Below are 55,905 nucleotides of genomic sequence, written 5' to 3' on the forward strand. Positions count from 1 at the left end.
GGTGGGCGCCCCCCCGTCCCGTGTGCGCCGGGGGGCGGGGATCTTGCACCCCTACAACCAGCCCCCCGCCCCGATGCGGCGTGGGGCGTTTTTACAGGTGAAACAGCGCCCCTCGCCGCATCGCGCAAGCTAGAGCACCCTGTCGGCGCGGCTCCACCGGAACAGCAGTACGGCGATGGCCGTATAGAGCACGGCTACCCCGATCACCACCACGAACGACTGACCGTCAGGGGGCAGCAACTGCGCGGAGGCTGCGGCAGCGCCCACGAAGGCCACGTTGAACAGCACGTCGTAGAGGGAGAAGACTCGGCCGCGGAAGGCATCGTCCACCGAGGTCTGCACCACCGTGTCCGTCGCGATCTTCGCCCCCTGGGTGACGAGTCCGAGGATGAATGCCGCGACGAGTATCGGTACGGGGATGAACCACAGTCCCAGCGCGGGTTCGAGGACGGCGGCCGCCGCCGCGCACACAGTCATCCAGCGGAATCGGCCGAGCTGCCCCACCGCCCAAGGTGTCATCACGGCTGCCGCGAAGAACCCCGCACCGGAGATAGCCACAGCCAGTCCCAGGAGGGCCAGGCCTTCGGATTCGCTGTCGGACCAGGCGTACCGGCACAACATCAGCACCATCACCGTCAGTGCCCCGTAGCAGAAACGGATCACGGTCATGGCCGCCAGTGCCCGGGTCGCTTGCTTCCGTTCCGCCAGATGGCGCAGTCCGTCGGCGAGCCCCCGTGCGGTGATGACCAGAGCCTCCCTCAGCCGGATGTGGGCCCCGTCCTGATCCGGTCCGAGGAGCCCGGTGGCAAGGCTGAGGGATGCCAGCGCCGAAGCGAGGTAGAGAGCCGCGCCCAGCAGCACCACCGCCGCATCGGAGTCGGCGAGTACCAGCCGCACGATGAAGGCGAGGCCACCGCCGGCCGTGGCGGCGAGGGTGCCCGCGGTCGGTGAGAGTGAATTCGCCACCACCAGTCGGTCCCTGTCGACGACACGCGGCAGCGCGGCCGAGAGCCCTGCCAGTACAAAACGGTTGACCGCGGTGACGCACAGCGCCGAGGCGTAGAAGAGCCAGTCGGGTGCGGAGCCGAGGATCAGAAGAGCGGTACAGCAGGCGAGTGCGGCGCGCAGCAGGTTGCCGTACAGAAAGACCTGACGGCGCGGCCAGCGGTCCAGCAGGACACCGGCAAAGGGGCCGATGAGCGAGTACGGCAGCAGTAGCACGGCCATTGCGGAGGCGATGGCCCCCGCCGAAGCCTGTTTCTCCGGAGAGAAGACGACATGAGCTGCCAGCGCCACCTGGTAGACGCCGTCGGCCGACTGGGAGAGAAGTCGTACGGCGAGCAGACGACGGAAGTTCCGAAGGCGCAGAAGTACGCGCAGATCACCTACGACAGGCATGTGATCAAGAGTCACATACGTTGAGGGTCCCCGGGCGGATTACCCGGGGACCCTCAAAGGTGCGGAAGGGAAGGAGCGTTGCTGCTCATCACCGAGCCGCGCCGACGCACCGTGTCCGGTCGCGTCAGTTGGCGACCTCGCCCCTGATGAACTTCTCGACGTTCTCGCGGGCCTCGTCGTCGAAGTACTGGACCGGCGGGGACTTCATGAAGTACGAGGACGCGGAGAGGATCGGGCCACCGATGCCGCGATCCTTGGCGATCTTCGCGGCGCGGACGGCGTCGATGATGACACCGGCGGAGTTCGGGGAGTCCCAGACCTCGAGCTTGTACTCCAGGTTCAGCGGAACGTCACCGAAGGCGCGGCCCTCAAGGCGCACGTACGCCCACTTGCGGTCGTCCAGCCAGGCCACGTAGTCCGACGGACCGATGTGGACGTTGTCCGCGCCGAGCTCGCGGTCGCGGATCTGGGAGGTGACAGCCTGCGTCTTGGAGATCTTCTTGGACTCCAGGCGCTCACGCTCGAGCATGTTCTTGAAGTCCATGTTGCCGCCGACGTTCAGCTGCATCGTGCGGTCCAGGACGACGCCCCGGTCCTCGAAGAGCTTCGCCATCACGCGGTGCGTGATGGTGGCGCCGACCTGCGACTTGATGTCGTCGCCGACGATCGGGACACCGGCCTCGGTGAACTTGTCCGCCCACTCCTTGGTGCCGGCGATGAAGACCGGGAGAGCGTTGACGAACGCGACCTTGGCGTCGATGGCGCACTGCGCGTAGAACTTCGCAGCGACCTCGGATCCGACCGGAAGGTAGCAGACGAGGACGTCGACCTTGCGGTCCTTGAGGACCTGGACGATGTCGACCGGGGCCTCGGTCGACTCCTCGATGGTCTGGCGGTAGTACTTGCCCAGGCCGTCGTGGGTGTGGCCGCGCTGGACGGTGACGCCGGCGTTCGGCACGTCGCAGAGCTTGATGGTGTTGTTCTCGCTGGCACCGATGGCGTCCGCGAGGTCGAGGCCGACCTTCTTCGCGTCGACGTCGAAGGCGGCGACGAACTCGACGTCCCGCACGTGGTAGTCGCCGAACTGGACGTGCATCAGACCGGGCACCTTGCCGGCCGGATCGGCGTCCTTGTAGTACTCGACGCCCTGGACCAGCGAGGCGGCGCAGTTGCCCACGCCGACGATGGCTACGCGAACCGAACCCATTCCGGTTGCTCCCTGTGTGTAATGGATGTTCCCGATGAAGCCCCGCGGATCTGCGGGGACCTCACTTTGAGGTGTCGTCGGACGGATCCGGCGGGGTGTTACCCCGGTGCCGGGGCAGGCCGTCCGTCTCTCCTGCTGTGTTCTGCTGAGCTTCGCTCCCGGGCGAGGACCGTCGCTGATCCCGTCCCGACCGCTCGCTCTCGATGAGCTCGTTCAGCCAGCGCACTTCGCGCTCCACGGACTCCATGCCGTGTCGCTGCAGCTCAAGTGTGTAGTCGTCGAGGCGCTCGCGGGTGCGGGCCAGAGAGGCCCGCATCTTCTCCAGGCGCTCCTCCAGCCGGCTGCGCCGGCCTTCCAGCACCCGCATCCGCACCTCGTGCTCCGTCTGCCCGAAGAAGGCGAAACGGGCTGCGAAGTGCTCGTCCTCCCAGGAGTCGGGCCCGGTGTGGGAGAGCAGCTCCTCGAAGTGCTCCTTACCTTCTGCCGTCAGCCGGTAGACGATCTTGGCGCGGCGCCCGGCCAGCGACGAGGCGGGGGCGACCGCACGGCCGGTAGCGGGCGGAAGGTCGGCCGGGGAGCTTCCCGGCTCCTCGATCAACCAGCCGTTGACGACCAGCGTCTTGAGGCAGGGGTAGAGGGTGCCGTAGCTGAAGGCGCGGAAGATCCCCAACGAGGTGTTGAGACGTTTGCGCAGCTCGTACCCGTGCATCGGGGATTCGCGAAGCAGACCGAGAACGGCGAATTCGAGGATGCCTGAGCGTCTGCTCAATTTCGCCTCCTCCTTCTCCGAGTGCTCCTGCGGGGCCCTGTGCCGAGCTGATGTACCGAGCTGATGTATCGACTCGATACATCATGACGATAGATCGGTCATCGCGCTGCGACAAGAGGGGCCATCGTGAACGGCGTCACATCATGAATTCGTAGGCACCGACTTGCGTCGTTTGGGGTGAAGTTCGGCCCTAGGAGGGTTTTGACCGTGCGTAGTCTGTGCGGCATGCAGACCACCGGGAACCGTGAGACGCCCGTGCGCGTCAGTCTTCGCGGACTAGCCGGATGCACTGCGGATGAGCCTGTCGCAGGGTTGGTCCGTAATTCGGGGGGACCGGATCTCAACTGCCGCTTCCAGGCGTTCTCGCCTGCCCGAGGAGTAGTCGTTCCATGAGCGAGCACCGTCGCAAGACGCCGCAACCGCAAGGTGGTGGGCGCGCAGCGGCCAGACGAGCCGCCCAGCAGTCTTCAGGACGCCGCGCCGCGCCGTCACGCGGAGTAACTTCCGAGTCACCTTCCGCTTCGCATGGCGGGGACAGCCCGTACGGCGGACGCGCCGAGGCCAGACGAGCCGCCCAGCGCGGCGGCGGGAGCCGTGGCGGCGGCGGTGGTCGTCGTCGCGGTGGTGGTGGCGACAGCGGACACGAGGGCCCGGGCAGGGGGCGTGGCCGCGGTGGTCAGCGTCCTGTCAAGAAGCGCTTCATCGACTATCCGCGCGCCGGGAAGTACGGCGTGCGGCGCTGGGTGCCGTCGTGGAAGCTGGTCTCCAGCCTCTGTATCGGCTTCCTCGGCCTGCTCATGGGCGTTGCCGGCATCGCGTACGCGATGGTTTCCACGCCCAAGGTGAAGGACACCGCGACAGCGCAGAACAACGTGTACTTCTACGACGACGGCTCGCAGATGGTCGCCACGGGCGGTGAGGTCAACCGTCAGATCATCGGTTATGCCCAGATCCCCGCCGCCATGCGGAACGCCGTCATCTCGGCCGAGAACAAGTCCTTCGAGCACGACAGGGGCATTGACCCCATGGGTATCGCCCGTGCCTTCTACAACATGGCCACCGGTGGCGAGACCCAGGGTGGTTCGACGATCACCCAGCAGTACGTGAAGAACTCCTATCTGTCTCAGGAGCAGACCCTGAGCCGGAAGTTCGAGGAGCTCTTCATCACGCTCAAGGTCACGAACGAGATGGACAAGAAGGACATCATCCGTGACTACCTCAACATCTCGTACTACGGGCGAGGTGCCTCGGGGATCCAGGCTGCGGCGCGTACGTACTACGGCAAGGACGCCCAGGAACTGAACCCGAGCGAGTGTGCCTTCCTGGCCACGCTGCTCAAGGGTGCGAGCTACTACGACCCGGCGGGCGCCCCCGAGATCGATGCGGCGGAGGCCACCGCGAAGAAGAACACCGCGCGTGCCGAGAAGCGCTGGAAGTGGATCCTCGACGAAGAGGTGAAGGACAAGCGCCTTTCGCAGGCGGAGCGCGCCAAGTACACCGAGTTCCCGATGCCCGATCCGCCGAGGAAGAGCGCCCAGCTGGGCGGTCAGACCGGCTACCTGGTCGACCTGGCCAAGTCGTACGCCCTGAGCAACGTCGAGGGTATGACGGCGGCCAAGCTGGCCCAGGGCGGCTACGAGATCCACACCACGTTCAACAAGGACAAGGTCAAGGAGCTCGAAGACGCGGTCCAGAAGGTCTACGACAACAAGATCGATCCGAAGAAGCGTCCTGAGACGGATACTCACGTCCAGTTCGGCGGCGGGTCGGTGGATCCCGAGACCGGTGCCATCGTGGCGATCTACGGCGGTCAGGACGCGACCAAGCACTACACCAACAACGCCAACCCCACGGGTGCGCAGGTCGGTTCGACCTTCAAGCCGTTCGTGCTGGCGGCGGCGATGGAGTACGGCAAACGCGACCCCTTGCTCGGCCCGGACCAGGATCTGTCGCGGCGCGAGAAGGTATCGCCGCTGAGTATCTACAACGCCAATGACAAGCTGAAGATCAAGAATTACGACGGCCAGATCTGGACCGACGAGAACGGCAAGGAGTGGCTGCAGGCCAACGACGGCCATGAGTCGAGGGGCAACATCACCCTTCGTGAGGCGATGCAGTGGTCCGCCAACTCCCCGTACGTCCAGCTCGGCATGGACGTCGGCACCGACAAGGTGAAGGACGTCGCCATGGCCGCCGGTCTCAAGGACGACGAGAACATGGCGGATTCGCATGTGCCGTCGTTCTCCATCGGTACGTCCTCGCCCAGTGCGATCCGTATGGCCGGTGCGTACGCGACCTTCGCCGCCAGCGGTCAGCAGCGCGAGCCCTACTCGGTCACCGAGGTGAAGTACGAGGGCAAATCTGTCTACCGGCACAAGGATGTCACCAAGCGTGCCTTCGGTACCGACATCGCCGACAACGTCACCGACGTCCTGAAGAACGTCGTCGAGAAGGGAACCGGTACCCCCGCGCAGCTCCCCGGCCGTGACGTGGCGGGCAAGACGGGTACGACGGACGACAACAAGTCGGCCTGGTTCGTCGGCTATACCCCGCAGCTGTCCACGGCCATCAGCATGTACCGGCTGGACGACGACGAGAAGAACACGGACCGCAAGTTCGAGAAGATGTACGGCACGGGTGGTGAGCAGACGATCCACGGTGCCTCGTTCCCGGCCCAGATCTGGCACGACTACATGGCGGAGGCCATGCAGGGTCAGAAGATCGAGACATTCCCGAAGCCGGAGCCGATCGGTGAGAAGGTCTACGGTGGCGGCGCGCAGAGCCCCAAGCCGTCGCCCACCGCGGTGGAGTCGCCCTCGCCGTCCGCGTCGGCGACCGAGTCGCCCTCGATGAGCCCGTCCCCGCCGACGCCCGACCCCAGCGACACCTGTAGCGCATGGGACTGGAACTGCCAGAACAACAACGGTGGGACCAACACCGGCGCTACGAATGGCGGAGCCGCAGGCGGTCCCGGCACCAGCCCCTCGCCGTCCTCCACACCACCGGGCGGAGGCAACGGCAATGGCAATGGCAACGGGGGCGGGAACGGCGGAATCTTCGGGGGCACAGCCGGATAACGTCCCTCCGGCCGGATGGACCGGCGATCCGGCCGACCGGACCTGGTCGAGGGCCGCCGCACCACATGGTGCGGCGGCCCTGGTCGTTTCCACAGTCCCGTACGGCAGGATGAGCGGCATGCCAAGCGCAGAAGACACGAGTGTGCACCAGGAACGGTCCGTCGTACGGCCCACGCACCAGGACGAGATCGCCGAGGCAGGCAGCGAGCTGATCGGCGGCCGGTCGGGGCGCTGGACACGGCTCGGCAGCACGGCACTCACGCCCGTGGGCGTCATCGCGCTGGTGGCCCTCGGGATGTTCGCGCTGGGCATGGTGCAGAAGCTGCCCTGCTACAACTGGGCGTGGTTCAGGGGCGCCGGTTCGCAGTACACGCACGCCTGTTACTCGGACATTCCGCATCTCTATGTCGGACGCGGCTTCTCCGACGGTCTCGTGCCGTACTTCGACCGGCTGCCCGGCGACATGCAGTACCTGGAGTACCCCGTCCTGACGGGCGTGTTCATGCAGATCGCGTCCTGGCTGACACCGGGCGGATCCATTCAGCACCGTGAGCAGATGTACTGGATGGTCAACGCCGGCATGCTGATGATCTGCGCCGTGATCATCGCCGTCTGCGTCGCCCGCACACACCGGCGCCGTCCCTGGGACGGGCTGCTGGTTGCCCTCGCGCCCGCCTTCGCGCTCACCGCGACGATCAACTGGGACCTGCTGGCCGTCGCGCTGACGGCCGCGGCGATGCTCATGTGGTCCCGGGGACGGGTGCTGGCGTTCGGCGTCCTCATCGGGCTTGCCACGGCCGCCAAGCTCTATCCCGTGCTCCTGCTGGGGCCTGTCTTCGTGCTGTGCTGGCGTGCGGGCAAATGGCGGGAGTTCGGCCTTGCGACGTTCGGGGCGGCGGCGTCCTGGCTGGTGGTGAATCTGCCGGTGATGATCTTCGCGCCCGAAGGATGGAGCAAGTTCTACGGTTTCAGCGAGGAACGGGGCATCGACTTCGGCTCCTTCTGGCTGATCATCACCCAGCGCACCGGCATGACCATCGAGACCCCGACCGTCAACCACGTCTCGGAGCTGTTGATGGCCCTGCTGTGCGCGGCCGTCGCCGCGCTGACGCTGACGGCACCGCGCAGGCCGCGCTTCGCGCAACTCGCCTTTCTCGTCGTCGCCGCGTTCATCCTTGTCAACAAGGTCTATTCGCCGCAGTACGTGCTGTGGCTGATCCCCCTGGCCGCCCTGGCCAGGCCGCGCTGGCGCGACTTCCTGATCTGGCAGGCGTGCGAGGTCATGTACTTCCTGGGCATCTGGATGTACCTCGCGTACACGACGAGTGGGGACAAGCACCAGGGACTGCCCACGGAGGGGTATCAGCTGGCGATCATCCTGCATCTGCTGGGCACGCTGTACCTCTGCGCCGTTGTCGTACGGGACATCCTCATGCCGGAGCGGGACGTCGTGCGGCGCGACGGGTCGGACGATCCGTCCGGCGGGGTGCTCGACGGGGCCGAGGACGCATTCGTGCTGGGGCGGGCGGCGCATCCGCCGCGGCACGCCGTTACCGCCGTCGAAGGGCCGCGGGTGGATTGGGGCGCGGCGCACGGACCGGCCGTCGACTGAGACGGGTCTCTCCGGGGGCCGGGCCCCCGGAGAGCGTCTCGGCGCTTTCCTACCGGTCGACGAGGCGGTCGAACTGGGTGGTCGTGTGGCGCAGATGGGCCACCAGCTCGTCGCCGACCTTCGGTTCCTGCGCGTCCGAGGGGACGAACAGGATCGACACCTGCATGTGCGGCGGTTCGGCGAACCAGCGCTGCTTGCCGGCCCAGACGAACGGCGAGAGGTTGCGGTTGACGGTGGCCAGGCCGGCGCGGGCGACACCCTTGGCGCGCGGCATCACACCGTGCAGGGCCTTCGGGGCCTCCAGGCCCACACCGTGCGACGTGCCGCCGGCGACGACCACCAGCCAGCCGTCCGAGGCGGCCTTCTGCTGGCGGTAGCCGAAACGGTCACCCTTGACGACGCGCGTGACGTCCAGGACGGCGCCCCGGTACTCCGTCGCCTCATGATCGCCGAGCCACAGCCGGGTGCCGATGCGGGCGCGGAAGCGGGTCTGCGGGAACTGCTGCTGGAGCCGGCCCAGTTCCTCGGCGCGCAGATGGCTGACGAACATGGTGTGCAGCGGCAGCCGGGCCGCGCGCAGCCGGTCCATCCAGCCGATGACTTCCTCGACCGCGTCCGAGCCGTCCGTGCGGTCCAGCGGCAGATGCAGGGCGAAGCCTTCGAGGCGGACGTCCTCGATGGCGGCGTGCAGCTGCCCGAGCTCCTCCTCCTTGACCCCGTGGCGCTTCATCGAGCTCATGCACTCGATGACGACCCGTGCGCCCACCAGGGCGTGCACGCCGTCCACGGAGGAGACGGACCGGATGACACGGTCGGGCAGCGGCACCGGCTCCTCGCCCCGCCGGAACGGGGTGAGGACCAGCAGATCGCCGCTGAACCAGTCCTTTATGCGGGCCGCCTCATAGGTGGTGCCGACGGCGAGCATGTCGGAACCGAAGCGGATGGCCTCGTCGGCGAGCCGCTCGTGACCGAAGCCGTATCCGTTGCCCTTGCAGACCGGGACGAGGCCGGGGAACTGGTCGAGGACGGATTTCTGGTGCGCCCGCCAGCGCGCGGTGTCGACGTAGAGGGAGAGCGCCATGGCCGGTCCGGAACCCTTCTGGTGGCTGCGGTGTGGGAGGTGTGCGGAGTCGAAGTCCCCATTGAAACGAATGAAGCCGGTTTCGTCAGCGGGACGACGTGTATCAGCGGCGCGACATGTAGATGTCGAGCGCCTTGTGCAGCAGCTTGTTGAGCGGGAAGTCCCACTCGCCGATGTACTCGACGGCTTCGCCGCCGGTACCGACCTTGAACTGGATCAGACCGAAGAGGTGGTCCGTCTCGTCGAGCGAGTCGCTGATACCGCGCAGGTCGTAGACGGTAGCGCCCATCGCGTACGAGTCCCGCAGCATGCGCCACTGCATCGCGTTCGAGGGCCGGACCTCGCGCCCGATGTTGTCGGACGCGCCGTACGAGTACCAGACGTGGCCACCGACGACGAGCATCGTCGCCGCGGACAGATTCACGCCGTTGTGCCGCGCGAAATAGAGCCGCATGCGGTTGGGATCCTCGGAATTGAGCACTGTCCACATGCGCTGGAAATAAGAGAGCGGGCGCGGCCGGAAGTGGTCGCGGACTGCGGTGATCTCGTACAGCCGCTGCCATTCGGCGAGGTCCTCGTAACTGCCCTGGACGACCTCGACGCCGGCCTTCTCGGCCTTCTTGATGTTGCGTCGCCACAGCTGGTTGAAGCCCTTGAGGACGTCTTCGAGCGACCGGTTGGCCAGCGGGACCTGGAAGACATAGCGCGGTTGTACGTCACCGAAGCCGGCGCCGCCGTCCTCGCCCTGCTGCCAGCCCATCTTCCGCAGCCGGTCCGCTACTTCGAAGGCGCGCGGCTCGATGTGGGTGGCCTCGACATCACGCAGGCGCTTCACATCGGGGTCCTGGATACCGGACTTGATGGCGGCCGCGTCCCAGCGGCGGATGACGACCGGCGGGCCCATCTTCACGGAGAAGGCGCCCTGTTGCTTGAGATGCGCCAGCATCGGCTGCAGCCAGTCGTCCAGGTTGGGGGCATGCCAGTTGATGACCGGGCCCTCGGGAAGGTACGCGAGGTACCGCTTGATCTTGGGCAACTGGCGGTACAGCACCAGACCGGCACCGACCAACTCACCGCTCTTGTCGAACCATCCCAGGTTCTCCGAGCGCCATTCGGTCTTCACATCAGCCCACGCCGGGACCTGGCAGTGACTCGCCGCAGGCAGATTCTGGATGTACGCCAGATGCTGCTCTCGGCTGATGGTCCTCAGGGTCAGGCTCATGCGGGGCGCTCCTCGGCAGGTGTGTCCCCATCGGTCAGGGGCTCCGGCTCTCGCGCCGAAGCCTACTGTGACCGGGGAGCGCGCCGTCTGGCCCTATGGGACCTTGCCTGTCCGTCCCGTCGGGACCCGGATGGCCCCGTCCTTGTACGGGGAGCGGCGCCAGGCCCCTGAGCGGGGTCCTCGCGCCGGGCCCGTGCGTCCGGCTGTGTCCGGTTGTGCCTGGTTGCGTCTGTCTCGAATCAGCCCACCACGCCGCCGAAGAGGCCGCCGTGGGCCATGCCGAGGAAGAACCCGATGGCGGATGCGCCCATGCCGATGATCAGCGGGAACCTCTCGCGCGTGGTCACCGAGACGTACTGCCCGTACGCAGCCGTGAGGATCCCGATGAGTCCGGCCCACGAGCTGATCAGATGCAGGCTGTGGAACATCGCCGTCACGAACGCGAGTGCACCGAGGACCAGAGTCACCGCCACCAGAGTTTGCTGGAGTGGATGGGTCTTGCCGTCCGTGGCGAGAAGGGAGACGGGAGGACGGGGTCGAATTGCCTGTGCCATGGAGTACCTCCTGGCCGAAAGGCGGCGCATCGTGGCGCCGCTCACACCCGATGTGTACAGATTGCGTCTCCTGAGCACCGGATTTCAACCGGAAGCCGGTGTGCGGGTAGTCTGTAACGTCTGCACCGGTGTCTGCCCAGGCCAGCACGTCAGCCCCTCTCGACAGAGGGTGCTGTCAGTGGCGGCTGTTTTACTCGGAGACACTGTTGCTTACGCATCACGACCCTCCTGCCACGGAACGACCGTGGCCGCTGAGTCCAAAGGAGGTGGGTTCCACATGCGTCACTACGAGGTGATGGTCATCCTCGACCCCGATCTCGAGGAGCGCGCTGTCTCCCCGCTGATCGAGAACTTCCTCTCCGTCGTCCGTGAGGGCGACGGAAAGGTTGAGAAGGTCGACACCTGGGGCCGTCGTCGTCTCGCTTACGAGATCAAGAAGAAGCCCGAGGGCATCTACTCGGTCATCGACCTGCAGGCCGAGCCTGCGGTCGTCAAGGAGCTCGACCGCCAGATGAACCTGAACGAGTCGGTCCTCCGGACCAAGGTCCTCCGTCCCGAGATCCACTGAGCATCTAGCTCAGTGGTCATCGGGTTCGAGTAGCAGCAAGCAGCCAGAAGCAATCCCCGCCGAGAGGTTCACCCATGGCAGGCGAGACCGTCATCACGGTCGTCGGCAATCTCGTCGACGACCCCGAGCTGCGCTTCACCCCGTCCGGTGCGGCGGTCGCGAAGTTCCGTGTCGCGTCCACTCCCCGCATCTTCGACCGGCAGACCAATGAGTGGAAGGACGGCGAAGGCCTGTTCCTCACCTGCTCGGTCTGGCGGCAGGCGGCGGAGAACGTCGCCGAGTCGCTTCAGCGAGGCATGCGCGTAGTCGTGCAGGGCCGGCTGAAGCAGCGGTCGTACGAAGACCGCGAGGGCGTCAAGCGCACGGTCTACGAGCTGGACGTCGAGGAAGTCGGCCCCAGCCTCAAGAACGCCACGGCCAAGGTCACCAAGACCACCGGTCGCGGTGGTCAGGGCGGCCAGGGTGGATACGGCGGCGGCCAGCAGGGCGGCGGCAACTGGGGCGGCGGTCCCGGTGGCGGTGGCCAGCAGGGTGGCGGCGGCGCTCCCGCCGACGACCCGTGGGCCACGAGCGCGCCTGCCGGCGGCCAGCAGGGTGGGGGCCAGCAGGGCGGCGGAGGCGGTTGGGGCGGAAGCTCCGGCGGCTCCGGCGGCTCCGGCGGCGGCTACTCGGACGAGCCTCCCTTCTAGGGCAGCTCGTACTCCCACTTCTTGATCACACAGGAGAAACACCATGGCGAAGCCGCCTGTGCGCAAGCCTAAGAAGAAGGTCTGCGCGTTCTGCAAGGACAAGACCCAGTACGTGGACTACAAGGACACGAACATGCTGCGGAAGTTCATTTCCGACCGCGGCAAGATCCGTGCCCGCCGCGTGACCGGCAACTGCACGCAGCACCAGCGTGACGTCGCCACGGCAGTCAAGAACAGCCGTGAGATGGCGCTGCTGCCCTACACGTCCACCGCGCGATAAGGGAAGGGTGACCGAATCATGAAGATCATCCTCACCCACGAGGTCTCCGGCCTCGGTGCTGCGGGCGACGTCGTCGACGTCAAGGACGGGTACGCCCGTAACTACCTGGTTCCGCGTGGCTTTGCCATCCGCTGGACCAAGGGTGGCGAGAAGGACGTGGCGCAGATCCGCCGCGCCCGCAAGATCCACGAGATCGCCACGATCGAGCAGGCCAACGAGATCAAGACCAAGCTCGAGGCCGTGAAGGTCCGTCTGGCTGTTCGCTCCGGCGACGCCGGCCGTCTCTTCGGCTCCGTGACCCCGGCCGACATCGCCTCGGCGATCAAGGCTGCCGGTGGCCCCGACGTCGACAAGCGTCGGGTCGAGCTCGGCTCGCCGATCAAGACGCTCGGCGGACACCAGGTGTCCGTGCGTCTGCACCCCGAGGTCGCTGCGAAGCTCGGCATCGAGGTCGTTGCTGCCTAAGGGCACAGCTCACCAGAGCAGGTGAAGGGCCGTACCCCGCGGGGTACGGCCCTTTGCTGTTTCACGTGAAACGGGGCGTCGGCCGGTGGCTCAGCGGGTGGCGCCGGTGACGATCCACCTGCCCGATCGGGTGCGCAGCCAGAGCGTCACCATGCGGACGGTCATCATCAGGGCCATCGCCCACCACAGCGCGGTCAGGCCGCCGCCGAACGTCGGCACCAGCAGGGCGACCGGGGCGAAGAGGGCCAGAGTGACGAGCATGGCCCAGGCCAAATACCGCCCGTCTCCGGCGCCCATCAGCACTCCGTCCAGGACGAAGACCACGCCGGCGATCGGCTGGGACAGCGCCACCACCAGCAGCGCCGGGAACAGAGTGTCCTGAACGGACTGGTCGCCGGTGAACAGGGGCACGAACAACGGCCGGGCAAGGACGATCAGTGCCCCGAACACCACCCCGGAAGCGATGCCCCACTGGACCATGCGTCGGCATGCCTCGCGTGCGCCCTTGGCGTCATCGGCTCCCAGGTAGCGGCCGATGATGGCCTGCCCTGCAATGGCGATGGCGTCGAGGGCGAAGGCCATCAGGCTCCAGAGGGAGAGGATGATCTGGTGCGCGGCTATCTCGGTGTCACCGAGGCGGGCGGCGACGCCTGTGGCGATCATCAGCACGGCACGGAGCGACAGCGTACGGACCAACAGCGGAACGCCTGCCTGGGCGCTGGCCTTGATGCCTTCGGCGTCGGGCCGCAGCGAGGCGCCGTGCCGACGTGCTCCCCGTACCACCACGATGAGATAAGCGGCGGCCATGGCGATCTGTGCGATCACAGTGCCCCAGGCCGATCCGGCGATGCCGAGCCCGGCGCCGTAGACGAGTCCTGCATTGAGGGCTCCGTTGGCCGCGAAGCCTCCGATGGCGACATAGAGCGGGGTTCGGGTGTCCTGCAGGCCGCGGAGTACACCGGTCGCGGCCATCACCACGAGCATGGCCGGGATGCCGAGGCTGGAGATCCTCAGATACGTGGTGGCGTAGGGGGCTGCGGTGTCGGAGGCACCGAAGACGTCCACGAGCCAGGGCGCTGTGGGGAGCGCGATGGCGATGACGAAGATGCCGAGCAGTAGGGCCAGCCAGATGCCGTCCATCCCTTGCCGGATCGCGGAGGCCAGATCACCCGCTCCGACCCGCCTCGCCACTGCCGCGGTGGTGGCGTACGCGAGAAAGACGAAGATGCTGACGGCGGTGGTGAGCAGGGCTGCGGCGACGGCCAGTCCGGCCAGCTGCGGTGTGCCGAGATGGCCGACGATGGCACTGTCGACCATCACGAAGAGCGGCTCGGCAACGAGCGCGCCGAAGGCAGGGACGGCCAGCGAGATGATCTCGCGGTCGTGCCGTCGACGACTGGGCGGCAGAGGTGCCGGGGCCTGGATCATGGGGGCCAATCTAATCTTCCACAGGTAATGGATGCAATGGGTACGCAGTCCTTACATTTATTGCTACTCGGCTTTCTCTCGTGCGCTGTTTGTCGTGATCTTGTGCTGACTCGGAAAGTTTTTCTCCCCCACAGCCCGTGGATGGAGAAACTCCAGGTCAGAGCCTTGATGGTGCGGGTGTTATGAGTTTGTCCACAGTGCTGTCCCCCGCTCCGTGCACAGGTTCCGGAGAGTTCTCCACAGCATCTGGTCCGTCGTCCACATGCCCTGTGGATAACCAGATTGGCTGACGGTGCTGAGCGGCCTACCGTGGTCCGGCGCCCGCACCCCGTTCCGGCCCTGGAACCCCGCAGAACTCGACGTGCCGGAACCGGAGTCGGGCGTCTTGTTTGTCGGTGCTGTGCCGTAAGAAAGAGTGGCACGGCGAGGTCCGCGGAGCGGACGGGAGGAGGTGGCCCGGTGAGCATTCCCGAGCCTTTGGACGACCCCTGGGCCGACACCGGTCCCAGTGACCGTCTGCCCGTTTCCCGCCAGCGCCGCGGCGAAGGCCGGGACCGCGGCGAGCAGCACGAACGCGGCAGGGAGAGCGGCGGATGGGAGGGCGGTTCCCCCGGTTTCGAGCGGGTGCCGCCCCAGGACCTCGATGCCGAGCAGTCGGTCCTCGGCGGCATGCTCCTGTCCAAGGACGCCATCGCCGACGTCGTGGAGATCATCAAGGGGCACGACTTCTACCGCCCCGCCCACGAGACCGTCTACCAGGCGATCCTCGACCTCTATGCCAAGGGGGAACCGGCCGACCCGATCACGGTGGCGGCCGAACTGGTCAAGCGCGGCGAGATCACCAAGGTGGGCGGAGCTCCGTATCTGCACACCCTTGTCCAGTCCGTGCCGACCGCGGCCAATGCCTCGTACTACGCGGAGATCGTCCACGAACGGGCGGTCCTCAGGCGGCTCGTCGAAGCCGGGACGAAGATCACGCAGATGGGATACGCGGCCGACGGCGATGTCGACGACATCGTGAACTCCGCGCAGGCCGAGATCTACGCCGTCACCGAGCAGCGCACCAGCGAGGACTACCTGCCCCTCGGCGACATCATGGAAGGCGCTCTCGACGAGATCGAGGCGATCGGTTCGCGCAGCGGTGAGATGACCGGGGTGCCGACCGGCTTCACCGACCTCGACGCCCTGACGAACGGCCTGCACCCGGGCCAGATGGTCGTCATCGCGGCCCGCCCGGCCATGGGTAAGTCCACTCTGGCGCTGGATTTCGCACGAGCCTGTTCGATCAAGAGCAATCTGCCCAGCGTGATCTTCTCCCTCGAAATGGGGCGCAACGAGATCGCGATGCGACTGCTCTCGGCCGAGGCGCGAGTCGCGCTGCACCACATGCGTTCCGGCACCATGACCGACGAGGACTGGACGCGGCTGGCTCGCCGGATGCCGGATGTCTCGGCCGCCCCCCTCTATATCGACGACTCCCCGAACCTCTCCATGATGGAGATCCGGGCGAAGTGCCGTCGGCTCAAGCAGCGCAACGATCTCAAGCTCGTGGTCATCGACTATCTGCAGCTGATGCAGTCCGGCGGCTCGAAGCGTGCAGAGAGCCGCCAGCAGGAGGTTTCGGACATGTCCCGAAACCTCAAGCTGCTCGCGAAGGAGCTGCAGCTCCCGGTCATTGCGCTCTCCCAGCTGAACCGTGGTCCCGAACAGCGCACTGACAAGAAGCCGATGGTCTCCGACCTGCGTGAATCCGGATCCATCGAGCAGGACGCCGACATGGTGATCCTGCTGCACCGCGAGGATGCGTACGAGAAGGAGTCTCCCCGCGCCGGCGAGGCCGACCTGATCGTCGCCAAGCACCGTAACGGCCCGACGGCGACGATCACCGTGGCCTTCCAGGGCCACTACTCGCGCTTCGTGGACATGGCACAGACCTGAGCAGGCGGTGTAATCGCGCGGATGAAAGTACGAGGTCTGGAGCGAGCCTCCGGCCGTGGAACTGGAGAACATCCGGTTCCTGGCGGGTTATCGCAGAGACTGGTTGTTCAGCGCCGAGGCTCTGGATGAGTGCCGGGACGCGGATCTCGACGGGCTTCTTCTGGGGCAGGCCGCGTGGTGTCTGCCGAATGACCCGGACACCGTTCGACGGAGGGTTGCCGACTTCCGCCGACACGGGGAAGCCGGCCTCGTCCAGCGGCAAGTGCCGAGGCGCGGCCCGTCGGCAGGGCCGATGGCCGATGGGTGGAGACCGTGCTGGAGGTCGTGATCGCGCTGGCTGGACGACCGGTTTCCTGGTCGTATTCGGTTACCTTCAGCCAGGTTGGAAGAATGCGAGCATTTTCTGGGCGGCGTCCGGCGACGTCAGCAATTCCTGCATGTCCGCGGACATCCGGGCGGCAGCGCTGGTGCGTTCGAACATCTCGCGTTCGTATTCTTTGACGGCGGCGGGAAAGTCGTCCGGGTGCGCGGCCAGCGCGAGACCGAGCAGGGCGCCGTCGAGCAGCGCCATGTTGGCGCCCTCTCCCACCGGCGGCATCAGGTGCGCGGCATCGCCGAGCAGCGTGACGCCTGGCGTCGACGGCCAGGTCAGGCCGACCGGGAGAGTGCTGATCGACCGCGGCACGACCGTGTCGTCGCAGGCCGCGATCAGCGCGGTGAACCGTGAGTCCCAGCCGGGGAGCAGGTCGATCAGCCGCGCCCGGGCGGCGGCCGGGTCGTCGAACGGGATCCCGCTGGTAGCGAACCAGTCCTCGGCGGTGTTGTAGAAGCTGAGGCCGATGCGAACGCGGCCGTCGCCGTTGCGCTGCGCCGCCAGGGACAGTCCGTTGCCGAGCACCCAGTAGTTGCCGCGCCCGACCATCGCCGCGAGGTCGGGGTGCGTGCGGTCGATGTCGGGAATGCCGACCTCGACGATGTTCTGGCCGATATGCGCCGGGCGAGCGTCGGTGAGCAGCGTGCGGACCCCGGAGTGCGCGCCGTCCGCGCCGACCAGCAGGTCATACGTCGCAACGCTGCCGTCGGCGAAGTGCAGCAGGCCGTTGTCGGCGGATTTGAACGCGTGCCCCCAGCGCACCACGTCTTCGGGGAGGGAATCCAGCAGCAGGTTGCGCAGATCGGCGCGGTCGACCTCGGGTCGCTCAAGCGGGGCGTCGTCGGGCGTGTCCTCCTGGAGCAGGAGGGTGCCATCCGGCTCGAGAAGACGCATGTCCTGGCCTTCACCACGGGCAATCGCGTGGAACTGGTCGATCAGACCGGCCTCGCGCAGCGCCCGCTGGCCGGAGTGGATGTCGAGCATGCCGCCCTGACCGCGCGCACCGCGTGACGATTCACGTTCATACACGACGGCGTCGATGCCGTTCACGTGCAGCACCCGGGCAAGGGCCAAGCCGCCCAAGCCGGCTCCGACAATGGCGATGGTCATGGTTGCCTCCTTGATACGCCGTACTGGTCGATACACTGTATCGCCCGATGCGGTGTATTGTTAGCGGCATGTTGGTGTGGGAGAGGCCGGAGCCATCGAATCGGCCTGTGCCGGCCCCGTTGAGCCGGGAACGGATCGTGCGAGCGGCGATCCAGCTGGCCGACGCGGACGGCCTGGATGCGGTGTCGCTGCGCAAGGTCGCCACCGCGCTGGACGTCCGTCCGATGCGGCTGTACGGCTACATCGCCAGCAAGGAGGAGTTGCTCGACCTGATGGTCGACGCCGCCCACGCCGAGATCCGGCCGGTCGGAGACGGCTGGCGGGAGGTGCTCCGGTCTCTTGCCGAAGCCACTCGGCACGCCGCTCATGAGCACGAATGGCTCGCCGATCTACTGGGTGGCCGACCCCAACTCGGGCCGCACGCGCTGGCCAGTGGGGAGACCGTGGTGGCCGCACTGGGCGACGTCGACGTGGACGCCATCATGCCGGTGGTCGCCGCAGTCAACGCGTACGTGATCGGCGCGGTGCGTCGGGAGATCGCCGAGCGGCGTGCCGAGCGGGCCACCGGGATGGACGAGAAGCGTTGGCAGGCCTCACTCGGGCCCTATCTGGAGCGAACCTTCGCCACTGGCCGATTCCCCGCGCTGGCCACGGTGGTGCGCGATGCCGCCCACCTGGACGCCGACCACACCTTCCGGATCGGCCTCGACTTCCTGCTCGACGGCATCGAAGCCCGCGTCTCAAGGTGACGCGCGGCCGAAGGACCGGACCGGTCATGGCGCCAGGTCGGCGCTGATGCGTTGAGATGACGCAACCTCACCAAAGCGTGTGGAAATTGATGAAGTGCCATGGAATTGAGACTCAAGCCGCATTACATCCCGTGAGACAACCCGGGGATCCGCTGGTCGGCTGAGATCAACATGGCACGCGATTTGAGACCCTGCAGGCGGTTTGTAGGTTCTCAGGCTCCGTGTCATTTTCTCCGCTGTCGTGTCATGACGATGGCAGTCCTGACGCTCTGGCTCACTCCGTTACGGGCAGACACTCGGCGAGCAGGTCGACGACGTCGCGCCAGGCTCGCTGCGCGTGCTGCGGGTGGTAGCCGACGCCGGGGAGCACGGTCTGGTCGACCGGCGGGTGGTGGAAGGCGTGCGGGGCTCCGCCGTAGACCACGAGGCGCCAGTCGACGCCCGCGGCCTGCATCTCGGCGGCGAAGGCGTCCCGTTGCTCAGCGGGCATGATCGGGTCCTCCGATCCGACCCCGGCCCACACGGGGCAACGGATGCGCGCCGCCTCGCCCGGTCGGCCCGTGGTCAGTGCGTTGACCGTCCCGATCGCCCGCAGGTTGACGCCGTCACGCCCGAGTTCCAGCACGATTGCGCCCCCGGTGCCGTAGCCGACGGCGGCGATCCGGTCGGGGTCGGTCCGCGGTTCGGCACGCAGCACATCGAGTGCCGCATGGCCGATATCCCGCATCCGGTCGGGGTCGGCGAGCAGCGGGGTCACGCGCGCCAGCATCTTCTCTGGGTCGGTGAACCAGCGCCCGCCGTGGAGGTCGAAGGCCAGCGCAACGTACCCCAGTTCGGCGAGGGCGTCGGCCCGGCGGCGCTGGAAGTCGTTCAGGCCCGGCCCCTCGGGCCCGATCAGGACTGCGGCCCGGCGGTCGACACCGGCGGGGAGCGCGAGGTGCCCGATCATCGTCAGGCCGTCGGCCGGGTATTCGACCGTGCGCGTTGTGACCGTCGTCATGAGAACTGGACTGTAGTGATTGTCGAGCCCGGTCGGGCCGGTCTTCACCGTCGGCAGAACAGCGCAGGTGTGGGCCCGTGGGTGGGCACTGTGGAAGGCTCTGGTTCTGGCGGAGTACATCGACACCGTTGCGAACCGGGCCGCTGGCCATCACGTCGTCAACGAGGGAGTCCCGTTCGCCCGTAGTAGTGCTGATCCCGGTCTCGATCCATGCAGCGGTGTCCTCCGCCGTGATCGTGGAGACGTCTCAGCTGGTCGAGACCGGGCGCTCCGTTCCCCGTTCTTGCTGCTTGGGGTGGGGTGTGCCGTGTGTACTCGGCGATGTCTCGATGGGCCTTCGCCACGTGGACGGGCAGATCGACGAGGACCAGCCCTGGCCGGCCTCCGGCGTTGACGTCGTCGAGCCTTCGGCGCCGTGGCGTACGTTCCGCCGGCGGCACGGCCAGAAGCACGACTCGGGCACGTACTGGTCCTCCACGATGCGTGGCCATGTTGTCCACGAGTCGCGGCTTGAGTTGATGCGCCTGCTCAACCCCTCTACGCCGACTTCGCCCCGGACGTGACTGCGGTCTTCGCTCAGCCGTTCCTCCTCTCCACCACGGTGGACGAGCGACTGCGGCGCCATGTCCCGGACTTCCTCGTTCTTCGGGAGAAGGACGTCCCGCTGGTTGTCGACGTCAAGCCGCAGCACCTGCTCACGCGGCCGAAGGTGTCCTTCGCGCTCGGCTGGGCCCGCGAGCACCAGACGTCGTCGACGACGTAGCGCTCGCGGCGGGGGCGTTGCATTCCCGGCGGACGAGGCCCTGGCTCTCAAGGAACGCGATCTTTGGAGACGGGCGCCGGGCTGACCTGGAGGTGCTGGACGAGTTCGGACGCGGTGAGGCTGCCCGCGTCGGTGGTGCAGAGGCCGGCCGGCACCCGGGACATCATCTTGTGCGGGCCTGATTTGCATGAGGACGGTGGTGAACGTCTCCTCGTGCTCGCGCACGGCCTCGGCGTCGCGTCCGGGGGCCGCAGGCCCCCGGGGCGTGGTCTGCCTGCGGCGGTGGGCGAGGTGTTCGGTGGGGTGATCGTCGAGGTCGGACGGTCGAGGCGTCTGGCGATCTCGGCGTGGGCGAGGCCGTCGGCCAGTCCCAGCGCGAACTGCTGGCGTTCGTGCTGGGGTGAGTCTGCCTCCCGGCATCACGGTCTCCTCTCTGGCCCTTGGTGTCTCCAGTTATAGCGTTCACCCTCAATCTATTGCAACGATCGCGATGGCTTTCGTTGCATTAGACTCAAAATCATTGCAATGATTTCCCGGCTTTCACCTGCAGGAATGGCGATAACTCGCAACGATTCCATTGCCAGATTGTTGAACGCAACGTAGCTTTTCCATCACCAGAAACGGCGGGCCGAAGGGGCGCGCGGTGCAGAAGAAGGAGAGCACGATGCAGAAGTTCGACACCCCCACCTCGGTCTCCGCCGTTCTCGACATCCCCGCGGGACGCATCCGGTTCATCGCCGCCGACCGGGCCGACACCGTGGTCGAGGTCCTGCCCGCGGACGCCTCCAAGAGCCGCGACGTGAAGGCGGCGGAGCAGATCACGGTCGAATACGGCGACGGCGTCCTGCGGATCGAGACCTCACCGGCGAAGAACCGGATCCTCGGTGCTTCCGGATCCGTCGAGGTGACCATCCAACTTCCCGCCGGTTCCCGCATCGAGGCGAAGGCGGCCAGCGCCGAGTTCCGGGGCGTCGGACGGTTCGGCGACGTCGCCTTCGAGGGCGCGCAGGCCACGGTCAAGCTCGACGAGGCCGAAAGCGTCCGCCTCACCCTCCTCGCCGGCGACATCTCGGTCGGCCGCCTGGGCGGCCCCGCGGAGATCAGCACCCAAAAGGGCGACATCCACATCGCCGAGGCCGTGCGCGGCATGGTCGAACTGCGCACCGAGCACGGCGAGATCTCGATCGGCGCCGCCCGCGGGGTCTCCGCCTCCCTCGATGCCGGCACCGCCTACGGCCGGATCCACAACGCGCTCAAGAACACCGACGGCGCCGCCGACCTGCACATCCACGCGACCACCGCCCACGGCGACATCACCGCCCGCAGCCTCTGAAGGAGCACCTCATGACCAACCTGGCCATCGCGGCGAACGGGCTGCGCAAGTCGTACGGTGACAAGGTCGTGCTGGACGGCGTCGACCTGGCCGTCCCCGAAGGAACGGTCTTCGCGCTGCTCGGTCCGAACGGCGCGGGCAAGACCACCGCCGTGAAGATCCTGTCCACGCTCATCGCCGCCGACGGCGGGCAGGCCCAGGTCGCGGGCCACGACGTCGCCACGTCATCGGACGGAGTGCGTGCCGTGATCGGCGTCACCGGGCAGTTCTCCGCCGTCGACGGCCTGATCACCGGCGAGGAGAACATGCTCCTCATGGCGGACCTGCACCACCTCTCCCGCAGCGAGGGACGCCGGGTCACCGCCGAACTGCTGGAGCGCTTCGACCTGGTGGAGGCCGCGAAGAAGCCCGCCTCCACCTACTCCGGCGGCATGAAGCGCCGCCTGGACATCGCCATGACCCTGGTCGGCAACCCCCGGATCATCTTCCTCGACGAGCCGACCACCGGCCTCGACCCCCGCTCCCGCCACAACATGTGGCAGATCATCCGCGAGCTGGTCGCCGGCGGCGTCACCGTCTTTCTCACCACCCAGTACCTGGACGAGGCCGACGAACTCGCCGACCGGATCGCGGTACTGAGCGACGGGAAGATCGCCGCCCAGGGCACCGCCGACGAGCTCAAGCGGCTCGTCCCCGGCGGACACATCCGGCTCCGCTTCACCGACCCGGCCACGTACCAGTCCGCCGCGTCTGCCCTGCGCGAGGCCACCCGGGACGACGAGGCACTGTCCCTGCAGATCCCCAGCGACGGCAGCCAGCGCGAACTGCGCTCCATCCTCGACTGGCTGGACTCGGCCGGTATCGAGGCCGACGAGCTGACCGTGCACACCCCCGACCTCGACGACGTGTTCTTCGCCCTCACCACCAACGTCCCCAACCAGCCCAAGGAGACCGTCCGATGAGCGCCCTCTCCCTCGCCATGCGCGACTCGAACACGATGCTGCGCCGCAACCTCCTGCACGCGCGGCGCTACCCGTCCCTCACCCTGAACCTGCTGCTCACCCCGATCATGCTGCTGCTGCTCTTCGTCTACATCTTCGGCGACACCATGAGCGCGGGCATCGGAGGCGGCGGTCCGGACCGCTCCGCATACATCGCCTATATCGTCCCGGGCCTCCTGCTGATGACCATCGGCAGCACCGTGGTCGGCACCGCGGTCTCCGTCTCCAACGACATGAACGAGGGCATCATCGCCCGCTTCCGCACCATGGCCATCCACCGCCCTTCGGTGCTCGTCGGGCACGTCGTCGGCAGCGTGCTGCAGTGCATCGCCAGCGTGGTCCTCGTGGGCGCCGTCGCCGTGGCCATCGGCTTCCGGTCCACGGACGCAAGCGTCCTGGAGTGGCTGGCGGCGTTCGGGCTGCTCGTGCTCTTCGCCCTGGCGTTCACCTGGATCGCGGTCGGCATGGGCCTGATCAGCCCGAACGCCGAGGCCGCCAGCAACAACGCGATGCCGATGATCCTCCTGCCGCTCCTCTCCAGCGCCTTCGTGCCCATCGACTCCATGCCCGGCTGGTTCCAGCCGATCGCCGAGTACCAACCGTTCACGCCCGCCATCGAAACCCTGCGTGGCCTGCTGCTCGGCAGCGAGATCGGCCACAGCGGGTGGCTCGCCGTCGCCTGGTGCCTGGGCCTCACCGCGCTCGGCTACTTCTGGTCGGCCTCGAAGTTCAACAGCGACCCGAAGTAACTGCCATGACAGCGCGGGTCATCTCCCGCAACCCGTCCCGCCCCAGGGCGGCGTGCTCCGACACCGCGTCGGCGTACGCCGCCCCCTCGGCGTCCCCGGCCGGCCGGGGATCCCCGGGCCCCTGGGGGCGTTTCCGCAGGTCGGCGTCCGGCAGCCGTGGCGTCATGTCCGACTCGCCCTGACTACTGGCCGGCCAGTAGTCCCGTGGTATCCGAGCTGGGAATCCGGGGCCAAATCGGCAGCCCACCATGGCATCACGTGAGACAGGCTGAGGAACCGCAGGTCAGCCGTACTGCGGAGTCTCCCGGTCTCGGGCGACCGGTACGGGACGGGTTCAGGACGGCGGAATGACGCGCGTGACCACCGTCTCCACCAGCCGGTTCAAGGTGGCTTCGGCCCGGAGATCGCTCTCGGGGCCGATGAGAACGTCGGGCAGCGTGAAGTGCTCCAGCAGCAGTCCCGTCATGGCCAGGTAGAGCACCAGGAAGGCGTCCGCGTCGCCCGGCAGGCCCGCCTCCTGGTGGAACCGGGCGCTCTCGTCGAAGTTGGCACGGACGGGCCGCGTCAGCCGGTTGCGGAGCGCCGGTCGGCGAGTGGCCTCCAGGCGGAGTTCCAGCATGGCGAGGTAGCCGGTGCGGTCGTCCTCCATGCGCTGCACCAGCCATCGCATCAGGTCGGCGACCAGCTCACGCGAGGGCGTCGGGCGCATGGCCTCCTCGACCTTGGCCGGGTCCGGTGTCATCCGGACGGTGATACGGGCGGCCGCCTGCATGAACAGGTCGTCACGGTTGGCGAAATAGTTGGATGACGTGCCCACCGGGACGCCGGCGCGTGCATCGACCGCGCGGAACGTGAGCCCTCGCGCGCCCTCGTCCGCCAGTACTTCGATGGCGGCATCGACGAGCGCTGTTCTGCGCTCGGGGTTCCTGACCATGCGCATGCCTTCCTTGATCTTCTTCTTCGGCTCTTTCGCGGAAAGGGATTGCGTAACCACTACACATGAAGCACTCTAGTTGAAGTTGTTGTGGCTCGGATACGCCGCAACGGAACGGGGATCCTGTGCGCAAGCTGACCTACTTCATCGCCTGCTCCATCGACGGTTTCATCGGAGACCCGAGCGGTGACGCGTCGTCCATGTACCAGTTCGTGAACGAGGAGTTCCTTGAGTTTCTGAAAACGCAGTACCCGGAGACGATTTCGACCGAGGGCCGCAAGCTGCTCGGCTTTCGCAGCATCGAGAACCAGCAGTTCGACACCGTGATCCAGGGGCGGGTCAGCTATCAACTGGCGCTGGACATCAACATCACCAGCCCGTACGCCCAGCTGCGCGAGATCGTTGCTTCGCGGACCCTCAAGGAGTCACCCGACCCGAATGTCGAGCTCGTCTCCGACGACGTGGTGGCAAGGGTCCGGGAACTCAAGGCGGAGAACAGTGAGCTCGGGATCTGGCTCTGCGGTGGCTCCCAGCTTGCCGGAGAGCTGATCGACGAGATCGACGAGCTGGTGATCAAGACGTATCCGCTGGTCTACGGATCGGGCATGCCGATGTTCGGATCGGATTTCGCACCCACCGAGTTCGCGCTGGACTCGGTTCGTGTCTTCGACAACGGCGCCCTGGTCAGGACCTACAGCCGTACGCGCTGACCGGGTGTCCGGGGGCGATGGCGGTGCGTGGTCCAGGTGCTGCGAAATGGGTTCGCCACGGCTTGGGGTCTGCGGGTAGTTGTTGAGAATGACCTCCCCATCTGAACAGTTGCTCCCCGGTACGCAGCGCGCTCTGCTGCACCGCATCGCCACCGCACAGTCGGAAGGCCGGGCGCCCTCGCTCGTTGCCGCAGTACAGAGACAGGGACAGATCGTCTGGAGCGGCTCCCGCAGCTGCGTGGACGGCCATGCCCCCGACGCAGACACCCAGTTCAGGATCGGCTCAATCACCAAAACCTTCACGGCAGTGCTGGTTCTGCGGCTGCGCGACGAAGGACTTCTGGATCTGGACGACCCGCTGGAGAAGCATCTGCCCGGTACGGGCGTCGGTGGAGTCACTGTCCATCAACTCCTGGGCCACAGTGCGGGACTGGGGGCCGAGTCACCTGCGCCCTGGTGGGAGAGGACTCCGGGCACACTGAGGCCCGAGCTTGCCGATGTGCTCGGCGAGCAGACACGGATGCATGCTCCGGGCCGCCGACACCACTACTCGAACCCTGGCTACACACTGCTGGGCGCGCTGGTCGAGAAGGTGCGCGGGGCGAGCTGGGCCGATGTGCTTCGACGCGAGATTCTGGAACCGCTGGGCATGCACCGCACGAGCCCCCAGCCGCAGGCGCCGCACGCAGGCGGCTGGGCCGTGCATCCATGGGCGGATGTCATGCTGCCCGAGCCGACCGAGGATCTCGGACTGATGGCCCCGGCCGGCCAGCTCTGGTCCACCTCCGGCGACCTCCTCCGCTTCGCGGCCTTTCTCGCCGGAGGGGACGACCGGGTGCTCTGTGCCGCCTCCGTGGAGCAGATGCGCGAACCGTCCGCGCCGACCGAGTCCGGTGACTGGGAGTCCAATTACGGTCTGGGGCTTCAGCTCGGGCGGAGGAGCGGCCGCACGCTCTTCGGGCACACAGGTTCGCTGCCCGGCTTCCTGGCCGCCCTATGGGTCGGCGTCGAGGACGATGTGGCGGCCGTCGTTCTCACCAACACCACGTCGGGGCTGATTGTCGGCAGTGTTGCCGCCGACCTCGTAAAGATCGTCGCCGAGGCCGAGCCCCGCATTCCGGAGCCCTGGCGTCCGCTGCCCGAGGCGGACGCGGAGCTGCTCGCTCTGACCGGTCCCTGGTACTGGGGCACAAACACGAACATCCTGCGACTGACGTCGGACGGTGGGCTGGACCTTGAACCCCTGCGTGGCAATGGCCGCGGCGCCCGATTCACCGCACAGCCAGACGGCACCTGGGTCGGTCTCAACGGCTATTACGCGGGGGAGACGCTGCGTATCGTCCGGAACGACGACGGCAGCGTGAACCATCTCGACCTGGGTTCGTTCGTCTTCACACGGGAGCCGTACGACGCCACAGCGGCCGTTCCCGGCGGTGTGGACGAGGACGGGTGGCGGGGCCTCGGGGCCTGAGCACCACGTTTCACGTGAAACAGGCGGGGGTGGCCGATTCGGGCCGTCAACTCCCGTTCCAGTGGGTACGAAAGCGCGGAGTGATCCGTGCTTGGCCCACCCATGGCGACAGTCGGGATGCTTCCACCTCGACCACGGTGGTGGCATCCCGGCCGATGTCGGACAGCAGCCGCCAGACCGGCTCACCATCGGCTCGCTGCGCCGCGGACATCCGGGCGCACGCGGAAAAGAAGATGGCGGCGGCGGACGGGGTCAGGAGATGGTGCCGCCCGAGCCTGATCCTGCGCTGTTCGTCACTGATGCGGTGCACAGACGACCCTTCGGACTCCGGACTGCGTCAGAGCGCGAGCTTGAAGCCCACGTGGCTGGCGGTGAATCCCAGCCGCTCGTAGAAACGATGAGCATCGGTCCGGGTCGCATCGGACGTCAATTGGACCAACTGGCAGCCCTGGCGCCGGGATTCGTCCACGGCCCATTCGATCAGCTGGGTGCCGAGGCCGCTGCCGCGCTCGGCGGCGTGGATGCGGACGCCTTCGATGACCGAGCGGGTCGAGCCGCGCCGGGAAAGTCCAGGGATCACCGTCAGCTGCAGGGTTCCGACGACGCGGCCCTCGCGCACGGCGACGACCACATGCTGGTTCGGGTCGTCGGCCAGCCGCCGGAATGCGGCGCGGTAAGGGGCGAGGTCGTCCGGCGACTCACGTTCTGCACCCAGCGGATCGTCGGCGAGCATGGCCACGATCGCGGGGATGTCGGCGAGGGCCGCGGGACGTATTTCCAGATCGCTCATGATCGGCAGAGTACGCAGATCATGTGGACGGTGCGGGGAATCACCCGGCCTGCTCGGGGGACTCTCAGCGGCTGCGCGGCGACTCACGCGACCTGTGCGGGGGCCTTCAGCTCTTCGACCGCCCTGACGAGTGGGGCCAGCTCGGGATTCTTGGCGGCTTCGTCGAGCGCGGCGCGCAGCGCGGTGTCATTGGTCGGCCGGGCTTCGGCGAGCAGGGTGAGGCCGGCCTCGGTGACATCGGTGTAGATGCCGCGGCGATCGGTGTCGCAGAGATACCGGGTCAGTAGTCCGCGGTCCTCGAGGCGGGTGACCAGGCGGGTGGTGGCGCTCTGGCTGAGCACGACGGCGTCCGCGACCTGCTTCATCTGGAGATGGCCGCCGGGGCCGTTGTGCTGCCTGCTCAGGACGTCGAGCAGGGAGTACTCCCGCACGCTGAGACCATGCCCGGCCTGCAGCGCCCGCTCGATACGGGCCTCGATCTTCCCGTGAAGCAAGGAGAGGGCGCACCAGCCCTGGGAGAGGGCGGTCAGTGCGGGGTCTGTAGCTGTCATGGGTCTCTCCTCCGTCTCGGAGCTGCTTGCGTCCAGGATAGGCGACGTCCGCAATAGCCCGCGCTTGCAATTAATCGGCGTCTGCAATTATTGTGGACGCTCGTAAGGCGCAGATGCAATCTTCAGGGAAGGTGAAACCCATGCCGCTCGCGCTCCTCGCCCTCGCTATTGGGGCTTTCGGTATCGGAACCACCGAGTTCGTGATCATGGGGTTGCTCCCCGAGGTTGCTGCGGACTTCCAGGTCTCGATCCCGACCGCAGGGTTCCTCGTCACGGGATACGCCCTCGGTGTCGTCCTCGGCGCACCGCTGATGACTGTCCTCGGCACCCGCATCACCCGTAAGCGCATGCTCATGCTGCTGATGGGGCTGTTCGTCGTGGGCAACGTGGTCTCCGCCATCGCCCCGGTCTTCGGCGTGATGGTCGCCGGCCGCGTGATCGCCTCGCTCGCCCACGGTGCCTTCTTCGGCATCGGATCGGTCGTGGCGGCCGATCTGGTCGCCCCGCAGAAGAAGGCCGGCGCGATCGCCATGATGTTCACGGGCCTCACCGTCGCCAATGTCGTCGGCGTACCGCTGGGCACCTACATCGGACAGAGCGTCGGCTGGCGGACCACATTCTTCGTTGTCGCCGCGCTCGGTGTCATCGGCCTTCTCGGTGTGGCCAGGCTCGTCCCCGAACAGCCCCGCCCCGAGGGCGTACGGCTCCGCCACGAGCTGGCAGCATTCCGCAATGTGCAGGTCCTGCTCGCCATGGCGATGACCGTGCTCGGTTTCGGCGGAGTCTTCGCCGCGATCACCTACATCACCCCGATGATGACCGAGATCGCCGGATACTCCGCGTCCTCCGTCACCTGGCTCCTGGTCCTCTTCGGTCTGGGCATGGTGGGCGGCAATCTGCTCGGCGGCAAGTTCGCCGACCGCCATCTGATGCCGATGCTGTACGTGTCGCTCGGTGCCCTCGCCGTGGTTCTGGCCCTGTTCACCCTGACCGCCCACAACAAGATCGCAGCGGCCGTCACCATCGTGCTGATCGGGGGCCTGGGCTTCGCCACAGTGCCGCCGCTGCAGAAGCGGGTGCTCGACCAGGCAGCCGGTGCTCCGACCCTCGCCTCCGCCGTCAACATCGGTGCCTTCAACCTCGGCAACGCGCTGTCGGCATGGCTCGGTGGCCTCGTCATCGCAGCCGGCCTCGGCTACACCGCGCCCAACTGGGTCGGCGCCGCTCTGGCCGCCTCCGCCCTGGTCCTCGCGGTCGTCTCCAGCGTTCTGGAACGCCGCAGCACGGCCTCCCGGGGCCGACTCGTCGCCCAGCACAGTCCTGAACCGCTCGCTACCCCCGCGCCCCAGCGCTGACCCCCTCACACCACCCCCTCACACACAGCACCACATCACACCAAGGAGACATCCCCATGAGCACCACCACTGCCGCTGTCGCCCCGCTGACCACCCCGGACGCCGAAGCGCTCATCGAAGCGGCCCGCGACGCCGCCGAAGCCGCCGGTGTCGCCGTTGCTGTCACGATCCTCGATGCGGGCGGTCATCTGCTGGCCTTCCGGCGGGACGACCGGGCCGTTCTCATCGCGGGTGAGACCAGCACCCGCAAGGCATACACGGCCCTTCAGCTCAACGCCCCCACCGCCGACCTCGTCGACGCGGTCCAGCCGGGCGGGCTCTTCCACACCCTGCCGACCGCCCTCGACCGGCCGCTGCTCTTCATCGCCGGTGGTGTCCCGGTCCACCGTGACGGCCGGCTCATCGGCGCCATCGGCGTCGGCGGAGGTGCTCCCGACCAGGACCACGGCTTCGCGACGGCTGCGGTGAAGGCTCTCGCCTGACGCTCGCACCGCCCACGCTCGGTGTCAGTTCAAAGCCGCGTGAGTCAGCCCGTCGCTACGGTCAGCGGAGCGTAGCGACGGGTCCAGTCGCCCGGCAGGTCCGAGGTTCCGTAAGTCATCACCGTGGTTCTGGAGTCTCTTTGCAGACCGCACTCCTCGAACCAGTCGAGCAGCTCCGCATGGCGCGCGTCGATGTCCGCGCGCAACGGTAGATCCGTCGCCTCTGCGAGCGATGCGACGAGTGCCTGAGCGGTGTCGGTGTCGGGAGCGATGAGCGGGCCGACCACATGCGTATGAGCGCTCGGCCAGGTCGCTGCGTAACCGACGAGTTGGCCGTCGTCCTCCGCGACCCGGATGTGGTCGGCATACGCGGGCAGCCGGGCGAGGACATGTGTCCGGTCGGAGCCGAAGACGTCCGTGTCCAGCCGGACCATGGCTTGCAGGTCCTCCGCCGTGGCCGGGCGGACGGTCACAGTGGACGCCCTGTCGCCGGTCGGCCGGAAGTACCCGGTGACCCGCTCGACGCGGCCCACGACCGCGAAGCCGAGCTGTTCGTAGAGCGGTTGTCCCGCGGATGTCGCGTACAGGCTGAGCGGAGTGCCTGCGGCCTCGTCGATCACATGGCGCATCAGGTGGCGGGCGACTCCCTGTCGCGCATATCGCTCGGCTACGAGCAGCATTCCGATGGCAGCCAGTCGTGGGCCGTAGGAGGTCACCACACAAGCGGCCATCAGGCCTTTGCCACCGGGACCGTCCAAGCCATAGCCGGTTCCTGCGGCGAGGAGCAGACCCCATCTGTGCTCATCGCGTGGCCATCCGCGGTCCTCGCAGAGATCGGCGCAGGCGACCAGGTCACCCAGGGTGAGACGCCGGACAGGGAATTCGGCGAGCGGACGGGGCGGCGGGGTGAGCATGAAGGTCAGGCTGTCCGATGCGGTGATCGCTCGTCCACTCCTTTACCGGCTCCGGCCAGGATGCGCAGCCGTCGGCCGCGCCGGGTCAATCCCCAGGGCTTCAGCACTGATACCGCGGTGATGAAAAGATACGTTGCCGTCGCCACCGACGGAGCGATCACCAGGTCGATATCGACAGAGCCACGCGTCGCCGCCTCGTTGATGCCGGGGCGCAACGAGAAGATCGACAGTGCCGCAGTGATCAGGGTGAGCCAGAACTTTGTCCAGACCCACCGGTGCCTGGCCAGTCCCCAAGGCGTACCGAGAGCCAGGACGAGGCCGCTGAGCAGGGAGAGCAGGGCGACCGGGACGACCAGCCAGTCTCCGAAAATCTTCATGGCGCGGGTGGCGGCCTGTGCGTTGGCGGGGTCACCGGTGAGGAAGGCCGTGATTCCGAGCGTCAGCAGTCCGACGGTCAGTCCCAGCCAGCTCACGGATACCGCGACATGCGCGACGAGAAGGCTGCGGCGAGCGGTACGTTTGAGTGGTTTCACGTGAAACACAGTGCCGGGAATGGGGTAATCGGGCGTCCGACAGCGGGAGTAACCTCGCGTACTCGCCCCGGCGTACAGTGCCCACCCTTCTGCGGCCTTGCCGGTGAGGTGAGTTGGTGCGCACTCCTCTGTGGCCCTCTCGGCTGGGGCGGTTGGTGCAAACTCCCGCGCTGATACGGATGCGAGCGACTGTTGTGGGTTCACGGCTCGGCCATGAGGCAAAGGAGCGTAACGGGAAAACCGGTTCGGATACCCGGACTTCCCGCTATTTGTCCGGTCTGCGTTCGTGGCAAGGCATGCTGGGGTGAGAGACCGCGGGCAGGAAGCGGCCAGCGACCGCAAGCAGGACCCGACTACGCCCGCAGACAAGGGCCGCGGGCCGTGTATGGGTGCATAAGGCGGCCAGAAGACCTTCGAGGCGAGGCAGAGTATGGATGCTCCGGCCACCGGGTGGACCGAAGACGGAACGGACAGATCTCCCGACGCGACCCTGATCCACCGCACCCTGACCGAGATCTCGCCCGTCGCGGATCAGGCAACCTCGTACTTCTACGCGCTGCTCTTCATCCGGCACCCCGATCTGCGTACCCTTTTTCCGGTCGCGATGGATGTTCAGCGTGATCGTCTTCTCCGCGCGATCCTCACCGCGGCGGACCGGCTGGACGACCCCGATGCGCTGGCCGAGTATCTCGGCGAACTGGGCCGGGGGCACCGCAAGTACGGCACACTGCCTGCGCACTATCCCGCTGTGGGTGAGGCGCTCCTCGGCGCGCTGAGCCGCTATGCGACCACTACCTGGGACGCTGAGACCGAAGCGGCGTGGGTCCGTGCCTACACCGCGATATCGCAGATCATGATCGATGCGGCCGCCGAGGACGAGCAGCGGGCTCCCGCCCGGTGGCATGCCGAGGTCGTCTCCCATGACCTCAGGACCCGCGACATAGCGATCCTCACGGTCCGTCCCGACCATGCCTACCCCTTTCTCGCAGGCCAGTACGCGGCGATGGAGACCCCGTGGTGGCCCCGGAACTGGCGGCACTATTCCTTCGCCTCGGCGCCCCGCCCGGACGGTCTGCTCACCTTCCACATCAAGGCGGTACCGGCCGGCTGGGTCTCCAACGCCCTGGTGCACCGGGCCCGGCCCGGCGACATCCTGCGCCTCGGCCCACCCACGGGGTCGATGACGGTCGACCACTCCACCCACACCGGTCTGCTCTGCCTGGGCGGCGGCACGGGTATCGGGCCCATCAAGGCGCTCGTCGAGGACGTTGCGGAGCATGGCGACCGGCGTCCCGTGGAGGTCTTCTACGGGGCACGCAGCGGTCACGATCTGTACGACATCGACACGATGATGCGGCTCCAGAAGACCTATCCCTGGCTCGAGGTGCGGCCGGTGGTCTCCACCGGCCCGGGAACGGAGGGGGGTCTGAAGGGGCTGTTGCCCGAGGCCGTGCGCCAGTGCGGCCCGTGGCACGAGTACGACGCCTATCTCTCGGGCCCGCCCGGCATGATCCGCAGCAGCGTGGATGTGCTCAGGGGGATCGGTATGCCGGCCGAGCGCATCCGGCACGACTCAGTCGAGGAGCTGGCGACCACCGGCCCCGACTGAACCCGGGACCGGCAGCCGTCAGCCCCGAACCAGGGACCGGCAGCGGTCAGCGCTGTCCCGGGAAGAGGTGGCTGTCAGCCCTGATCCGGAAGCGGCGGCCGGTCAGCCCAGGTCGGGAGCGTGCATCGCCCGTACGCCCTCGATATTGCCGTCCAGGTAGTGCCGCAGCGACAGCGGTACGAGATGAACGGCAGCGATTCCCATCCGGCTGAACGGCACCCGTACGACGTCGTACTCCCCGCAAGGATCCTCGATCTCGGGGCCGTGGCGCCGGGACAGGTCCATCGAATCCAGCCGACAGACGAAGAAGTGCTGCACTTTGACGCCCTTCACTCCGCCGCCCTCGATGTGCTCCACGGTGTCGACGAAGCAGGGGACCACATCGGTGATCTTGGCGCCGAGCTCCTCGTCCACCTCACGGTGCAGGGCGTCGACGACGGTTGCGTCCTCGGGTTCGACCCCGCCACCCGGCGTGAGCCAGTACGGATCCACCCCGGGCTTGGTGCGCTTGATGAGGATGAGGTCGTTGCCGTCGAGCAGGATGGCACGTGCGGTGCGCTTGACCACAGGACGTTCGGTCATGGCAAGAGAGTGGCCCACGGAACCGGTTCTGAAACACCTGACCCGCGCCGGACCGCCCTGCGCTCACCAGTCGGCGGCAGCGCGCAGCAGCCACTCGTGCGCCCGCGCGATGTGCGGCAGCGCGAGTGTGCCGGTCCGCACGGCCACGAAATACGTGCGCAGCGGAGGCACGGGAGGGTCGAGGAGCGCCACCACCTCGCCCCGTTCCAGCGCCCCCTCGCACAGATAGCGCGGCAGTACGGTGAGCCCGGCGCCCGCTGCCGTGCACTCCAGGACCGCCCGGAGATCCGGCACGATGACGGCTCCCGCAGCGGCGGGCCGGCTGTCGAAGACGGCGGCCCAGTAGCGGGAGACGAGCGGCAGGCTCTCGTGCACCTCCACGATCGGCAGCTGGTCCAGCACCACAGGCCCCTTGTGCCGCAAGGTCCCGGGCCCCAGGCGCCCGGCCCAGCGCGGCGCGGCGATCAGCACATGTTCTTCGTCGCAGAGCGGAGTCGCGGTGAGCAGCCCGCCGCGCGGACGGTCCGTCGCAATGGCCAGATCATGATGTCCGGCGGCCAGTCCCTCCAGCGTCTCCTCGGCGCTGGTGAAGAACGAACTGCGCAGAGCCAGGCCCTGGGCGATGAGAGGGGTGAGTGCCGGCAGGGCACGCATCGACGTGAACTCGGGTGGCCCTGCCAGATGCAGTGTCCGTACGCCCGACTCCTCGTCGAGCTCGGTCTCGGCGATCTCGACCAGCGCGTCCAGATGGGGCGCCGCCCGGTGAGCGAGTTCGTCGCCGATGGTCGTCGGGGTCACGCCGCGGGCCCTGCGCAGAAAGAGCGGGCGGCCCAGCTGCCGCTCCAGGATGCGGATCTGCGAGGTGACCGCGGGCTGGGAGAGGCCGAGCAGGGCAGCAGCCCTGGTGAAGGAACCGGCCCGGTGCACCGTGACGAATGTGCGCAGCAGGGCCAGGTCCATGTCCTGCCCCCTCCCACCCTCGCGCCGCTTCGGACCCGTACAACTATAAATATGTCGATAGGTCGCTGTCGCTACCGTGATTGGACACTGACGGAGAGTCAATTAGCCTTGTTCAAGCGGTTCTTCACGTCCGGAACCGGGACGGTCCGAGCCACGAGGGGGGAGGCTCGGACCGTCCGTACCACCGGTTGGATCAGTTCTCGCCCAGCGCCGCGTCCAGTGCCCGCTCCACGTCGGCCACCAGGTCGTCCGAGCTCTCGGCGCCGACCGAGAAACGGATAAAACCCTCTGGTACGGCGTCACCGCCCCAGCGTGCCCGCCGCTCGGCGGTGGAGCGCACGCCGCCGAAACTCGTCGCGTCGTCGACCAGCCGCAGCTCGGTCAGGAAGCGCTCGGCCCGCTCGCGGTCGGGCAGTACGAACGAAACCACGGAGCCGAAGCGCCTCATCTGACGCACGGCGTTCGGATACGAAGGGTCGGTGGGCAGGCCGGGGTACCGCAGCCCGGTCACCTCCCGGCGCTTGCCCAGGGCCTCGGCCAGCGTCAGGGCGGTGGCGCACTGCCGGTCGATCCGCAGCTCCAACGTGGCCAGCGAACGGTGCGCGAGCCAGGCCTCCATCGGTCCCGGAATCGCGCCGACGACCTTGCGCCAGCGCCGTACACCCGCTGCCAGCTCGGGATCGCGGCAGGTCACATGGCCGAGCAGGATGTCTCCGTGCCCGGTCATGCCCTTGGTGTCACTGGCCACAGAGAAGTCGGCCCCCAGTTCCAGCGGGCGCTGGCCGAGCGGTGTGGCGAGGGTGTTGTCGACAGCCACCAGAGTGCCGGCCGCGTGTGCGGCCTCGACGAGCCGGCGTACGTCGCAGACATCGAGCCCAGGATTGGACGGGGTTTCGATCCACAGCAGCTTGGCGCCTTCGAGGACCGTCAGCTGGGCATCGCCGCCGGTCGGCGCGGTCCGGACCTCGACGCCGTACGCCTCCAGCTGTTCACGCACCAGCGGCAGCGCCTGATATCCGTCGTCGGGCAGCACGACCACATCGCCGGTGCGCGCCTGGGACAGCAGCACGGCCGAGATCGCCGCCATCCCGGAGGCGAAGACCGTGGTCTCGACCGGCTCCCCCGGCGCCTCCAGCTCGCCGATGGCGCGCTCCAGATGCGTCCAGGTCGGATTGGTGTCCCGGCCGTAGGTGTATGGACCGGTCGGTTCACCGGAGAGATGGAAGTGCGCGGCGAAGACCGGTCCGGGCAGGGTGGGCTCGAACTGCTCCGGTTCGGGCAGACCGGCCCGTACCGCCCGGGTTCCGTCACCCATGGTGCTCATACCGCTTCCTCACTTCTCTCCCCGGTGTGCCACCGGTCCGACCTGCACTGTTTCAGTAGATGTCGACTCAGTCCTCGTCGGGCAGGACTACGTTCAGCGCCCACGACACGATCGAGATGATCAGACCGCCGAGCACGGCGGTCCAGAAGCCGTCGACATGGAAGCTCAGATTGAACTGACCGGCCAGCCAGGAGGTCAGCATCAGCATGAGCGCGTTGACGACCAGGGTGATGAGCCCCAGCGTGAGGATGAAGAGCGGCAGGGTGAGCAGCTTCACGATCGGCTTGACCACAAAGTTCACCAGGCCGAAGAGCAGGGCGACCACGATCAGCGTGAGCGCCTTGCGTCCGGTGCTGCCGCCGTTCAGCGTGATGTCCTGGAGCAGCCAGATGGCCACGGCCAGCGCACCTGCGTTGGCGATCGTCTTGACTACGAAATTCTTCATGTGTCTGATCGTGGCAGACATGATCGGTGGCGGACACCGGCAGGACAGAGGCAAGGGGCGGACGGGCCATGAAGGCATTCAGACTGGACGAACTGGAAGCGGAACGGGCTGCCAACGACGGTGCGTATCTGCAGTTCGTGAAGGAACGGAACATGTCCGTCGGCCTGTACGCACTGGATGCCGGTGAACTCGACCCGCAGCAGCCGCACAAGGAGGACGAGGTCTACTTCATCGTCAGCGGCCGCGCCTCGATCACGGTCGGCATGGAAACCACGCAGGTGGGCAGAGGAAGCGTGGTGTACGTACCCGCCGGTGTTGCCCACAAGTTCCACCACATCACCGAGGACCTGCGGGTCATGGTGGTCTTCTCCCCGCCGGAAAGCTGAGCAGCTCCTACGGAGGACAGGGCTCCGGTCTCAGGGATCCCTAAGGGGTCGATCAGGGGACTTCAAGGGCTGTGGACCCCCCGCCGGCTCCCTTTGCGCCTCTAGCATCGAGGTATCGAAACAGGAACTCACAGAGACGAGGCAAGGACGATGGCCGTGCGGGAGATATTCGCGGAGATGCCATGGTGGGTGAAGTGGATCGCGGTGCCGGTCATCGCGATCGTCGTGTTCGGCGGTCTGATCGCCAGCGTGGTCGGGTTCGTGATCGGTCTGCTCTTCAAGGTTCTGGTCTTCGTGATCCTGGTCGGCGGACTCGTCTTCGTCGTACGCAAGTTCATGTCGTCCTCTTCGTCACGTAGCGACTGGTAGGACGATCGGAAGCCGGCCGGGGGATTAGCCCAGCTGAGCTAAGTGCAAGACGAAACGACACCCCTTGCGGATGCGGCCGATATGGTGGCAGTCCGCTGCCACCACCTGGGAATTTACTGTCCGTTACCACCCTGACCAGTGGTTTGTACGGCGTTCGGCCTCCGGACCCCAGTCATGCGGCGGTCTGTGGGGGCGGCCCCCACAGGCGGGCTGACCGCCCGTCACCATGCCTGGGGGTGACCGTTGACCACGGCATCGAGCACTGCTGTCCCGACGCTGATCGGTTCGGTCCAGCGAGCGCTGAGGCTGCTGGAAGCTGTGGGCGCCCATCGAGACGGAGCGCCCGCGAAACAGTTGGCCAGGGAAGCGGGCCTTCCCCTTCCCACTGCCTACCATCTGCTGCGCACCCTGACCCATGAGGGCTATCTGCGCCGGGAGAACGGCGTGTTCCTCTTCGGGACCGCCGCTGAGCGGCTGGTCGACGAGGGTTCGCTGCAGAATCGTCGCAGCAGAATGACCGAGTTGCTGAGCCGCTGGCGTGACACCATCGGCGCACCGGTGTACTGCGCCGTCTACCGCGAGGGTGAGATCGAACTCATCGCGGTCGCCGACAACCCCGCCACACCCGCGGTGGACGAGTGGGCATCTTTCCGGGAGACCGGGCATGCCCATGCGATCGGCCAGTGTCTGCTGAGCCAGCTCGACGAGAAGGCCCGCGAGGACCATCTGGACCGTCACCCTGTGCGGCCGCTGACCCGCTACTCGGTAAGGGATCGCCCGGCGTTTCTTGAACGATTGCGGTCGTTGGAACGAGTGGAACCTGTCATCGAACGACAGGAGTACGCCTTGGGGACGGTCTGCGCAGCCATCCCGATCACAGCCGGATTCACTGCCGCAGCGATGGCGATTTCGGTACCTCTGGAGCGGGAAGATCGGTTGCTCCCCGCAGTCGAACAACTACGTGGCGAAGTGGCCAGCCTCTTGCGCTCGTTCGTGTTCTCTATCAGTATCTGAAAAATCACTCCTTGTGATCTGCTATCGCGTGCACCACGATGGCGTCAATAGGGCCATGGGGGATCATTCCTGGCCAGATTCATCTACTGCGGGGTTGGACGATGCGCGAGTCGGTTCAAGCTGAGGTCATGATGAGCTTCCTCGTCTCCGAGGAGCTCTCTTTCCGGATCCCGGTGGAGCTCCGGTACGAAGTGTGCGATCCGTATGCGATCCGGATGACCTTCCATCTGCCCGGCGACGCCCCCGTCACCTGGGCATTCGGCCGTGAGCTGCTGCTCGACGGCCTCAACAGCCCCAGTGGCGACGGTGATGTGCATATCGGGCCCACGGAGCCCGAGGGGCTGTCCGACGTACATATCCGACTTCAGGTGGGCGCGGATCGCGCCCTCTTCAGGGCCGGTACGGCACCGCTTGTGGCCTTTCTCGACCGGACGGACAAACTCGTGCCGCTCGGGCAGGAGTGCACGCTGGGTGACTTCGAGGGCAACCTGGAAGAGGCCCTGGGCCGGATCCTCGCCGAGGAACAGAACGCCGGCTGAGGAGCGCGGCGCCGCCGACCGGCCCCCCGGTCGAACACAACACCTGCTGAATGGGTGAATCGCTCTCCGTATGGAGGCGTTCAAGGCTTCGTCCTACGACGACGGCCTTTCCCGGTCCGTACAGGTGCCGAAGCTCCGGCTTCCGCGCCGGCCCCTGTGCGGTCCGCGGAGACGACCAGCGCAGCGAGCACCGTCGTCACCGGCACCGAGGCGACCAGTCCGATCGAGCCGACCAGCGTTCGTACGATCTCCTCCGCCACCAGCTCGCTGTTGGCCACCGTCCCCACGCTGCTCTGGGCGATCGAGAACAGCAGCAGCAGCGGCAGTGCGGCGCCCGCGTAGGCGAGCACCAGCGTATTGACGACCGAGGCGATGTGATCGCGCCCGATCCTGATCCCTGCCCGGTAGAGCCCCCGGGCACCCATCGTCGGGTTCGCCTGGTGCAGCTCCCAGACCGCCGATGTCTGGGTGACCGTCACATCGTCGAGTACTCCGAGCGAGCCGATGATGACACCGGCCAGCAGCAGACCGCTCATGTCGATGTGCGGGTACAGGCCGTGGATGAGGCCGGTGCTGTCGTCGGTGTTGCCGGTCAGGCTCGCCCAGCCGATGAAAAGAGATCCGAGCAGCCCGATCAGCAGCAGTGAGATCAGTGTGCCGATCACCGCGACCGACGTGCGGGCGGTCAGGCCGTGGCACATGTAGAGCGCAATCAGCATGATCGCACTTGCCCCGACCACCGCGACGAGCAGTGGATTCGAGCCTTGGAGGATGGCCGGGAGGATGAACAGGGTCAGCACGGCGAACGACACGGCGAGCGCGACCAGTGCCATCACCCCACGCATCCTGCCCACCGCGATCACGACCAGGGCGAAGATCCCGGCCAGCAGCGTCATCGGGAACTTCCGGTTCACATCCGTCACCGAGTACTGCAGATCATGGGGTGCGTCGGGGGCGTACGCCACGATCACGCCCTGCCCTTCGTGCAACTGACGGGGTGCGTCCGGCTGAACGATCTCGACGAAGGTCCGTCCCTTGTCGTGACCGGTCGTCACCTCGACCGTGGCCTTTTCGCACAGCCCGGGCCCGCTACCCGACGGCGGGGTGGTCTCGCCGCTGATGGGTGTCTGGGCGGCGTTCACGTCCTTGCAGTTCACCTTGTCGATATTCACCACCTTTCCCTGCTGGGTCTGCCGGTCGAAACCGACACCGGTCCGCTCGTGCGGGGGCGCGCCGCCCGGCCAGAGCACCGCCAGGCAGACGACGACCGCGGTGGCGAACGGGATCAGCACGGCCGCGATGACCTTGCGCAGATGTTTGGAGACGGGCTCGGCAGGGCCATGGCTGTGCGAGTGGCCGTGCTGATGGCCCTGCGGTTCGGGGTCGGTATGGGGGGACGTCACCGGCCGATCATTGCAAGAAGAGAAGGGCCCTCTGTTCATTACGCCGGACAGGGCGCTAGCGTGGAGGAACCTTTGCACACGCGGGAGCTCGGAGCACCGGGCTGAGAGGGCGCTGATATCCGTACATCCGTACGGGAGGAGGCTGCGCCGACCGCCGAACCTGTTACCGGGTAATGCCGGCGTAGGGAGTAGGTCTCATGACCACATCGGACGCACGCACGCCTGCCTCGAACCAGAGCGACGAGGCCGGGAAGTCCATCGGCTGGCACAAGGGGTACGTCCAGGGCTCACGCCCCGACCTCCGGGTGCCGGTCCGTCAGGTGCACCTCACCAACGGCAAGGACGTGACGCTGTACGACACGTCGGGCCCGTACACCGATCCCACCACCGAGACCGATGTCCGGCGCGGGCTCGCACCGTTGCGGGAGAGCTGGATCATCGCGCGCGGCGACACCGAGGAGTATCCGGGCCGCCCCGCCCGACCCGAGGACGACGGGCTCAAGCACACCCCGCCGCGTGGCGGGCTGCGCAACCTCGACGCGGTCTTCCCCGGCCGCCCGCGCCTGCCCCGCCGCAGCCGGGACGGGCGGCCGGTGACCCAGCTCGCGTACGCCCGCCGGGGCGAGATCACCCCGGAGATGGAGTACGTGGCGATCCGGGAGAACGTCGAACCCGAGGTGGTGCGCGAGGAGATCGCCGCGGGCCGGGCCGTGCTGCCGGCCAACGTCAACCACCCCGAGATCGAGCCGATGATCATCGGCAAGCGGTTCCTGGTGAAGGTCAATGCCAACATCGGCAACTCCGCGGTGACGTCCTCCATCGAGGAGGAGGTGGAGAAGATGACATGGGCGACGCGCTGGGGCGCCGACACGGTCATGGACCTTTCCACCGGCCGCAATATTCACACCACCCGTGAGTGGGTTCTGCGCAACTCCCCCGTGCCGATCGGCACCGTTCCCCTCTACCAGGCCCTCGAAAAGGTCGACGGCCGGGCCGAGGAGCTGACCTGGGAGATCTACAAGGACACCGTCATCGAGCAGGCCGAGCAGGGCGTCGACTACATGACGGTCCACGCCGGCGTGCGCCTGCCCTACGTCCCGCTGACCGCCCGCCGCAAGACCGGCATCGTCTCCCGCGGTGGCTCGATCATGGCGGCGTGGTGCCTCGCGCACCACAAGGAGTCGTTCCTGTATGAGCACTTCGAGGAGCTCTGCGAGATCCTCGCCACGTACGACGTGACGTACTCGCTGGGCGACGGGCTGCGCCCCGGCTCGATCGCCGACGCCAACGACGAGGCCCAGTTCGCCGAACTGCGCACGCTCGGTGAGCTGAACACGATCGCCAAGCGGTTCGGCGTCCAGACCATGATCGAGGGCCCGGGCCATGTCCCGATGCACAAGATCAAGGAGAACATCGACCTGCAGCAGGAGATCTGCGAGGAGGCGCCGTTCTACACGCTCGGCCCGCTGACCACCGATGTCGCCCCGGCGTACGACCACATCACCTCGGGCATCGGTGCGGCGATGATCGCCTGGTGGGGCACGGCGATGCTCTGCTACGTCACGCCCAAGGAGCACCTCGGCCTGCCCAACCGGGACGATGTGAAGACCGGCGTCATCACGTACAAGATCGCGGCCCATGCGGCGGACCTCGCCAAGGGGCACCCGGGGGCGCAGGACTGGGACGACGCGCTCTCCGACGCCCGTTTCGAATTCCGCTGGGAGGACCAGTTCAATCTGGCTCTCGACCCGGTCACGGCTCGGGAGTTCCACGACGAGACGCTGCCGGCCGAGCCGGCGAAGACGGCGCACTTCTGCTCGATGTGCGGCCCGAAGTTCTGCTCGATGAAGATCTCCCAGGACATCCGTCGTGAACACGGCGGTTCCCAGGCGGAGATCGACGCGGGCATGGCGGAGAAGTCCAAGGAGTTCGCGGCGGCCGGCAACCGGGTCTATCTGCCGATCGCGGACTGAGTGGGACGCGCACAAGGGGACGCCGTCCCGAGAGGCCAGGGCTTCTCGGGACGGCGTCCCGTCGTCGGTACGGGCCCGGTGCCCGGACCCGGTCAGTCCAACTCGTGCTCGGGGCCGCCGAAGTCGGGGCTGGTGAAGTCCGGGCTGGTGAATGTCGGGCGGGGGCCCGCCGCCGGGCCGTCGTCCGGGCTGGTGAAGTCCGGCCGGCTGTAGCCGATCTTCGGGATGCGGTTCGCCGAACGATGCGGTGTGCGCGACGCGCGGCCGGCGTCGGGGTCGGCGAGCGCGTCCCGCAGGAACGGCAGTATGCCGCGCTCCAGCAGTGCGTGGCGCCATGCCTCTCTCGCGCGCGCCACATCCTCCGGCAACTCGTTCTCGGCATCCTCGGCGGGCTGCGACGTCGAACCGTTGCGCAGCGCGGTGATGAGCAGTCCGACGGCGGCGGCCAGGATGGCGGCGGCCATGACCGCCGCGAAGAACCAGCCCGCGGCGACCATGGTGGAGGCGAAGGATGGCGGCGGATTGAGCAGTCTCAGCAGATAGCCGGACAGCAGGAATATGAACGCGGCCGTGCCGGCCAGCACGGGCGCCAGGACCGTGACGACGGCTCCTATGCCGGCGCCCGACTGGTTCGGGCCGTCAGTGCCGGACCCGGGGCCCGGATCCTGGCCTGCTCCTTCGGCCGGTCTGCGCAGCTCTTCGCGGGCCTTCACATAGTGCTCGTACTCGGTGGCGGCCGTCGCGGTGATCAGCGCCGTGGCGTCCAGTGCCATGGTGCGCAGCTGCACGGCGTTGAGCCGCTCGCCGACCGCGGCCAGATCCGGTCGTTCATGGGCGTGACGCAGTGCGTCGTCGAGGATCCGCTCGTACTCCGGGCGGTCCTCGGTCAGCAGGTGCGGAGCGCTGTTCATGTGCATCCCCCGATGCTCCGTAGGGCCTGAGTACCCGCTCGGACCGGGCAGTTGGGCGGAAACGGAGGAGAGCCTGCTACTGATACGCCGATGGTAGAGCGCCCACGGCACGGGGTGACAGGGGGTTTCCGGAAATCGGCCCAGCGGTCGTCGTGGTCAGGTCGTGGGTGCGTCTTCCCAGAAGAACGTCAGTCATGCAGGGGTAGTTGGACGACCAGTAGCTTTCCGGCCATGGTCACTCCACCGTCCATGGCGATGGCGAGCCCGTCGGCGTACACGTGCGGGCCTTCGACCACGGGGCCGGAACCGTCCTCGCCGTCCTCCGAGCCGACCTCGCCGAGAAGGTACGGAATGGGGCTGTGACCATGGACGATGCGCTGACCGCCATAGGCCGACATCAGCTCCCGGACGGCCTGCGGCCCCGCCTCGTCGCGGAAGGCGAACCGCTTGGTGAGCTTCCGGAAGAGGTCCCAGCACTCATCGGCGTCGTTACGCGTGAGAATGGCGTGCACGGTGTCGTTGACGTCCTCGATGGTGGCGCCGTAGTCGAGGTACGCCGTCGTGTCGGAGTGCATCAGCAGATGCCCGTCCTCCTCGACGATCGCGTCGAGCCGTGACATCCACTGGAGGTGGACGTCCTGAAGACGCTCCATGTCATTCTTCTGGCCGCCGTTGAGCAGCCAGGCGGCCTGGAAGGTGGCTGTACCCGCGCCGGAGTTCACCGGGGTGTCGCCGAACCGCTTGGCGCCGATGAGCAACAGTTCGTGATTGCCCATCAGGGCCTTGCAGTATCCGCCCGCGGCCGCGGCCTCGGCGGAGAGGCGCATCACGAGGTCGATGACACCGATGCCGTCGGGGCCCCGGTCGGTGAAGTCGCCGAGGAACCAGAGCCGGGCATTGCCCGCGGACCAGTTGCCCTCGGTGTCGATGAGGCCCTGTTCGGCGAGGGCGGCGTGGAGTTCGTCCAGATAGCCGTGGACATCGCCGACGACGTACAGCGGCCCGAGTCCCGGCTCCGGTACGGGCCGCGGGTCGGGAACGGCCCGCACCTGGACCGTGTCACCGCGGTTGATCACGGGAAGGTCGCGCGCGGTGGGTGTGTACCCCTCCGGCAGTTCGTCTCCCGGAACGGCATTGCCCGGGTGCGGCGGTGAAGGCGGCACCGGAGTCTGCGCATAGGGCGGTACGCGGAAGTCACGCAACGTCGCAGTCCGCACCACGGGTTCCTGACCGGCCCCCTGTGTCATCGACCCCTCCACCACCGTCGCGCCGCCGTACACCTGACGGGCCCTGCTGGTCGGGGCGGTCCGCGGTGTCGTGCGCCCATCATAGGAATGCGGATCGTGCTGTGTGACGCACCAGGGGTGGTGAATCCGGACGCACATCAGGTTCACCGACCGTTTGGTCCGAAATCGCCTGATCAATCCCCGGCGGGAGAGCGCGGTGCGCTGACCGTGGTGCGGGGCGGACGGCGCTGCGAGGATGTCCGGACGATGAGCTCTGTCGGTATGACCTGCTCCACCGGTCCGTCGTGCTTCACGCCTTCGATGGCGTCGATCAGAAGCTGAACGACCGCCGTGCCGATTCTGCGCGGCTTGAGCGAGAGCGTGGTGATGGGGGGCTCGGTCGTCGCGTACACGGTGGACTCGCTGCAGCAGACCAGCAGAAGGTCCTCGGGGACGCGCAGACCGTACCGGCGGGCGGCCGCCAGCAGATCGGTGCCATTGGGGTCGAAGAGCCCGTAGACGGCGTCTGGCCGGTCCGGGCGGGCGAGCAGCCGGTCGGCGGCGACCGCACCCGCGCACGGGTCGTGGGCGGGGTAGGACTCGTACACCGGGGCCTGTCCCACGCGCTCGCACCAATGGAGGTACGCGGTGGTGGAGAGACGGGTGTACGTGTCGGTGGTGGTGCCGGTGAGCAGGCCGATGCGGCGTGCCCCGGCGGCGGCGAGATGGTCGAGGAGGTCGAGCACGGCGGCCCGGTGGTCGTTGTCGACCCAGGCGGTGACCGGGAGGGTTCCGGCCGGTCGTCCGTCCGAGACGACGGGCAGGCCCTGGCGTACGAGTTCCGTGACCACCGGGTCCTGGTCGGAGGGGTCGATCACGACGGTGCCGTCGAGAGCGACGTTCGACCAGACGTCGTGGCGTGAGGTGGCGGGCAGGATGACGAGGGCGTAGCCGCGGGCGAGCGCGGCCGAGGTGGCCGCTCTGGCCATCTCTGCGAAGTAGGCGAATTCGGTGAAGGTGAAAGGTTCGTCCCCGTAGGTCGTCACGGTCAGGCCGATGAGGCCGGACTTGCCGGTACGGAGGGTTCGGGCCGCGGCGGAAGGGCGGTAGCCCAGGCGCTCCGCAACCTCGCGGACATGGCGGCGGGTGGCGTCCGGGAGCCTGCCCTTGCCGTTGAGCGCGTCGGAGACGGTCGTGATGGAGACCCCGGCCGCGGCGGCCACATCCCGGATTCCCGCTCGTCCTTGCCGGCCGCCGCGCCGGGGTGTCTCCGCCCGGCTCACCTGGTGCTTCCCTGCTGCTGTCATGGCGAGCCGATAGTAGGGCGCGGACGGAAGGTTGGCCTGGTCGCATATTCACTTGTTGACAGGCACGTTTCTGCATGATCAGTAAGTGTCAAATGCCTTGCAAATCAAGGACATTGGCGGGACCAGTCGCAATGTGTCATGCGTCGAACCCGATGGGCCTACTAAATGGTTCATGTCTCGAAGAGGTCTCATCTCACCTCTTCGGGGGACGCGCGCCACGGAGTGAGCCACCGGCGCACGTCAGGGAGGGAAACGCTCCCCCCATTCCCGGTCGCACCGGACGATTGGACGTTCCGGCCATTCGCAGCAGCGCCCAATCCTCATAAGGTGAGCAGTATTGATGTGTACAGACGGTCGAGGAGGACCTGCGGTGAGCGAGACGAGCCCCAAGCTGCGCGCCGAGCTGGACGGCGTTCCCGCCTATGTACCGGGCAAGCCGGCTGCCGCCGGCGGACCGGTTGCGTTCAAGCTGTCCTCCAACGAGAACCCGTATCCGCCGCTTCCCGGGGTGATGGAGTCCGCCCTGGCCGCGGCTGCGAACTTCAACCGCTATCCGGACATGGCCTGCACCGGTCTGATGAACGAGCTGGCCGACCGTTTCGGTGTACCCGTCTCGCACCTCGCCACCGGAACCGGCTCGGTCGGTGTGGCGCAGCAGCTGCTCCAGGCCACCTCGGGCCCGGGTGACGAGGTCATCTACGCCTGGCGCTCCTTCGAGGCGTACCCGATCATCACGCAGATCAGCGGTGCGACCTCGGTGAAGGTTCCGCTGACCGGCGGTGAGGTGCACGACCTCGACGCCATGGCGGACGCGATCACGGACCGCACCCGGATGATCTTCGTCTGCAACCCGAACAACCCGACCGGCACCGTTGTGCGCCGGGCTGAGCTGGAGCGGTTCCTGGACCGGGTGCCGGGTGATGTCCTGGTGGTGCTCGACGAGGCGTACAGGGAGTTCATCCGCGACGTCGAGGTGCCGGACGGCATAGGGATCTACCGGGACCGGCCCAATGTGGCGGTGCTGCGGACGTTCTCCAAGGCGTACGGCCTGGCCGGTCTGCGGGTCGGTTTCGCCGTGGCTCACGAGCCGGTGGCGGCCGCGCTGCGCAAGACGGCGGTGCCCTTCGGGGTCAGCCAGCTCGCGCAGGACGCGGCGGTGGCCTCGCTGCGTGCCGAGGACGAACTTCTGGGAAGGGTCGGCTCCTTGGTGTGCGAGCGCGAGCGGGTGCAGCGGACGCTGGTGGATCAGGGGTGGACCGTGCCGGAGTCCCAGGCGAACTTCGTCTGGCTGCGGCTCGGGGACCGTACTGCCGACTTCGCCGCGGTGTGTGAGCGGGCCGGCGTGGTGGTCAGGCCGTTCGCGGGCGAGGGTGTGCGGGTCTCGATCGGGGAGGACGAGGCGAACGATCTGTTCCTGAAGGTGACGGAGTCGTACCGCAGGGAGCTGTAGAGCGGCGCAGGCCGCCTGCGCACACCGGAAGGCCCAGGGCCCCGTACCTCGTTCGCCGAGGTGCGGGGCCTTTGCGTTCGAGGCCTGAGAGGTGCCCGGAGTGCGGCGCTTCCGTATGTCTGCTTCGGGGGGATTGATCGGAACATCCCAAGAGGGGTACCCCGCCCGAACGTCCCGAAAGTCTGTGCGTCATAATTGCTTGTGAATGTGAACGCGTTCACAAGCGTGTCCTGTTTCCTCCCGTGATTAGTCGGATTAAAAGGGCAAACTGCCGGTGTGGCTACGGCGACTTAAGGAGAAGACGACGTGGAGCTAGCTCTGGCGCCGGAAACCCTGGCGCGATGGCAGTTCGGTATCACCACCGTCTACCACTTCCTGTTCGTCCCACTCACGATCTCTCTCGCTGCGCTCACGGCCGGCTTGCAGACCGCCTGGGTGCGCACGAACAACGAGAAGTACCTCAGAGCGACGAAGTTCTGGGGCAAGCTCTTCCTGATCAACATCGCCATGGGTGTCGTCACCGGCATCGTCCAGGAGTTCCAGTTCGGTATGAACTGGTCCGACTACTCGCGGTTCGTCGGTGACATCTTCGGTGCCCCGCTCGCGTTCGAGGCCCTGATCGCCTTCTTCTTCGAGTCCACGTTCATCGGGCTGTGGATCTTCGGCTGGGACAAGCTGCCGAAGAAGATCCATCTCGCCTGCATCTGGATGGTCTCCATCGGAACCATCCTGTCCGCGTACTTCATCCTCGCGGCCAACTCCTGGATGCAGCACCCGGTCGGCTACCGGATCAACAAGGAGCGCGGCCGGGCCGAGCTCACCGACTTCTGGCATGTGCTCACCCAGAACACGGCGCTCGCGCAGTTCTTCCACACCATCACCGCCGCCTTCCTGGTCGGAGGCGCGTTCATGGTCGGCATCGCCGCCTTCCATCTGGCGCGCAAGAAGCACATCCCGGTGATGCGGACCTCGCTGCGGCTCGGACTGGTCACCGTGGTGATCGCCGGACTTCTCACCGCCATCAGCGGTGACCAGCTCGGCAAGGTCATGTTCAAGCAGCAGCCGATGAAGATGGCCGCCGCCGAGGCGCTCTGGGAGGGGCAGAACTCGGCACCCTTCTCGATCTTCGCGGTCGGCGATGTGGCCAAGGGCCACAACACCGTGGAGATCTCCATCCCGGGGATACTGTCCTTCCTCGCGGACGACAGCTTCACTTCGTACGTCCCCGGCATCAATGACATCAACAAGGCCGAGCAGGAGAAGTTCGGTCCCGGTGACTACCGGCCCAACATCCCGGTCGCGTTCTGGAGCTTCCGCTGGATGATCGGCTTCGGAATGGCGTCCTTCGCCCTCGGCATCCTCGGACTGTGGCTGACGCGAAGGAAGTTCATGCTGCCGCCGGGGATGAGGACCGGTGAGGACGAAGTGCCCCATCTGGTCCTCTTCAAGAACAAGGCCCTCAGCCCGAAGCTCGCCAAGTGCTACTGGATCGTCGCGCTCTGGACGCTGCTCTTCCCGCTGATCGCCAACTCCTGGGGCTGGATCTTCACCGAGATGGGTCGTCAGCCCTGGGTCGTCTACGGCGTGCTCCAGACCCGCGACGCGGTCTCCCCCGGTACCTCGCAGGGCGAGGTACTCACTTCGATGATCGGCTTCACCCTGCTCTACGCCGTGCTCGCGGTGATCGAGGTCAAGCTGCTCGTGAAGTACATCAAGGCCGGACCGCCGGAGCTCACGGAGGCCGACCTCAACCCGCCCACCAAGATCGGCGGCGACGACCATGACGACGCCGACCGCCCGATGGCCTTCTCCTACTGAGAGCAGAGGAGCTGAGAGATGGAACTCCACGACGTCTGGTTCGTACTCATCGCCGTCCTCTGGACCGGCTACTTCTTCCTGGAGGGATTCGACTTCGGGATCGGTGTCCTCACCAAGCTGCTGGCCCGCGACCGCAAGGAGCGGCGGGTTCTGATCAATACGATCGGGCCCGTCTGGGACGGCAACGAAGTGTGGCTGCTCAGCGCGGGCGGTGCGACCTTCGCCGCCTTCCCCGACTGGTACGCCACTCTGTTCTCCGGCTTCTACCTGCCGCTGCTGATCATCCTGGTCTGCCTGATCGTGCGAGGCGTCGCCTTCGAGTACCGGTCGAAGCGTCCTGAGGAGAAGTGGCAGACCAACTGGGAACACGCGATCTTCTGGACCTCGCTGATCCCGGCCCTGCTCTGGGGCGTGGCCTTCGGGAACATCGTGCGCGGCGTGAAGATCGACGCAGACATGGAGTACGTGGGCACCTTCTGGGACCTGCTCAACCCGTACGCCATTCTCGGCGGACTGGTCACGCTCACCCTCTTCACCTTCCACGGTGCCGTGTTCGCGGGGCTCAAGACCGTCGGGGACATACGGGAGCGGGCGCGCAAGCTGGCGCTGAAGCTCGGGCCGGTCACCGCGGTGCTCGCACTCGGCTTCCTGATCTGGACCCAGACCGACAACGGCGACGGTTGGAGTCTGCTGGCGATGATCATCGCCGTGGTGGCGCTGGTCGGTGCGATCGGTGCGATCGCGGCGGGACGCGAGGGCTGGTCGTTCGCGCTCTCCGGCGTGACCATCGTGGCCGCGGTCGCGATGCTTTTCCTGACGCTCTTCCCGAACGTCATGCCGTCCTCGCTCGACGATGCCTGGAGCCTCACGGTCACCAACGCCTCGTCCACCCCGTACACGCTGAAGATCATGACCTGGTGCGCGGGGATCGCCACCCCGGTCGTCCTGCTCTACCAGGGCTGGACGTACTGGGTGTTCCGCAAGCGCATCGGTACGCAGCACATCGCCGAAACGCACTGAACGCACCTGGGGCCTGCCCGACCCTGATCCGCCGGACAGGCCCTGGTCCGCCGACCGAGCTCACTGGGGGCTGTTTCACGTGAAACCGATCGACCCGCGCCTGCTCCGCCACGCCAGCGCCACCCGCCTCTTCCTGGCAGCCGTGGTGGCACTCGGAGTCGTTGGGGCGGCGCTGGTCATCGCCCAGGCCATGCTCATCGCCGAAGTGGTGGTGGGCGGGTTCGAGGACGGACTGGCCGTCTCCGGGCTGCGGACACCGCTGGTCATGCTCGCGGCCGTCGCGCTCGGCCGGGGGCTGGTCTCGTGGCTGACCGAACTGGCCGCGTACCGGGCCAGTGCGGCGGTCAAGTCCGAACTCCGCGGCCGGTTGCTGGAGCGGGCCGCGGCGCTCGGCCCCGGCTGGCTGAGCGGGCAGCGCACCGGCTCTCTGGTGGCGCTCGCCACCCGTGGTGTCGACGCCCTCGACGACTACTTCGCGCGTTATCTGCCGCAGCTCGGACTCGCGGTGGTCGTCCCGGTGGCGGTCCTTGCCAGGATCGTCACGGAGGACTGGGTCTCGGCAGTGATCATCGTGGTCACGCTGCCGCTCATCCCGCTCTTCATGATCCTGATCGGCTGGGCCACCCAGTCGCGGATGGACCGCCAGTGGCGGCTGTTGTCCCGGCTCTCCGGGCACTTCCTCGACGTGGTCGCCGGACTGCCGACGTTGAAGGTCTTCGGCCGGGCCAAGGCCCAGGCCGAATCCATCCGCACCATCACCTCGCAGTACCGGCGGGCCACACTGCGGACGCTGCGGATCGCGTTCCTGTCGTCCTTCGCTCTGGAGCTGCTGGCGACCCTGTCGGTGGCCCTCGTCGCCGTCACCATCGGCATGAGGCTCGTGCACGGTGAGCTCGACCTCTACACCGGCCTGGTGGTGCTGATCCTGGCGCCCGAGGCCTATCTGCCGATCCGCCAGGTCGGCGCGCAGTACCACGCGGCGGCCGAGGGGCTCTCGGCCGCGGAGGAGATCTTCTCGGTCCTGGAGACCGAGCCCCGGCCGGGTGGTACGGAGGACACCCCGGAGTCGATGCGGCTGGAGCTGGAGGGGGTGACCGTACGGCACGAAGGCCGTACCGAAGCTTCGCTGGACGGGGCCTCGTTGGTGGTGGACGAGGGGGAGACCGTTGCCCTGGTCGGCCCGAGCGGCGTCGGGAAGTCCACCTTGCTCGATGTGGTGCTGGGATTCACGGCACCCGACGAGGGGCAGGTGCGGATCGGCGGCGTCGATCTGGCGACGCTGGCACCCGAGCACTGGCGGGAACGGATTGCCTGGGTGCCGCAGCGCCCGTATCTCTTCGCAGGCACGATCGCGGAGAACGTACGGCTGGCCCGGCCGGACGCGGACGACGGCGTCGTGACGGCGGCGCTGCGGGACGCGGGGGCGTACGAATTCGTGGCGGAACTGCCGGACGGCGCGCAGACGCTCCTCGGCGAGGACGGTGCGGGCCTCTCCGCCGGCCAGCGCCAGCGCCTCGCGCTCGCGCGGGCCTTCCTCGCCGACCGGCCGCTGCTGCTGCTCGACGAGCCGACCGCGAGCCTGGACGGCGAGACGGAAGCGGGCATCGTCGAGGCGGTACGGAGGCTGGCGGCGGGGCGGACCGTGCTGCTGGTCGTGCACCGCCCGGCGCTGCTCTCGGTGGCCGACCGGGTGGTGACACTGGAACCGGGCGTGACACTTCGACCGGAGAAGCCCGAGGTGTTCGCCGCGGTGCCACGGCCGACGAGCGCACCCGTCGGCGAGAGTGACGCTGTGCCGGAGCCCGGGGTGCTGCGGGACACCGCGGCCCGCTCGGGTCAGGTCCTGGCCCGGGTCAGGGAGGCCGCAGGGGCACAGCGCGGACAGCTGGCACTCGCGCTGCTGCTGGGAAGCCTCGCCCTGGGCTCGGCCGTCGGGCTCATGGCCGTCTCCGGCTGGCTGATCTCCCGCGCCTCCGAGCAGCCCCCGGTGCTCTATCTGATGGTCGCCGTGACCGCGACCCGCGCCTTCGGCCTCGGACGGGCCGTCTTCCGCTACGCCGAGCGCCTGGTGTCGCACGACGCCGTGCTGAAGATGCTCGCCGAGCTGCGAGTCGCCGTCTACCGAGGGCTGGAGCGCATCGCGCCGGCCGGTCTGCGCCGCACCCGGCGCGGGGACCTGCTCTCCCGGCTCGTCGCCGATGTCGACGCCTTGCAGGACTACTGGCTGCGCTGGCTGCTGCCCGCCGGGACCGCCGTCGTCGTGGGGGCGGCGGCCGCCGGATTCATCGGCTGGCTGCTGCCTGCGGCAGGCGTCGTGCTGGCCGCCGGACTGCTGCTGGCCGGAGCGGGAGTGCCGCTGGTCAGCGGCGCCTGCTCCCGCCACGCGGAACGTCAACTGGCCCCAGCACGTGCCGATCTGGCCACCCGGATCACGGACCTGCTCGGCGGGACCGCCGAACTGACCGTTGCGGGTGCCCTGCCCGCCCGCTTGGAGCGGACCCGGGAGGCCGACGGCGTCCTGACCCGCATCGCCGCCCGCGCGGCCACCGCCACCGCGCTCGGCGGCGGTCTCATCGCTCTGATCGGCGGCCTCACCGTCGTCGCCACCGCATTCGTCGCCCTCCCCGCCGTGCACGACGGGCGGCTCGCGGGCGTGGAGCTCGCGGTGGTGGTACTCACGCCGCTGGCCGCCTTCGAGGCCGTGACCGGTCTGCCGCTCGCCGTGCAGTACCGGCAGCGGGTCAAGCGGAGTGCGGAGCGGGTGTACGAGGTGCTGGACGCCCCACTGCCCGTGCACGAACCCGGCAGCCCCGCCGAAACACCCGGATCGCCCTTCCCGCTGGAGGTACGGGGGCTGTCGGCCCGGTACGCGCAAGCGGAGCGGGACGCCCTGGACTCCGTCGACCTGAGGCTGACGGCCGGCCGGCGCATCGCCGTCGTCGGTCCCTCCGGCTCCGGGAAGACGACCCTCGCGCAGGTCCTGCTCCGCTTCCTGGACGCACGGGCGGGGACGTACCGGATCGGCGGTGTCGATGCCTGCGCACTGGAGGGGGACACGGTCCGGCAATTCGTCGGACTGTGCGCCCAGGACGCCCATATCTTCGACAGTTCCATCCGGGAGAACCTGCGGCTGGCCCGTACCGGTGCGACGGACGAGGAACTGCGGGCCGCTCTCGACCGGGCACGGCTGCTCGACTGGGCCGAGGCGCTGCCCGACGGACTCGACACGCTTGTCGGCGAACACGGCGCACGCCTCTCCGGCGGCCAGCGCCAGCGGCTCGCCCTGGCCCGGGCGATCCTCGCCGACTTTCCCGTACTCGTTCTGGACGAGCCCGCGGAACATCTCGACCTGGCGACCGCGGACGCCCTGACCGCGGACCTGCTGGCCGCCACCCGGGGGCGTACGACGGTACTGATCACCCACCGTCTCCAAGGGCTGGAGGCCGTCGACGAGGTGGTGGTGCTGGACGCCGGCCGGGTCGTGCAGCGGGGACCGTACGCCGGTCTCGCCGCTGAGGAGGGGCCGCTGCGCCGGATGCTGGAGCGCGAGCGGGAGACCGTAAGGGTGCCCGAGGAAGCCGTGGGCGTACGGGCATGAGGCCGGGCGGCACGATAGCCGACTTTCCTCCCCAATGGGGACTAACTAGTCTCGGGGTATGCCAGAGCAGGACCCGAAGGACTCACTCGAAGCCGCGACACAGGCGACACGCAGCCTGCAGGGCCTGTCCACCGAACTCACCGCCCGTGTACCGCAGCTGCTGGAAGCCATGCGTTCGGTCGGCACGGGCCTCGAACTGCACTCCACCCTCGACCGGATCTGTGAGACGGCGGCGGAACTCGCCCACTCCCGCTACGCCGCCATCGGCGTCGTCGACGAGGAGGGCGCGGGGCTCTCAGATTTCGTCACGTACGGAGTTTCGGACGAGGTGGCGCACGAGATCGGCCGCCGCCCCGACGGGCACCGGGGGCTGCTCGGTGCACTGATCCACGACCCGGTACCGGTGAAGCTCGCCGATCTGACGGCCGATCCGCGGTTCGCCGGATTCCCGCCCGGCCATCCCCCGATGCGGAGCTTCCTCGGAGTCCCGATCCGGGTACAGGGAGAGATCTTCGGAAATCTCTATCTGGCCGAGAAGGACGACGGGGGCGAGTTCAACGACTACGACCTGCACATGGTGCGGGTGCTCGCCACGGAGGCCGGGATCGCCATCGGCAACGCCCGGCTGTATGAGGCGGCACGCCAGCGCGAGCGGTGGATCGACGGCTCGGTGGCTGTGACCACCGCCCTGCTGTCCGGCGGTGACGCCGATGACGCGCTCTCCGTCGTCGCCGAACAGGCCCGCCATCTTGCCGCGTCCGCCGCCGGGATCGTGCTGCTGCCGGCCGAGGAGGGCGGTCTGGAGATCGTCGCCGTCTCCGCGGACGACCCCTCTGGCCAGCTGGGGGTGATCATCGGGCCGGAGAGCCCGGTGGTGACGAAGCTGCTGGACGGCGAGGCGGTCTTCGTGGACGACTCGGCCACCGATCCCCGCATGGTCACCACGCTGGCCCACCAGTTCGGCCCCAGCATGCTGCTGCCCCTGCACAGCGGTGGCCGGGTGCTGGGCGCGCTCGCCACCCCTCGCGCCCGCGGCGAGAGGCCGTTCACGGAGACGGAACGGACCCTTGCCACCCAGTTCGCCTCGCAGGCCGCACTCGCGCTGATGATGGCCGAGGCGCAGCGGGACCGGGAGCGGCTCGCGGTGTACGAGGACCGCGACCGGATCGCCCGCGATCTGCACGACCTGGTCATCCAGCGGCTGTTCGCCACCGGGATGATGCTGGAAAGCGCTCAGCGTCGGTCGGTCGTGCCCGAGGTGCAGACAGGTGTCGGCCGGGCGGTCGACGAACTGGACGTGACCATCCAGGAGATCCGTACCGCGATCTTCGCACTGCAGCAGGAGCCGGCCGAGGCGCCGTCCGGGCTGCGCACCCGTGTCCTGCGCGAGATCAACATGGCGGCGGTCCCGCTGGGCTTCAAGCCCTCGCACCGCTTCCTCGGCCCGGTCGACTCGCTGGTCGGCGAACTGACCGGCAAGAACCTGATCGCTGCGCTGCGTGAGGCGCTGTCCAATGCCTTCCGGCATGCCGAGGCGTCGTTGATCGACGTGGTCGTCGATGCGACCGCCACGCTGCCCGACGGGAGGGACGCGGTGCGGCTGTCGGTCGCCGACGACGGGGTGGGCATCCCGGAGGGCGGTCGGCGCAGCGGGCTGCGGAATCTGGCGCGCCGGGCGGAATCCCTAGGTGGTGCGAGCTGGTTCGAGCCCGGCATCGGGGAGGACGGGGGCGGCACGACGGTGGTGTGGGAGGCGCCGATCTGAGGGCGGTCGGCGCTCAGGGGGTCGGCCGGCGGGGACGCCGCCGGGCGCGGTCCTCAGCGTGCCGCGCCGGACGTCCGGCGCTCGGCGAGGATCTGCTCGATGACTACCGCGACGCCGTCGTCGCCGTTGGTGGCGGTCCGGCCGGAGGCGGCGGCGATTGCGGCGGGGTGGGCGTTGCCCATCGCGTACGACGTGCCCGCCCAGCGCAGCATCTCCACATCGTTGGGCATGTCGCCGAAGGCCACGACCTCGGCGGGCGAGATGCCGCGCTCGGCGCAGCAAAGGGCCAGGGTGCTGGCTTTGGAGACTCCGGGGCCGCTGACTTCCAGCAGGGCCGTGGGGCTGGACCGGGTGAAGGAGGCCCGGTGGCCGGCTGCTGTACGGGCCAGGGCGAGGAAGTCGTCCGGGGCAAGTTCGGCGTGGTGGGCGAGGAGCTTCAGCACGGGGGCGCCGGTACCGGGCGTCTCCTCGTGGAGCAGCTTCTCGGCGATCGCGACGGTGGCACCCGGGTCCAGGTGGAAGGGCGGGTAGGCCGGTTCGTAGTGGATGCCGGTGGTCAGTTCGACAGCGAAGGAGGCGCCGGGGGCGGCGGCGCGCAGTGTGTGCACGACGTCGAGGGCGATGTCGCGCTCCAGCGGGCGGACCTTGACCAGCTTGCCGTCCGCATGCAGATCCGCGACCGCGGCGCCGTTCGCGCAGATCGCCAGGCCGTGTCCGTGGACGTGATCGCTGACGACATCCATCCAGCGGGCCGGGCGTCCGGTGACGAAGAAGACCTCGATACCGGCCTCCTCGGCAGCGGCGAGCGCGGCGACCGTACGGTCCGAGACGGTCTTGTCGTCGCGCAGCAGGGTGCCGTCCAGGTCGGTGGCGATCAGCCGGGGAGCGGCAGGAGAAGGCGAGTCGGTAGCTGAGGTCACGGGCCCATTCTCGCGTACGAAGGCGCACGGGCGTGCAGAGGGGCGCACATATGAGGATGCGCGCCCCTGACCAGCTGAACATGCCTGATGCATATGCCAGTGGTTCCCGAGCGGCAGTGTCGGGCCGATCGGCGCTCGTGGCCGTCCGGTCGGCGGTCGAGCCGGGTCCGTCAGTAGCCG

51 protein-coding genes, 2 pseudogenes and 1 riboswitch are annotated in these 55,905 nt (G+C 67.7%); of the genes and pseudogenes, 28 read left to right on the top strand and 25 right to left on the bottom strand.

The window, feature by feature from the left end; genetic code table 11:
• Nucleotides 1–129 precede the first annotated feature (129 nt).
• The 3 genes from ACFVYE_RS26690 to ACFVYE_RS26700 all read right to left on the bottom strand — a co-directional run bounded on the left by ACFVYE_RS26690 (nt 130) and on the right by ACFVYE_RS26700 (nt 3,374).
• Nucleotides 130–1,398 carry an MFS transporter gene (locus ACFVYE_RS26690; RefSeq protein WP_383978522.1) on the bottom strand — a complete coding sequence of 423 codons (1,269 nt, stop codon included), beginning with the start codon at nt 1,396–1,398 and terminating at the stop codon, nt 130–132.
• Nucleotides 1,399–1,522: 124 nt separating this feature from the next.
• The gene (locus ACFVYE_RS26695; RefSeq protein ID WP_383978524.1) at nt 1,523–2,605 is read right to left on the bottom strand and encodes an inositol-3-phosphate synthase; all 1,083 of its coding nucleotides are present in this window, start codon (nt 2,603–2,605) and stop codon (nt 1,523–1,525) included.
• 61 nt (nt 2,606–2,666) lie between these two features.
• Nucleotides 2,667–3,374 carry a helix-turn-helix transcriptional regulator gene (locus ACFVYE_RS26700; protein WP_383978527.1) on the bottom strand — a complete coding sequence of 236 codons (708 nt, stop codon included), beginning with the start codon at nt 3,372–3,374 and terminating at the stop codon, nt 2,667–2,669.
• Between the two features lie 389 nt (nt 3,375–3,763).
• On the opposite strand from ACFVYE_RS26700, the gene ACFVYE_RS26705 reads away from it, so the two are divergent.
• A complete protein-coding gene (locus tag ACFVYE_RS26705) occupies nt 3,764–6,451 on the top strand; it encodes a transglycosylase domain-containing protein (protein WP_383978530.1) in 2,688 nt (895 codons plus the stop codon).
• 118 nt (nt 6,452–6,569) lie between these two features.
• Complete coding sequence (locus ACFVYE_RS26710) at nt 6,570–8,063, top strand: glycosyltransferase family 87 protein (RefSeq protein ID WP_389607514.1); 1,494 nt, start codon at nt 6,570–6,572, stop codon at nt 8,061–8,063.
• Nucleotides 8,064–8,112: 49 nt separating this feature from the next.
• Here ACFVYE_RS26710 and ACFVYE_RS26715 read toward each other — a convergent pair whose 3' ends face one another.
• From ACFVYE_RS26715 to ACFVYE_RS26725, 3 genes are all read right to left on the bottom strand, one after another.
• Nucleotides 8,113–9,144, bottom strand: a complete 1,032-nt coding sequence (locus ACFVYE_RS26715; RefSeq protein WP_093895066.1) for an alanine racemase — start codon at nt 9,142–9,144, stop codon at nt 8,113–8,115.
• Nucleotides 9,145–9,247: 103 nt separating this feature from the next.
• The gene (locus ACFVYE_RS26720) at nt 9,248–10,366 is read right to left on the bottom strand and encodes a lipid II:glycine glycyltransferase FemX (protein ID WP_383975471.1); all 1,119 of its coding nucleotides are present in this window, start codon (nt 10,364–10,366) and stop codon (nt 9,248–9,250) included.
• 239 nt (nt 10,367–10,605) lie between these two features.
• Nucleotides 10,606–10,920, bottom strand: a complete 315-nt coding sequence (locus ACFVYE_RS26725; RefSeq protein WP_383975473.1) for a hypothetical protein — start codon at nt 10,918–10,920, stop codon at nt 10,606–10,608.
• A 277-nt stretch (nt 10,921–11,197) separates the two neighbouring features.
• Here ACFVYE_RS26725 and rpsF point away from each other — a divergent pair, with 277 nt between their 5' ends.
• The 4 genes from rpsF to rplI all read left to right on the top strand — a co-directional run bounded on the left by rpsF (nt 11,198) and on the right by rplI (nt 12,922).
• Nucleotides 11,198–11,488, top strand: a complete 291-nt coding sequence (gene rpsF, locus ACFVYE_RS26730) for a 30S ribosomal protein S6 (RefSeq protein ID WP_018957345.1) — start codon at nt 11,198–11,200, stop codon at nt 11,486–11,488.
• Between the two features lie 74 nt (nt 11,489–11,562).
• Nucleotides 11,563–12,177, top strand: a complete 615-nt coding sequence (locus ACFVYE_RS26735; protein ID WP_189276614.1) for a single-stranded DNA-binding protein — start codon at nt 11,563–11,565, stop codon at nt 12,175–12,177.
• A gap of 43 nt (nt 12,178–12,220) precedes the next feature.
• Entirely contained in the window at nt 12,221–12,457 is a 237-nt protein-coding gene (gene rpsR, locus ACFVYE_RS26740; RefSeq protein WP_003967857.1) for a 30S ribosomal protein S18, read from the top strand.
• A gap of 18 nt (nt 12,458–12,475) precedes the next feature.
• A complete protein-coding gene (gene rplI / locus ACFVYE_RS26745) occupies nt 12,476–12,922 on the top strand; it encodes a 50S ribosomal protein L9 (protein ID WP_093895069.1) in 447 nt (148 codons plus the stop codon).
• 90 nt (nt 12,923–13,012) lie between these two features.
• On the opposite strand, the gene ACFVYE_RS26750 is transcribed toward rplI, so the two are convergent.
• Nucleotides 13,013–14,350, bottom strand: coding sequence for an MATE family efflux transporter (locus ACFVYE_RS26750; protein WP_383975476.1), 1,338 nt, complete (start codon nt 14,348–14,350; stop codon nt 13,013–13,015).
• A gap of 459 nt (nt 14,351–14,809) precedes the next feature.
• On the opposite strand from ACFVYE_RS26750, the gene dnaB reads away from it, so the two are divergent.
• Nucleotides 14,810–16,288, top strand: a complete 1,479-nt coding sequence (gene dnaB, locus ACFVYE_RS26755) for a replicative DNA helicase (RefSeq protein WP_114245536.1) — start codon at nt 14,810–14,812, stop codon at nt 16,286–16,288.
• 373 nt (nt 16,289–16,661) lie between these two features.
• Here dnaB and ACFVYE_RS26760 read toward each other — a convergent pair whose 3' ends face one another.
• A complete protein-coding gene (locus ACFVYE_RS26760; protein WP_383975480.1) occupies nt 16,662–17,771 on the bottom strand; it encodes an FAD-dependent oxidoreductase in 1,110 nt (369 codons plus the stop codon).
• A gap of 68 nt (nt 17,772–17,839) precedes the next feature.
• Here ACFVYE_RS26760 and ACFVYE_RS26765 point away from each other — a divergent pair, with 68 nt between their 5' ends.
• Nucleotides 17,840–18,520 carry a TetR/AcrR family transcriptional regulator gene (locus ACFVYE_RS26765; protein ID WP_383975483.1) on the top strand — a complete coding sequence of 227 codons (681 nt, stop codon included), beginning with the start codon at nt 17,840–17,842 and terminating at the stop codon, nt 18,518–18,520.
• 274 nt (nt 18,521–18,794) lie between these two features.
• Here the strand turns inward: ACFVYE_RS26765 and ACFVYE_RS26770 are convergent, their stop codons facing one another.
• Nucleotides 18,795–19,520, bottom strand: a complete 726-nt coding sequence (locus ACFVYE_RS26770; protein WP_383975486.1) for a dienelactone hydrolase family protein — start codon at nt 19,518–19,520, stop codon at nt 18,795–18,797.
• Nucleotides 19,521–19,849: 329 nt separating this feature from the next.
• On the opposite strand from ACFVYE_RS26770, the gene ACFVYE_RS26775 reads away from it, so the two are divergent.
• Entirely contained in the window at nt 19,850–20,083 is a 234-nt protein-coding gene (locus tag ACFVYE_RS26775; protein ID WP_383975489.1) for a hypothetical protein, read from the top strand.
• A complete protein-coding gene (locus ACFVYE_RS26780; RefSeq protein ID WP_383975498.1) occupies nt 20,080–20,283 on the top strand; it encodes a hypothetical protein in 204 nt (67 codons plus the stop codon). Before ACFVYE_RS26775 ends, ACFVYE_RS26780 begins: the two co-directional genes overlap by 4 nt.
• Here the strand turns inward: ACFVYE_RS26780 and ACFVYE_RS26785 are convergent.
• Nucleotides 20,229–20,703: pseudogene (locus ACFVYE_RS26785) on the bottom strand (helix-turn-helix domain-containing protein); the annotation flags it as partial. The gene ACFVYE_RS26780 and the pseudogene ACFVYE_RS26785 sit on opposite strands and share 55 nt — an antisense overlap.
• Before the next feature lie 244 nt (nt 20,704–20,947).
• On the opposite strand from ACFVYE_RS26785, the gene ACFVYE_RS26790 reads away from it, so the two are divergent.
• The 3 genes from ACFVYE_RS26790 to ACFVYE_RS26800 are packed head-to-tail and all read left to right on the top strand — an operon-like array spanning nt 20,948 to nt 23,366.
• Nucleotides 20,948–21,616, top strand: a complete 669-nt coding sequence (locus ACFVYE_RS26790) for a DUF4097 family beta strand repeat-containing protein (RefSeq protein WP_389607515.1) — start codon at nt 20,948–20,950, stop codon at nt 21,614–21,616.
• An 11-nt stretch (nt 21,617–21,627) separates the two neighbouring features.
• Complete coding sequence (locus ACFVYE_RS26795) at nt 21,628–22,578, top strand: ATP-binding cassette domain-containing protein (RefSeq protein ID WP_389607516.1); 951 nt, start codon at nt 21,628–21,630, stop codon at nt 22,576–22,578.
• Nucleotides 22,575–23,366 (top strand): ABC transporter permease, encoded by a 792-nt coding sequence (locus ACFVYE_RS26800; RefSeq protein ID WP_389607517.1) that lies wholly within the window; start codon nt 22,575–22,577, stop codon nt 23,364–23,366. Before ACFVYE_RS26795 ends, ACFVYE_RS26800 begins: the two co-directional genes overlap by 4 nt.
• Nucleotides 23,367–23,700: 334 nt before the next feature.
• Here ACFVYE_RS26800 and ACFVYE_RS26805 read toward each other — a convergent pair whose 3' ends face one another.
• A complete protein-coding gene (locus ACFVYE_RS26805) occupies nt 23,701–24,300 on the bottom strand; it encodes a TetR/AcrR family transcriptional regulator (RefSeq protein WP_383974207.1) in 600 nt (199 codons plus the stop codon).
• A gap of 125 nt (nt 24,301–24,425) precedes the next feature.
• Between ACFVYE_RS26805 and ACFVYE_RS26810 the strand changes: the two genes are divergently transcribed.
• Both ACFVYE_RS26810 and ACFVYE_RS26815 read left to right on the top strand, forming a co-directional pair.
• The gene (locus ACFVYE_RS26810; protein WP_383974163.1) at nt 24,426–25,010 is read left to right on the top strand and encodes a dihydrofolate reductase family protein; all 585 of its coding nucleotides are present in this window, start codon (nt 24,426–24,428) and stop codon (nt 25,008–25,010) included.
• A gap of 88 nt (nt 25,011–25,098) precedes the next feature.
• On the top strand, nt 25,099–26,481 hold the full coding sequence (locus ACFVYE_RS26815; protein WP_383974166.1) for a serine hydrolase domain-containing protein: 1,383 nt from the start codon (nt 25,099–25,101) through the stop codon (nt 26,479–26,481).
• A gap of 41 nt (nt 26,482–26,522) precedes the next feature.
• Here the strand turns inward: ACFVYE_RS26815 and ACFVYE_RS26820 are convergent.
• The 3 genes and pseudogenes from ACFVYE_RS26820 to ACFVYE_RS26830 all read right to left on the bottom strand — a co-directional run.
• Nucleotides 26,523–26,683: pseudogene (locus ACFVYE_RS26820) on the bottom strand (winged helix DNA-binding domain-containing protein); the annotation flags it as partial.
• A 135-nt stretch (nt 26,684–26,818) separates the two neighbouring features.
• Nucleotides 26,819–27,271 (bottom strand): GNAT family N-acetyltransferase, encoded by a 453-nt coding sequence (locus ACFVYE_RS26825; protein WP_383974169.1) that lies wholly within the window; start codon nt 27,269–27,271, stop codon nt 26,819–26,821.
• An 83-nt stretch (nt 27,272–27,354) separates the two neighbouring features.
• On the bottom strand, nt 27,355–27,822 hold the full coding sequence (locus ACFVYE_RS26830) for a MarR family winged helix-turn-helix transcriptional regulator (protein WP_383974171.1): 468 nt from the start codon (nt 27,820–27,822) through the stop codon (nt 27,355–27,357).
• Between the two features lie 140 nt (nt 27,823–27,962).
• On the opposite strand from ACFVYE_RS26830, the gene ACFVYE_RS26835 reads away from it, so the two are divergent.
• Together ACFVYE_RS26835 and ACFVYE_RS26840 are read left to right on the top strand one after the other, a co-directional pair.
• Entirely contained in the window at nt 27,963–29,177 is a 1,215-nt protein-coding gene (locus ACFVYE_RS26835) for an MFS transporter (protein WP_389607518.1), read from the top strand.
• Nucleotides 29,178–29,233: 56 nt separating this feature from the next.
• Nucleotides 29,234–29,659 carry a heme-binding protein gene (locus tag ACFVYE_RS26840; RefSeq protein WP_383974176.1) on the top strand — a complete coding sequence of 142 codons (426 nt, stop codon included), beginning with the start codon at nt 29,234–29,236 and terminating at the stop codon, nt 29,657–29,659.
• A 44-nt stretch (nt 29,660–29,703) separates the two neighbouring features.
• Here ACFVYE_RS26840 and ACFVYE_RS26845 read toward each other — a convergent pair whose 3' ends face one another.
• Nucleotides 29,704–30,573 (bottom strand): GNAT family N-acetyltransferase, encoded by an 870-nt coding sequence (locus tag ACFVYE_RS26845; RefSeq protein ID WP_389607519.1) that lies wholly within the window; start codon nt 30,571–30,573, stop codon nt 29,704–29,706.
• Nucleotides 30,574–30,578: 5 nt separating this feature from the next.
• Nucleotides 30,579–31,106, bottom strand: coding sequence for a DUF2269 domain-containing protein (locus ACFVYE_RS26850; RefSeq protein ID WP_383974182.1), 528 nt, complete (start codon nt 31,104–31,106; stop codon nt 30,579–30,581).
• Between the two features lie 430 nt (nt 31,107–31,536).
• Between ACFVYE_RS26850 and ACFVYE_RS26855 the strand changes: the two genes are divergently transcribed.
• A complete protein-coding gene (locus ACFVYE_RS26855) occupies nt 31,537–32,715 on the top strand; it encodes a globin domain-containing protein (RefSeq protein ID WP_389607520.1) in 1,179 nt (392 codons plus the stop codon).
• Nucleotides 32,716–32,817: 102 nt separating this feature from the next.
• Here ACFVYE_RS26855 and ACFVYE_RS26860 read toward each other — a convergent pair whose 3' ends face one another.
• The 4 genes from ACFVYE_RS26860 to ACFVYE_RS26875 all read right to left on the bottom strand — a co-directional run bounded on the left by ACFVYE_RS26860 (nt 32,818) and on the right by ACFVYE_RS26875 (nt 36,026).
• On the bottom strand, nt 32,818–33,297 hold the full coding sequence (locus ACFVYE_RS26860) for an NUDIX domain-containing protein (RefSeq protein ID WP_383974188.1): 480 nt from the start codon (nt 33,295–33,297) through the stop codon (nt 32,818–32,820).
• A gap of 63 nt (nt 33,298–33,360) precedes the next feature.
• Nucleotides 33,361–34,257 (bottom strand): LysR family transcriptional regulator, encoded by an 897-nt coding sequence (locus ACFVYE_RS26865; RefSeq protein ID WP_389607521.1) that lies wholly within the window; start codon nt 34,255–34,257, stop codon nt 33,361–33,363.
• Nucleotides 34,258–34,450: 193 nt separating this feature from the next.
• Complete coding sequence (locus ACFVYE_RS26870) at nt 34,451–35,581, bottom strand: cystathionine gamma-lyase (RefSeq protein ID WP_389607522.1); 1,131 nt, start codon at nt 35,579–35,581, stop codon at nt 34,451–34,453.
• Between the two features lie 67 nt (nt 35,582–35,648).
• Nucleotides 35,649–36,026, bottom strand: coding sequence for a phage holin family protein (locus ACFVYE_RS26875; protein WP_114245559.1), 378 nt, complete (start codon nt 36,024–36,026; stop codon nt 35,649–35,651).
• A gap of 68 nt (nt 36,027–36,094) precedes the next feature.
• Here ACFVYE_RS26875 and ACFVYE_RS26880 point away from each other — a divergent pair, with 68 nt between their 5' ends.
• From ACFVYE_RS26880 to ACFVYE_RS26895, 4 genes are all read left to right on the top strand, one after another.
• A complete protein-coding gene (locus ACFVYE_RS26880) occupies nt 36,095–36,412 on the top strand; it encodes a cupin domain-containing protein (protein WP_114245560.1) in 318 nt (105 codons plus the stop codon).
• 156 nt (nt 36,413–36,568) lie between these two features.
• On the top strand, nt 36,569–36,781 hold the full coding sequence (locus ACFVYE_RS26885; RefSeq protein WP_383974197.1) for a DUF5326 family protein: 213 nt from the start codon (nt 36,569–36,571) through the stop codon (nt 36,779–36,781).
• Between the two features lie 243 nt (nt 36,782–37,024).
• A complete protein-coding gene (locus tag ACFVYE_RS26890; protein WP_383974200.1) occupies nt 37,025–37,795 on the top strand; it encodes an IclR family transcriptional regulator in 771 nt (256 codons plus the stop codon).
• Nucleotides 37,796–37,896: 101 nt separating this feature from the next.
• Nucleotides 37,897–38,334 (top strand): SsgA family sporulation/cell division regulator, encoded by a 438-nt coding sequence (locus ACFVYE_RS26895; protein ID WP_114245561.1) that lies wholly within the window; start codon nt 37,897–37,899, stop codon nt 38,332–38,334.
• Between the two features lie 80 nt (nt 38,335–38,414).
• Here ACFVYE_RS26895 and ACFVYE_RS26900 read toward each other — a convergent pair whose 3' ends face one another.
• Nucleotides 38,415–39,737, bottom strand: a complete 1,323-nt coding sequence (locus ACFVYE_RS26900; RefSeq protein ID WP_383974203.1) for a YibE/F family protein — start codon at nt 39,735–39,737, stop codon at nt 38,415–38,417.
• A 70-nt stretch (nt 39,738–39,807) separates the two neighbouring features.
• Nucleotides 39,808–39,942: riboswitch (TPP riboswitch) on the top strand.
• Here ACFVYE_RS26900 and thiC point away from each other — a divergent pair.
• Nucleotides 39,935–41,710 carry a phosphomethylpyrimidine synthase ThiC gene (gene thiC, locus ACFVYE_RS26905; RefSeq protein ID WP_383974206.1) on the top strand — a complete coding sequence of 592 codons (1,776 nt, stop codon included), beginning with the start codon at nt 39,935–39,937 and terminating at the stop codon, nt 41,708–41,710. Its footprint overlaps the riboswitch before it by 8 nt.
• 92 nt (nt 41,711–41,802) lie before the next feature.
• On the opposite strand, the gene ACFVYE_RS26910 is transcribed toward thiC, so the two are convergent.
• The 3 genes from ACFVYE_RS26910 to ACFVYE_RS26920 all read right to left on the bottom strand — a co-directional run bounded on the left by ACFVYE_RS26910 (nt 41,803) and on the right by ACFVYE_RS26920 (nt 45,154).
• The gene (locus ACFVYE_RS26910; protein ID WP_383963982.1) at nt 41,803–42,627 is read right to left on the bottom strand and encodes a hypothetical protein; all 825 of its coding nucleotides are present in this window, start codon (nt 42,625–42,627) and stop codon (nt 41,803–41,805) included.
• Nucleotides 42,628–42,809: 182 nt separating this feature from the next.
• Entirely contained in the window at nt 42,810–43,868 is a 1,059-nt protein-coding gene (locus ACFVYE_RS26915; RefSeq protein ID WP_383963981.1) for a metallophosphoesterase, read from the bottom strand.
• A gap of 173 nt (nt 43,869–44,041) precedes the next feature.
• On the bottom strand, nt 44,042–45,154 hold the full coding sequence (locus tag ACFVYE_RS26920; protein ID WP_093895110.1) for a LacI family DNA-binding transcriptional regulator: 1,113 nt from the start codon (nt 45,152–45,154) through the stop codon (nt 44,042–44,044).
• 370 nt (nt 45,155–45,524) lie between these two features.
• Here ACFVYE_RS26920 and hisC point away from each other — a divergent pair, with 370 nt between their 5' ends.
• From hisC to ACFVYE_RS26945, 5 genes are all read left to right on the top strand, one after another.
• On the top strand, nt 45,525–46,604 hold the full coding sequence (gene hisC / locus ACFVYE_RS26925; protein ID WP_383963978.1) for a histidinol-phosphate transaminase: 1,080 nt from the start codon (nt 45,525–45,527) through the stop codon (nt 46,602–46,604).
• A 306-nt stretch (nt 46,605–46,910) separates the two neighbouring features.
• On the top strand, nt 46,911–48,422 hold the full coding sequence (locus ACFVYE_RS26930; RefSeq protein ID WP_383963975.1) for a cytochrome ubiquinol oxidase subunit I: 1,512 nt from the start codon (nt 46,911–46,913) through the stop codon (nt 48,420–48,422).
• Nucleotides 48,423–48,440: 18 nt separating this feature from the next.
• The gene (cydB, locus tag ACFVYE_RS26935; RefSeq protein WP_383963972.1) at nt 48,441–49,442 is read left to right on the top strand and encodes a cytochrome d ubiquinol oxidase subunit II; all 1,002 of its coding nucleotides are present in this window, start codon (nt 48,441–48,443) and stop codon (nt 49,440–49,442) included.
• A 79-nt stretch (nt 49,443–49,521) separates the two neighbouring features.
• Complete coding sequence (gene cydD, locus ACFVYE_RS26940; RefSeq protein WP_389607523.1) at nt 49,522–53,040, top strand: thiol reductant ABC exporter subunit CydD; 3,519 nt, start codon at nt 49,522–49,524, stop codon at nt 53,038–53,040.
• Nucleotides 53,041–53,098: 58 nt separating this feature from the next.
• Entirely contained in the window at nt 53,099–54,805 is a 1,707-nt protein-coding gene (locus tag ACFVYE_RS26945) for a GAF domain-containing sensor histidine kinase (RefSeq protein WP_383963966.1), read from the top strand.
• 53 nt (nt 54,806–54,858) lie between these two features.
• Here ACFVYE_RS26945 and ACFVYE_RS26950 read toward each other — a convergent pair whose 3' ends face one another.
• Complete coding sequence (locus ACFVYE_RS26950; RefSeq protein WP_383963963.1) at nt 54,859–55,725, bottom strand: Cof-type HAD-IIB family hydrolase; 867 nt, start codon at nt 55,723–55,725, stop codon at nt 54,859–54,861.
• Between the last annotated feature and the right edge of the window lie 180 nt (nt 55,726–55,905).

The organism is Streptomyces sp. NPDC058239 (genome assembly GCF_042882185.1).
GTDB lineage: Bacteria > Actinomycetota > Actinomycetes > Streptomycetales > Streptomycetaceae > Streptomyces.

What these genes read in the sequence shown, in the direction of transcription:
- ACFVYE_RS26765 (WP_383975483.1), top strand. Translation starts at nt 17,840, where the DNA reads ATGTTGGTGTGGGAGAGGCCGGAGCCATCGAATCGGCCTGTGCCGGCC.
- ACFVYE_RS26800 (WP_389607517.1), top strand. Translation starts at nt 22,575, where the DNA reads ATGAGCGCCCTCTCCCTCGCCATGCGCGACTCGAACACGATGCTGCGC.
- ACFVYE_RS26705 (WP_383978530.1), top strand. Translation starts at nt 3,764, where the DNA reads ATGAGCGAGCACCGTCGCAAGACGCCGCAACCGCAAGGTGGTGGGCGC.
- ACFVYE_RS26710 (WP_389607514.1), top strand. Translation starts at nt 6,570, where the DNA reads ATGCCAAGCGCAGAAGACACGAGTGTGCACCAGGAACGGTCCGTCGTA.
- ACFVYE_RS26735 (WP_189276614.1), top strand. Translation starts at nt 11,563, where the DNA reads ATGGCAGGCGAGACCGTCATCACGGTCGTCGGCAATCTCGTCGACGAC.
- ACFVYE_RS26880 (WP_114245560.1), top strand. Translation starts at nt 36,095, where the DNA reads ATGAAGGCATTCAGACTGGACGAACTGGAAGCGGAACGGGCTGCCAAC.
- ACFVYE_RS26775 (WP_383975489.1), top strand. Translation starts at nt 19,850, where the DNA reads ATGGGCCTTCGCCACGTGGACGGGCAGATCGACGAGGACCAGCCCTGG.
- cydB (WP_383963972.1), top strand. Translation starts at nt 48,441, where the DNA reads ATGGAACTCCACGACGTCTGGTTCGTACTCATCGCCGTCCTCTGGACC.
- ACFVYE_RS26910 (WP_383963982.1), bottom strand. Translation starts at nt 42,627, where the DNA reads ATGCACATGAACAGCGCTCCGCACCTGCTGACCGAGGACCGCCCGGAG.
- ACFVYE_RS26865 (WP_389607521.1), bottom strand. Translation starts at nt 34,257, where the DNA reads ATGGACCTGGCCCTGCTGCGCACATTCGTCACGGTGCACCGGGCCGGT.
- ACFVYE_RS26875 (WP_114245559.1), bottom strand. Translation starts at nt 36,026, where the DNA reads ATGAAGAATTTCGTAGTCAAGACGATCGCCAACGCAGGTGCGCTGGCC.
- ACFVYE_RS26835 (WP_389607518.1), top strand. Translation starts at nt 27,963, where the DNA reads ATGCCGCTCGCGCTCCTCGCCCTCGCTATTGGGGCTTTCGGTATCGGA.
- ACFVYE_RS26945 (WP_383963966.1), top strand. Translation starts at nt 53,099, where the DNA reads ATGCCAGAGCAGGACCCGAAGGACTCACTCGAAGCCGCGACACAGGCG.
- thiC (WP_383974206.1), top strand. Translation starts at nt 39,935, where the DNA reads ATGACCACATCGGACGCACGCACGCCTGCCTCGAACCAGAGCGACGAG.
- ACFVYE_RS26825 (WP_383974169.1), bottom strand. Translation starts at nt 27,271, where the DNA reads ATGAGCGATCTGGAAATACGTCCCGCGGCCCTCGCCGACATCCCCGCG.
- ACFVYE_RS26790 (WP_389607515.1), top strand. Translation starts at nt 20,948, where the DNA reads ATGCAGAAGTTCGACACCCCCACCTCGGTCTCCGCCGTTCTCGACATC.
- rpsF (WP_018957345.1), top strand. Translation starts at nt 11,198, where the DNA reads ATGCGTCACTACGAGGTGATGGTCATCCTCGACCCCGATCTCGAGGAG.
- ACFVYE_RS26840 (WP_383974176.1), top strand. Translation starts at nt 29,234, where the DNA reads ATGAGCACCACCACTGCCGCTGTCGCCCCGCTGACCACCCCGGACGCC.
- ACFVYE_RS26855 (WP_389607520.1), top strand. Translation starts at nt 31,537, where the DNA reads ATGGATGCTCCGGCCACCGGGTGGACCGAAGACGGAACGGACAGATCT.
- ACFVYE_RS26920 (WP_093895110.1), bottom strand. Translation starts at nt 45,154, where the DNA reads ATGACAGCAGCAGGGAAGCACCAGGTGAGCCGGGCGGAGACACCCCGG.
- ACFVYE_RS26720 (WP_383975471.1), bottom strand. Translation starts at nt 10,366, where the DNA reads ATGAGCCTGACCCTGAGGACCATCAGCCGAGAGCAGCATCTGGCGTAC.
- ACFVYE_RS26915 (WP_383963981.1), bottom strand. Translation starts at nt 43,868, where the DNA reads ATGACACAGGGGGCCGGTCAGGAACCCGTGGTGCGGACTGCGACGTTG.
- ACFVYE_RS26715 (WP_093895066.1), bottom strand. Translation starts at nt 9,144, where the DNA reads ATGGCGCTCTCCCTCTACGTCGACACCGCGCGCTGGCGGGCGCACCAG.
- ACFVYE_RS26815 (WP_383974166.1), top strand. Translation starts at nt 25,099, where the DNA reads ATGACCTCCCCATCTGAACAGTTGCTCCCCGGTACGCAGCGCGCTCTG.
- ACFVYE_RS26845 (WP_389607519.1), bottom strand. Translation starts at nt 30,573, where the DNA reads ATGCTCACCCCGCCGCCCCGTCCGCTCGCCGAATTCCCTGTCCGGCGT.
- ACFVYE_RS26725 (WP_383975473.1), bottom strand. Translation starts at nt 10,920, where the DNA reads ATGGCACAGGCAATTCGACCCCGTCCTCCCGTCTCCCTTCTCGCCACG.
- ACFVYE_RS26870 (WP_389607522.1), bottom strand. Translation starts at nt 35,581, where the DNA reads ATGAGCACCATGGGTGACGGAACCCGGGCGGTACGGGCCGGTCTGCCC.
- rplI (WP_093895069.1), top strand. Translation starts at nt 12,476, where the DNA reads ATGAAGATCATCCTCACCCACGAGGTCTCCGGCCTCGGTGCTGCGGGC.
- ACFVYE_RS26830 (WP_383974171.1), bottom strand. Translation starts at nt 27,822, where the DNA reads ATGACAGCTACAGACCCCGCACTGACCGCCCTCTCCCAGGGCTGGTGC.
- ACFVYE_RS26860 (WP_383974188.1), bottom strand. Translation starts at nt 33,297, where the DNA reads ATGACCGAACGTCCTGTGGTCAAGCGCACCGCACGTGCCATCCTGCTC.
- ACFVYE_RS26805 (WP_383974207.1), bottom strand. Translation starts at nt 24,300, where the DNA reads ATGGTCAGGAACCCCGAGCGCAGAACAGCGCTCGTCGATGCCGCCATC.
- rpsR (WP_003967857.1), top strand. Translation starts at nt 12,221, where the DNA reads ATGGCGAAGCCGCCTGTGCGCAAGCCTAAGAAGAAGGTCTGCGCGTTC.
- ACFVYE_RS26760 (WP_383975480.1), bottom strand. Translation starts at nt 17,771, where the DNA reads ATGACCATCGCCATTGTCGGAGCCGGCTTGGGCGGCTTGGCCCTTGCC.
- ACFVYE_RS26895 (WP_114245561.1), top strand. Translation starts at nt 37,897, where the DNA reads ATGCGCGAGTCGGTTCAAGCTGAGGTCATGATGAGCTTCCTCGTCTCC.
- ACFVYE_RS26695 (WP_383978524.1), bottom strand. Translation starts at nt 2,605, where the DNA reads ATGGGTTCGGTTCGCGTAGCCATCGTCGGCGTGGGCAACTGCGCCGCC.
- ACFVYE_RS26770 (WP_383975486.1), bottom strand. Translation starts at nt 19,520, where the DNA reads ATGACGACGGTCACAACGCGCACGGTCGAATACCCGGCCGACGGCCTG.
- ACFVYE_RS26750 (WP_383975476.1), bottom strand. Translation starts at nt 14,350, where the DNA reads ATGATCCAGGCCCCGGCACCTCTGCCGCCCAGTCGTCGACGGCACGAC.
- ACFVYE_RS26795 (WP_389607516.1), top strand. Translation starts at nt 21,628, where the DNA reads ATGACCAACCTGGCCATCGCGGCGAACGGGCTGCGCAAGTCGTACGGT.
- ACFVYE_RS26690 (WP_383978522.1), bottom strand. Translation starts at nt 1,398, where the DNA reads ATGCCTGTCGTAGGTGATCTGCGCGTACTTCTGCGCCTTCGGAACTTC.